The organism is Neorhizobium sp. T6_25 (genome assembly GCF_002968555.1).
GTDB lineage: Bacteria > Pseudomonadota > Alphaproteobacteria > Rhizobiales > Rhizobiaceae > Neorhizobium.
Map to the genome: position 1 here is coordinate 57672 of NZ_PVBL01000016.1, position 54515 is coordinate 112186.

General features: G+C 62.7%; 58 protein-coding genes, 3 tRNA genes and 1 pseudogene (2 of these 62 cut by a window edge). 30 read left to right on the top strand and 32 right to left on the bottom strand.

Annotated elements, in window-relative coordinates; all coding sequences use genetic code 11:
• Together C5L10_RS20560 and hemA are read left to right on the top strand one after the other, a co-directional pair.
• Positions 1-242, top strand: the final stretch of a protein-coding gene (locus C5L10_RS20560) for a xanthine dehydrogenase family protein subunit M (RefSeq protein ID WP_105431167.1). It extends 556 nt beyond the left edge of the window; only the last 242 of its 798 coding nucleotides appear in the window; its start codon lies beyond the left edge, outside the window; it ends in the stop codon at positions 240-242.
• A 226-nt stretch (positions 243-468) separates the two neighbouring features.
• Positions 469-1683 (top strand): 5-aminolevulinate synthase, encoded by a 1215-nt coding sequence (gene hemA / locus C5L10_RS20565; protein ID WP_046637191.1) that lies wholly within the window; start codon positions 469-471, stop codon positions 1681-1683.
• A 34-nt stretch (positions 1684-1717) separates the two neighbouring features.
• Here hemA and dxr read toward each other — a convergent pair whose 3' ends face one another.
• Positions 1718-2905 carry a 1-deoxy-D-xylulose-5-phosphate reductoisomerase gene (gene dxr, locus C5L10_RS20570; protein ID WP_105431168.1) on the bottom strand — a complete coding sequence of 396 codons (1188 nt, stop codon included), beginning with the start codon at positions 2903-2905 and terminating at the stop codon, positions 1718-1720.
• 133 nt (positions 2906-3038) lie between these two features.
• Between dxr and C5L10_RS20575 the strand changes: the two genes are divergently transcribed.
• Both C5L10_RS20575 and C5L10_RS20580 read left to right on the top strand, forming a co-directional pair.
• Positions 3039-4268, top strand: a complete 1230-nt coding sequence (locus tag C5L10_RS20575) for an FAD-dependent oxidoreductase (RefSeq protein ID WP_105431169.1) — start codon at positions 3039-3041, stop codon at positions 4266-4268.
• Between the two features lie 42 nt (positions 4269-4310).
• Positions 4311-4847, top strand: a complete 537-nt coding sequence (locus C5L10_RS20580) for a DUF2937 family protein (RefSeq protein WP_105431170.1) — start codon at positions 4311-4313, stop codon at positions 4845-4847.
• 10 nt (positions 4848-4857) lie between these two features.
• Here the strand turns inward: C5L10_RS20580 and C5L10_RS20585 are convergent.
• Positions 4858-4934 (bottom strand) — tRNA-Arg (locus tag C5L10_RS20585).
• Positions 4935-4989: 55 nt separating this feature from the next.
• On the bottom strand, positions 4990-6153 hold the full coding sequence (locus C5L10_RS20590; protein WP_105431171.1) for a M20 aminoacylase family protein: 1164 nt from the start codon (positions 6151-6153) through the stop codon (positions 4990-4992).
• Between the two features lie 149 nt (positions 6154-6302).
• Here C5L10_RS20590 and C5L10_RS20595 point away from each other — a divergent pair, with 149 nt between their 5' ends.
• Both C5L10_RS20595 and C5L10_RS20600 read left to right on the top strand, forming a co-directional pair.
• A complete protein-coding gene (locus C5L10_RS20595; RefSeq protein WP_046637196.1) occupies positions 6303-7400 on the top strand; it encodes a D-alanyl-D-alanine carboxypeptidase family protein in 1098 nt (365 codons plus the stop codon).
• Positions 7401-7413: 13 nt separating this feature from the next.
• Positions 7414-8598, top strand: a complete 1185-nt coding sequence (locus tag C5L10_RS20600; RefSeq protein WP_105431173.1) for a GTP-binding protein — start codon at positions 7414-7416, stop codon at positions 8596-8598.
• A gap of 6 nt (positions 8599-8604) precedes the next feature.
• Here C5L10_RS20600 and C5L10_RS20605 read toward each other — a convergent pair whose 3' ends face one another.
• The 5 genes from C5L10_RS20605 to C5L10_RS20625 all read right to left on the bottom strand — a co-directional run bounded on the left by C5L10_RS20605 (position 8605) and on the right by C5L10_RS20625 (position 12454).
• The gene (locus C5L10_RS20605) at positions 8605-8838 is read right to left on the bottom strand and encodes a sulfurtransferase TusA family protein (RefSeq protein ID WP_105431174.1); all 234 of its coding nucleotides are present in this window, start codon (positions 8836-8838) and stop codon (positions 8605-8607) included.
• Entirely contained in the window at positions 8835-10142 is a 1308-nt protein-coding gene (locus tag C5L10_RS20610) for a murein L,D-transpeptidase family protein (protein ID WP_105431232.1), read from the bottom strand. Before C5L10_RS20610 ends, C5L10_RS20605 begins: the two co-directional genes overlap by 4 nt.
• A gap of 181 nt (positions 10143-10323) precedes the next feature.
• Entirely contained in the window at positions 10324-11277 is a 954-nt protein-coding gene (locus tag C5L10_RS20615; protein WP_105431175.1) for an acetyl-CoA carboxylase carboxyltransferase subunit alpha, read from the bottom strand.
• Between the two features lie 63 nt (positions 11278-11340).
• The gene (gene xerD / locus C5L10_RS20620) at positions 11341-12285 is read right to left on the bottom strand and encodes a site-specific tyrosine recombinase XerD (RefSeq protein WP_105431176.1); all 945 of its coding nucleotides are present in this window, start codon (positions 12283-12285) and stop codon (positions 11341-11343) included.
• 10 nt (positions 12286-12295) lie between these two features.
• Positions 12296-12454, bottom strand: coding sequence for a hypothetical protein (locus C5L10_RS20625; RefSeq protein ID WP_037081678.1), 159 nt, complete (start codon positions 12452-12454; stop codon positions 12296-12298).
• A 134-nt stretch (positions 12455-12588) separates the two neighbouring features.
• Between C5L10_RS20625 and C5L10_RS20630 the strand changes: the two genes are divergently transcribed.
• From C5L10_RS20630 to C5L10_RS20640, 3 genes and pseudogenes are all read left to right on the top strand, one after another.
• On the top strand, positions 12589-13197 hold the full coding sequence (locus C5L10_RS20630; protein ID WP_105431233.1) for a shikimate kinase: 609 nt from the start codon (positions 12589-12591) through the stop codon (positions 13195-13197).
• Complete coding sequence (aroB, locus tag C5L10_RS20635; protein WP_205837074.1) at positions 13194-14360, top strand: 3-dehydroquinate synthase; 1167 nt, start codon at positions 13194-13196, stop codon at positions 14358-14360. The genes C5L10_RS20630 and aroB overlap by 4 nt, the downstream gene beginning before the upstream one ends.
• A gap of 11 nt (positions 14361-14371) precedes the next feature.
• Positions 14372-15244, top strand: a pseudogene (locus tag C5L10_RS20640) (HlyC/CorC family transporter); the annotation flags it as partial.
• A 195-nt stretch (positions 15245-15439) separates the two neighbouring features.
• On the opposite strand, the gene C5L10_RS20645 reads toward C5L10_RS20640, so the two are convergent.
• Positions 15440-15721 carry a BolA family transcriptional regulator gene (locus C5L10_RS20645; protein WP_007753730.1) on the bottom strand — a complete coding sequence of 94 codons (282 nt, stop codon included), beginning with the start codon at positions 15719-15721 and terminating at the stop codon, positions 15440-15442.
• Positions 15722-15824: 103 nt separating this feature from the next.
• On the opposite strand from C5L10_RS20645, the gene C5L10_RS20650 reads away from it, so the two are divergent.
• From C5L10_RS20650 to C5L10_RS20665, 4 genes are all read left to right on the top strand, one after another.
• A complete protein-coding gene (locus C5L10_RS20650) occupies positions 15825-16460 on the top strand; it encodes a J domain-containing protein (RefSeq protein ID WP_105431177.1) in 636 nt (211 codons plus the stop codon).
• A 61-nt stretch (positions 16461-16521) separates the two neighbouring features.
• Entirely contained in the window at positions 16522-17514 is a 993-nt protein-coding gene (cobS, locus tag C5L10_RS20655; RefSeq protein ID WP_105431178.1) for a cobaltochelatase subunit CobS, read from the top strand.
• Positions 17515-17543: 29 nt separating this feature from the next.
• Positions 17544-19439: a cobaltochelatase subunit CobT gene (cobT, locus tag C5L10_RS20660; protein WP_105431179.1), complete on the top strand. Its 1896-nt coding sequence runs from the start codon at positions 17544-17546 to the stop codon at positions 19437-19439.
• Between the two features lie 10 nt (positions 19440-19449).
• Positions 19450-20439, top strand: a complete 990-nt coding sequence (locus tag C5L10_RS20665; protein WP_205837075.1) for an esterase-like activity of phytase family protein — start codon at positions 19450-19452, stop codon at positions 20437-20439.
• Positions 20440-20667: 228 nt separating this feature from the next.
• Here C5L10_RS20665 and C5L10_RS20670 read toward each other — a convergent pair whose 3' ends face one another.
• Positions 20668-21306 carry a queuosine precursor transporter gene (locus C5L10_RS20670; RefSeq protein WP_046637207.1) on the bottom strand — a complete coding sequence of 213 codons (639 nt, stop codon included), beginning with the start codon at positions 21304-21306 and terminating at the stop codon, positions 20668-20670.
• A gap of 115 nt (positions 21307-21421) precedes the next feature.
• Positions 21422-21721, bottom strand: a complete 300-nt coding sequence (rpmB, locus tag C5L10_RS20675) for a 50S ribosomal protein L28 (RefSeq protein ID WP_046637208.1) — start codon at positions 21719-21721, stop codon at positions 21422-21424.
• A 250-nt stretch (positions 21722-21971) separates the two neighbouring features.
• On the opposite strand from rpmB, the gene C5L10_RS20680 reads away from it, so the two are divergent.
• From C5L10_RS20680 to C5L10_RS20690, 3 genes are read left to right on the top strand one after another with little or no spacing between them, the layout of a single operon-like run.
• Entirely contained in the window at positions 21972-22745 is a 774-nt protein-coding gene (locus C5L10_RS20680) for a DUF3108 domain-containing protein (RefSeq protein WP_105431236.1), read from the top strand.
• A 35-nt stretch (positions 22746-22780) separates the two neighbouring features.
• The gene (locus tag C5L10_RS20685) at positions 22781-23668 is read left to right on the top strand and encodes a DMT family transporter (protein WP_105431180.1); all 888 of its coding nucleotides are present in this window, start codon (positions 22781-22783) and stop codon (positions 23666-23668) included.
• 35 nt (positions 23669-23703) lie between these two features.
• Positions 23704-24357: a lysoplasmalogenase gene (locus C5L10_RS20690; RefSeq protein WP_105431181.1), complete on the top strand. Its 654-nt coding sequence runs from the start codon at positions 23704-23706 to the stop codon at positions 24355-24357.
• Here the strand turns inward: C5L10_RS20690 and C5L10_RS20695 are convergent.
• Positions 24354-24773 (bottom strand): cupin domain-containing protein, encoded by a 420-nt coding sequence (locus C5L10_RS20695; protein ID WP_105431182.1) that lies wholly within the window; start codon positions 24771-24773, stop codon positions 24354-24356. The two genes, C5L10_RS20690 and C5L10_RS20695, sit on opposite strands and share 4 nt — an antisense overlap.
• Positions 24774-25544, bottom strand: coding sequence for a hydroxyacylglutathione hydrolase (gene gloB / locus C5L10_RS20700; protein WP_105431183.1), 771 nt, complete (start codon positions 25542-25544; stop codon positions 24774-24776).
• Between the two features lie 88 nt (positions 25545-25632).
• On the opposite strand from gloB, the gene C5L10_RS20705 reads away from it, so the two are divergent.
• The 3 genes from C5L10_RS20705 (at position 25633) to C5L10_RS20715 (ending at position 28521) form a co-directional block, all read left to right on the top strand.
• Positions 25633-26373 (top strand): class I SAM-dependent methyltransferase, encoded by a 741-nt coding sequence (locus C5L10_RS20705; RefSeq protein WP_037081691.1) that lies wholly within the window; start codon positions 25633-25635, stop codon positions 26371-26373.
• A gap of 112 nt (positions 26374-26485) precedes the next feature.
• Entirely contained in the window at positions 26486-27595 is a 1110-nt protein-coding gene (hisC, locus tag C5L10_RS20710) for a histidinol-phosphate transaminase (protein WP_105431184.1), read from the top strand.
• Positions 27592-28521, top strand: a complete 930-nt coding sequence (locus C5L10_RS20715) for a prephenate/arogenate dehydrogenase family protein (RefSeq protein ID WP_105431185.1) — start codon at positions 27592-27594, stop codon at positions 28519-28521. The genes hisC and C5L10_RS20715 overlap by 4 nt, the downstream gene beginning before the upstream one ends.
• 6 nt (positions 28522-28527) lie before the next feature.
• On the opposite strand, the gene C5L10_RS20720 is transcribed toward C5L10_RS20715, so the two are convergent.
• Positions 28528-29532 carry a DUF2125 domain-containing protein gene (locus tag C5L10_RS20720; RefSeq protein ID WP_105431186.1) on the bottom strand — a complete coding sequence of 335 codons (1005 nt, stop codon included), beginning with the start codon at positions 29530-29532 and terminating at the stop codon, positions 28528-28530.
• A gap of 54 nt (positions 29533-29586) precedes the next feature.
• Between C5L10_RS20720 and C5L10_RS20725 the strand changes: the two genes are divergently transcribed.
• On the top strand, positions 29587-30123 hold the full coding sequence (locus C5L10_RS20725; RefSeq protein WP_105431187.1) for a gamma-glutamylcyclotransferase: 537 nt from the start codon (positions 29587-29589) through the stop codon (positions 30121-30123).
• On the opposite strand, the gene C5L10_RS20730 is transcribed toward C5L10_RS20725, so the two are convergent.
• The 4 genes from C5L10_RS20730 to ftsE form a co-directional block, all read right to left on the bottom strand.
• A complete protein-coding gene (locus C5L10_RS20730) occupies positions 30124-30915 on the bottom strand; it encodes a 1-acyl-sn-glycerol-3-phosphate acyltransferase (RefSeq protein ID WP_105431188.1) in 792 nt (263 codons plus the stop codon).
• Between the two features lie 83 nt (positions 30916-30998).
• A complete protein-coding gene (locus tag C5L10_RS20735) occupies positions 30999-31730 on the bottom strand; it encodes a YdcF family protein (protein WP_046637217.1) in 732 nt (243 codons plus the stop codon).
• Between the two features lie 64 nt (positions 31731-31794).
• Positions 31795-32745 carry an ABC transporter permease gene (locus C5L10_RS20740; RefSeq protein WP_245448073.1) on the bottom strand — a complete coding sequence of 317 codons (951 nt, stop codon included), beginning with the start codon at positions 32743-32745 and terminating at the stop codon, positions 31795-31797.
• Between the two features lie 100 nt (positions 32746-32845).
• On the bottom strand, positions 32846-33505 hold the full coding sequence (ftsE, locus tag C5L10_RS20745) for a cell division ATP-binding protein FtsE (RefSeq protein ID WP_007770735.1): 660 nt from the start codon (positions 33503-33505) through the stop codon (positions 32846-32848).
• A gap of 207 nt (positions 33506-33712) precedes the next feature.
• Here ftsE and C5L10_RS20750 point away from each other — a divergent pair, with 207 nt between their 5' ends.
• From C5L10_RS20750 to C5L10_RS20760, 3 genes are all read left to right on the top strand, one after another.
• Positions 33713-34372 (top strand): hypothetical protein, encoded by a 660-nt coding sequence (locus C5L10_RS20750; RefSeq protein ID WP_105431190.1) that lies wholly within the window; start codon positions 33713-33715, stop codon positions 34370-34372.
• 62 nt (positions 34373-34434) lie between these two features.
• Positions 34435-34977, top strand: a complete 543-nt coding sequence (gene hpt, locus C5L10_RS20755) for a hypoxanthine phosphoribosyltransferase (RefSeq protein ID WP_038546323.1) — start codon at positions 34435-34437, stop codon at positions 34975-34977.
• A gap of 131 nt (positions 34978-35108) precedes the next feature.
• Entirely contained in the window at positions 35109-35486 is a 378-nt protein-coding gene (locus C5L10_RS20760; RefSeq protein ID WP_037081707.1) for a response regulator, read from the top strand.
• 4 nt (positions 35487-35490) lie between these two features.
• Here C5L10_RS20760 and C5L10_RS20765 read toward each other — a convergent pair whose 3' ends face one another.
• From C5L10_RS20765 to argH, 4 genes are all read right to left on the bottom strand, one after another.
• The gene (locus tag C5L10_RS20765) at positions 35491-38205 is read right to left on the bottom strand and encodes a TIGR02302 family protein (protein ID WP_105431191.1); all 2715 of its coding nucleotides are present in this window, start codon (positions 38203-38205) and stop codon (positions 35491-35493) included.
• A gap of 135 nt (positions 38206-38340) precedes the next feature.
• The gene (gene lysA / locus C5L10_RS20770) at positions 38341-39609 is read right to left on the bottom strand and encodes a diaminopimelate decarboxylase (RefSeq protein WP_105431192.1); all 1269 of its coding nucleotides are present in this window, start codon (positions 39607-39609) and stop codon (positions 38341-38343) included.
• 15 nt (positions 39610-39624) lie between these two features.
• A complete protein-coding gene (locus C5L10_RS20775) occupies positions 39625-39831 on the bottom strand; it encodes a lipoprotein (RefSeq protein WP_038590638.1) in 207 nt (68 codons plus the stop codon).
• Positions 39832-39934: 103 nt separating this feature from the next.
• Complete coding sequence (gene argH / locus C5L10_RS20780; protein ID WP_046665018.1) at positions 39935-41338, bottom strand: argininosuccinate lyase; 1404 nt, start codon at positions 41336-41338, stop codon at positions 39935-39937.
• Positions 41339-41361: 23 nt separating this feature from the next.
• Between argH and C5L10_RS20785 the strand changes: the two genes are divergently transcribed.
• Positions 41362-42030 (top strand): TlpA disulfide reductase family protein, encoded by a 669-nt coding sequence (locus tag C5L10_RS20785; RefSeq protein WP_105431193.1) that lies wholly within the window; start codon positions 41362-41364, stop codon positions 42028-42030.
• A 331-nt stretch (positions 42031-42361) separates the two neighbouring features.
• Here the strand turns inward: C5L10_RS20785 and C5L10_RS20790 are convergent, their stop codons facing one another.
• From C5L10_RS20790 to C5L10_RS20820, 7 genes are all read right to left on the bottom strand, one after another.
• Positions 42362-43243 carry a 3-hydroxybutyryl-CoA dehydrogenase gene (locus tag C5L10_RS20790; protein ID WP_105431194.1) on the bottom strand — a complete coding sequence of 294 codons (882 nt, stop codon included), beginning with the start codon at positions 43241-43243 and terminating at the stop codon, positions 42362-42364.
• 144 nt (positions 43244-43387) lie between these two features.
• Positions 43388-44317 carry an electron transfer flavoprotein subunit alpha/FixB family protein gene (locus tag C5L10_RS20795; RefSeq protein WP_046637226.1) on the bottom strand — a complete coding sequence of 310 codons (930 nt, stop codon included), beginning with the start codon at positions 44315-44317 and terminating at the stop codon, positions 43388-43390.
• 19 nt (positions 44318-44336) lie between these two features.
• Positions 44337-45083: an electron transfer flavoprotein subunit beta/FixA family protein gene (locus tag C5L10_RS20800; protein ID WP_105431195.1), complete on the bottom strand. Its 747-nt coding sequence runs from the start codon at positions 45081-45083 to the stop codon at positions 44337-44339.
• 139 nt (positions 45084-45222) lie between these two features.
• Positions 45223-45969 (bottom strand): rhomboid family intramembrane serine protease, encoded by a 747-nt coding sequence (locus C5L10_RS20805; protein WP_105431196.1) that lies wholly within the window; start codon positions 45967-45969, stop codon positions 45223-45225.
• 24 nt (positions 45970-45993) lie between these two features.
• Positions 45994-46566 (bottom strand): cob(I)yrinic acid a,c-diamide adenosyltransferase, encoded by a 573-nt coding sequence (locus tag C5L10_RS20810; RefSeq protein WP_105431197.1) that lies wholly within the window; start codon positions 46564-46566, stop codon positions 45994-45996.
• A gap of 15 nt (positions 46567-46581) precedes the next feature.
• Positions 46582-46785: a twin transmembrane helix small protein gene (locus tag C5L10_RS20815; protein ID WP_037081726.1), complete on the bottom strand. Its 204-nt coding sequence runs from the start codon at positions 46783-46785 to the stop codon at positions 46582-46584.
• 17 nt (positions 46786-46802) lie between these two features.
• Positions 46803-47636, bottom strand: a complete 834-nt coding sequence (locus tag C5L10_RS20820) for an SDR family oxidoreductase (protein ID WP_105431198.1) — start codon at positions 47634-47636, stop codon at positions 46803-46805.
• Between the two features lie 70 nt (positions 47637-47706).
• On the opposite strand from C5L10_RS20820, the gene C5L10_RS20825 reads away from it, so the two are divergent.
• A complete protein-coding gene (locus tag C5L10_RS20825; RefSeq protein WP_105431199.1) occupies positions 47707-48681 on the top strand; it encodes a YihY/virulence factor BrkB family protein in 975 nt (324 codons plus the stop codon).
• Here the strand turns inward: C5L10_RS20825 and gluQRS are convergent.
• Positions 48610-49506 carry a tRNA glutamyl-Q(34) synthetase GluQRS gene (gluQRS, locus tag C5L10_RS20830; protein ID WP_105431200.1) on the bottom strand — a complete coding sequence of 299 codons (897 nt, stop codon included), beginning with the start codon at positions 49504-49506 and terminating at the stop codon, positions 48610-48612. The genes C5L10_RS20825 and gluQRS overlap by 72 nt on opposite strands.
• Positions 49507-49554: 48 nt before the next feature.
• Between gluQRS and C5L10_RS20835 the strand changes: the two genes are divergently transcribed.
• Both C5L10_RS20835 and C5L10_RS20840 read left to right on the top strand, forming a co-directional pair.
• On the top strand, positions 49555-50196 hold the full coding sequence (locus C5L10_RS20835) for a DNA-3-methyladenine glycosylase (RefSeq protein ID WP_105431201.1): 642 nt from the start codon (positions 49555-49557) through the stop codon (positions 50194-50196).
• Positions 50197-50297: 101 nt separating this feature from the next.
• Positions 50298-50855, top strand: a complete 558-nt coding sequence (locus C5L10_RS20840) for an HNH endonuclease (protein WP_046605335.1) — start codon at positions 50298-50300, stop codon at positions 50853-50855.
• A gap of 42 nt (positions 50856-50897) precedes the next feature.
• Here C5L10_RS20840 and C5L10_RS20845 read toward each other — a convergent pair whose 3' ends face one another.
• Positions 50898-51413 carry a disulfide bond formation protein B gene (locus C5L10_RS20845; protein WP_105431202.1) on the bottom strand — a complete coding sequence of 172 codons (516 nt, stop codon included), beginning with the start codon at positions 51411-51413 and terminating at the stop codon, positions 50898-50900.
• 260 nt (positions 51414-51673) lie between these two features.
• On the opposite strand from C5L10_RS20845, the gene C5L10_RS20850 reads away from it, so the two are divergent.
• Positions 51674-51750 (top strand) — tRNA-Arg (locus C5L10_RS20850).
• Positions 51751-51900: 150 nt separating this feature from the next.
• Here C5L10_RS20850 and C5L10_RS20855 read toward each other — a convergent pair.
• Positions 51901-51985 (bottom strand) — tRNA-Leu (locus C5L10_RS20855).
• Between the two features lie 244 nt (positions 51986-52229).
• Between C5L10_RS20855 and C5L10_RS20860 the strand changes: the two genes are divergently transcribed.
• Positions 52230-52898: a hypothetical protein gene (locus C5L10_RS20860; RefSeq protein WP_105431203.1), complete on the top strand. Its 669-nt coding sequence runs from the start codon at positions 52230-52232 to the stop codon at positions 52896-52898.
• Between the two features lie 128 nt (positions 52899-53026).
• Positions 53027-54515, top strand: partial view of an AMP-binding protein gene (locus C5L10_RS20865; protein WP_105431204.1) — the 5' portion only. 146 nt of this gene lie beyond the right edge of the window; 1489 of the gene's 1635 nt are visible here — the first part of the coding sequence; it begins with the start codon at positions 53027-53029; the stop codon falls past the right edge of the window.

The following is a 54515-nucleotide window of genomic DNA, read 5'->3' on the forward strand; positions in this document are numbered from 1 at the left end:
CCGGCGTGTTCGTGGCCAAGACCGCCGGCGGCGTGCGCGTGGCAGTGACCGGCGCCGGCTCGTCAGGTGTCTTCCGCCATCCCGGCTTCGAGCAGGCGCTGGCCTCCAACTGGTCGGCGGATGCGCTGCGCAGTGTCGCGGTCGATGCCTCCAACCTGATGTCGGACATGCACGCCAACGCGGAATACCGCGCCAATCTGGTCAAGGTCATGGCAAAAAGGGCGGTCATCTCTGCCGGGTGAGGCGAATCGAGATCGCCGGAAAAGGCCGGGAAGAGCGGCGAGGGCCGCTCTTCTTTCCTGCTGCTTGACTTGGATCAATTCTCACATTTTCGATATCGCTTACCTTTTTATTGGAATAATTCAAAAAAAGGGGGCCTTTTGCCGCAGGTTGGTTCTATTCGCTTTGTCCGGGGTTGACGAAAAGCGCGGCTGAAATCAAAACCAAGGCAGGTTCTGGAGTGTGAGCATGGACTTCGAGGCATTTTTCAAGAGCGAACTGGACGGTCTTCACGGCGAAGGCCGTTACCGGGTGTTCGCCGATCTCGAGAGACATCGCGGCAATTTTCCGCGCGCCACGCGCCATACTCCCGATGGTCCGAAGGAAGTGACCGTCTGGTGTTCCAACGACTATCTCGGCATGGGCCAGCACCCCGCCGTGATCGAGGCAATGAAAGAAGCCATCGATCACTGTGGCGCGGGTGCGGGAGGCACCCGGAATATTTCTGGCACGACGCACTACCACGTGGTTCTCGAGCAGGAACTCGCGGACCTGCACGGCAAGGAAGCGGCGCTGATCTTCAATTCCGGCTATATGTCGAACTGGGCAACGCTGGGCACGCTTGGCCAGAAGATCCCCGGCCTGATCATTTTCTCCGACGCCCTGAACCACGCCTCGATGATCGAGGGCATTCGCTACGCCAAGTGCGAGCGGGTGATCTGGAAGCACAACGACCTCAACGACCTCGAGGCAAAGCTGGCGGCAGCCGATCCGAACGCGCCGAAGCTGATCGCCTTCGAAAGCATTTATTCGATGGATGGCGACATTTCGCCGATCAAGGAAATCTGCGACCTCGCTGACAAATACGGCGCGATGACCTATCTCGACGAAGTGCATGCGGTCGGCATGTACGGCCCGCGCGGCGGCGGCATTGCCGAACGCGAAGGCCTGATGGACCGTCTGACGATCATCGAAGGCACGCTCGGCAAATCCTTCGGCGTGATGGGCGGTTATATCGCCGCTTCGACCGCGCTCTGTGATTTCATCCGCTCGTTCGCTTCGGGCTTCATCTTCACGACGGCGCTGCCGCCGACGCTGGCAGCCGGGGCGATCGCCTCGATCCGGCACCTGAAGGCAAGCCCTTTCGAGCGGGTCCGCCATCAGGATCGTGTCCGCAAGCTGCGCACGATGCTGGATCAACAGGGAATTCCGCACATGCACAACCCGAGCCATATCGTGCCGGTCATGGTCGGTGATGCGGCGAAGTGCAAATGGATTTCGGACATCCTGCTCGATACCTGCGGCGTCTATGTGCAGCCGATCAACTATCCGACCGTGCCGCGCAAGACCGAACGCCTACGCATCACCCCGACGCCGCTGCATAGCGACGCGGACATCGAACACCTGGTCGGCTCGCTGCACCAGCTCTGGTCGCGCTGCGCGCTGGCGCGGCACGTGGCTTGAACGATCGACAAAGATCCGGATCACGAATGGCCGCTTACGCGGCCATTTCTTTTTGCGCGACGATCTCTCCGGCGCGGCGCCTTGCTTCGGCATCGGCCGCGAAAACCTCATCCATCGTCGCGGCGGGCGGATAGCCCGCCATGTCGTCCATCACCTGTTCGGCGACATCCGCCATGTTGAGAAAACCGATGCGGCCGGCGCAGAAGGCGTGGAAGGCGATCTCTTCGGCCGCGTTCATGACCGCGCCCTGTACGCCACCGCGTTCCAGAGCCGTGCGAGCCAGTCTCAGCGCGGGGAAACGAACCTCGTCCGGCGCCTCGAAATCAAGCCTTGCGAGCCTGGCGAAATCCAGCCGCTCGACATCGAGCGCCGGGCGGTTCGGGTAGGCGAGCGCATAACCGATCGCGGTGCGCATGTCCGGACAGCCGAGCTGCGCCAGCACCGACCCGTCCCTGTACCCGACCATGGAATGGATGACGGATTGCGGATGGACGATCACCTCGATCTGGTCCGGCCGCAGATCGAAGAGATGTTTCGCCTCGATCATCTCCAGCGCCTTGTTGAACATCGAGGCGCTGCCGATCGAGATTTTCAGGCCCATCGACCAGTTGGGATGGGCGCGCGCGATATCCGCGGTAACGCCGGCCATCTGTTCGCGGCTCCAGGTGCGGAAAGGCCCACCGGAGGCGGTGAGCACGATGCGCTCGACCGCGTGGTGCTGGTCGTCTTCGAGCGACTGGAAGATGGCGCTGTGTTCGCTGTCGACCGGGATCAGCCGCCCGCCGCCCTCAGTGACCGCCCTGACGAACAGTTCGCCGGCGGAGACCAGACATTCCTTGTTGGCGAGCGCGATATCGGCGCCACGTTCGGCGGCGGCCAGCGTCGGGGCAAGCCCGGCGGTGCCGACGATCGCCGCCATGACCCAGTCGGACGGACGCGCACCCGCCTCGATCAGCGCCTCGCGGCCGGCGGCGACCTCGATGCCGGTGCCAGCAAGCGCGTCTTTCAGCGCCGCATACTGGCGGTCATCGGCGGTGGCGGCCAGTTTTGCACCGCATGCCTTCGCCTGGTCTGCCAGAAGCGCAATATTGCTGTTGCCGGTGATGGCGACGACCTCGAAGGCCTCACGGCCGCCGAGCTGGTTCACCACATCCAACGTATTGACGCCGATCGAGCCGGTGGAACCGAGGATGCTGATGCGGCGCTTGCCGGTTTCGGCCATGCTGTCTTCCATTTCCTAAAGCTGCCGTTGGTCTACAAGCGAAAGCCACGGCTCACAAGAGCGGGCTTGAATTCGGCCCGGCTGCGACCAAGTGCAGCTTGCACGACGGATGATCTTTGCGCGAAGTGGGGCGATGAGCGAACACCGTGAAATCCAGACGACTTGCGTGATCGCCGGCGCCGGCCCGGCGGGGCTGATGCTCGGCCTCCTGCTGGCGCGCGCCGGCATCGATGTCACGGTCGTCGAAAAGCACGCCGATTTCCTGCGCGATTTTCGTGGTGACACGATCCATCCCTCGACGCTGGAGGTGATGCACGAACTCGGCCTGGTCGACGAACTCCTCAAATTGCCTCACACGCGGGCACCGAAGCTTTCGGCCGAAATGGGCGGGAAGACGATCACGATCGCAGACTTTTCGCGGCTGCCGGTCAAGAACCGCTTCATAGCTTTCATGCCGCAATGGGACTTTTTGAGTTTTCTCGCCACCAAGGCGCAAGATTATCCGAACTTCCGGCTGATCATGCAGGCGAGGGGGGCGGACGTGTTGGAGGAGCAGGGCGCAATCTCCGGCCTCGTCCTGGAGACGCCGGAAGGAGAGCTCACCATCCGCTCGACGCTTGTCGTCGGCGCCGACGGCCGCAATTCGATCGTACGGGAAAAGGCACGCCTTGATGTCGAGAGTTTCGGCATTCCGAGCGAAGTCGTCTGGATGAAGCTGTCGAAACAGCCGGGCGATCCGAACGAGGTTATGGGGCATGCCGGACCGCGCCAGGGTTTCGTGCTGATCGACCGCGGCGACTATTGGCAATGCGGGTATGTGATCCGCCGCACCACGTTCGCCGACATCTGCGAGAAGGGCATCGAGGTTTTTCGGCAGATGGTGATCGACGTTTCGCCGCTGCCGGCCGAGCGGATGCAGGAGATCCGCAGTTTCGACGACACCAACTTGCTGACAGTGCGCATTGACCGGCTGAAGCAGTGGTGGCGGACGGGGCTGATCTGCATCGGCGACGCGGCACATGCGATGTCGCCGATCGGCGGCGTCGGTGTCAACCTGGCGATCCAGGATGCGGTGGCGGCCGCCAATATCCTGGCGGCGCCGCTCCGCGAAAAGCGCCTTACCGATGCCGACCTCGCCGCCGTCGAAAAGCGGCGCAGTTTCCCGACCAAAGCGACACAGAAGCTGCAGTTGATGATGCGGAGTAGCCGGCGCACCGATGAGGGAGACGACCGGAAGCGCAAGGGGCCGCCGGCCTTCATCCGGGGCATTGCCCGCTTTCCGCTGCTCGCCCATCTGGCCGGCCGGCTGATCGGGCTCGGTTTCCGCATGGAGCATGTGCGGGTAAAACAAGGCAACCTTTGACGGCCCGGCGTCGTTGATCGGCAAAACAATCGGGGTTTTGCCATGCTCATGCTCGGAAGAATGCTGACGATGGCGATGGCGCTGCTGGGCGGGGTCTTCTTTTCCCAGGCGCCGGAATTCGCGCAGCAATACCGTCAGCGGATCGGCGGCGCGCTCGATGAGCTCAAGATCATGATCTCGGAATTCGACGCCCAGGCCAACCACAACGGCCTCGACCGCCAGGAGGCACTCAACATCTATTCGGCCTCGCCGCAGACCTTCCTGCGCAATCAGGGCGAAGCGATGCGGCGGACCTTTTCGCGTTACGAGATGCTCGCCGAGCAACAGAAAGAGCTGACCCTGGCGCCGCCGTTCACCAAGCCTTTCGTGGTGATGCGCAATCCCGATTCGACGACGTTTGCAAATGCCTGGCGTGATTTCGTGCCGGGCGTGCCGGTCGATTTCGCAGGTCTCACCTGGGCGGCGGGTGGATTGTTCTGCGGCTGGCTGATCGCGGCACTTCTCGGCGCTGCCCGCCGCGGCGCCTTTCGCTTGGTAAGGCGGCCGAAACGGATGGACCAGAGGTCGACGATTGCCTGATAAACGAGGGTGGTGATCCCAGATGGATTCGAACCATCGGCCTCAGGATTAGGAATCCTGCGCTCTATCCTGCTGAGCTATGGGACCACGTGAGGAATTCCATACAAAAGGCGAGGCGTTTAGCCAAGCCTTTTCCTCTCCCTCATTCCGTCAACCGCTGTTCGGCGAGCCGAACCCAGTAGGAAATGCCGTAGGAAATCGCTTCGTCGTCGAAATCGTAATGCGGGTTGTGCAGTGCTGCCGTGTCGCCGTTGCCGATGAAGATGAAGGCGCCGGGGCGGCGTTTCAGCATGAAGGCGAAATCCTCGCCGGCCATGGTCGGATCGACATTGGTGTCGACGTTGGCAGCACCAACCACTTCCGTCGCGACGCCGATCGCGTGGTCGGTCTCCAGGTCGTGGTTGAAGGTGACCGGACACTGGCGGTAATAATCGATCTCGGCCTCGGCGCCGTGGGCGCTGACGATGCCTTCGACGATCTGGCGGATGCGGTTTTCGGCAAGATCGCGGTTCTCCTCGCTGAGCGTCCGGACCGTGCCCCAGAGCGTCGCCTGGTCGGGGATGATGTTATAGGCGGTGCCGGCGTCGAAACGGGTCACCGAAATGACGATCGAGCGGACCGGGTCCGCGTTGCGGGCGGCGATCGCCTGCAGGCTGCCGACCAGCTGCGAGCCGATGAAGATCGGGTCGATGGTCCTGTGCGGCTGGGCCGCATGGCCACCGCGGCCCTTGATGGTGATGGTGAAGCGGTCGGGCGCCGCCATGATGCCGCCCTTGCGGATGGCGAACTGGCCGAGCGGAATGCCGGGCATGTTGTGCATGCCGTAGACCTCCTCGATGCCGAAACGCTCCATCATGCCGTCTTCGACCATCGCCAGCGCGCCGGCGCCGCCCTCTTCGGCCGGCTGGAAGATCAGCGCCACGGTGCCGTTGAAATTGCGGGTTTCGGCGAGGTATTTCGCCGCACCCAGGAGCATCGACGTGTGCCCGTCATGGCCGCAGGCGTGCATCTTGCCGGGGACCTTCGAAGCCCAGGGTTTGCCGGTGATTTCGGTGAGCGGCAGCGCGTCCATATCGGCGCGAAGCCCGATCGTGCGGCCGCCCGGCCCCTTTCCGCGAATGATGCCGACGACGCCGGTGCGGCCGATGCCGGGCACCACTTCGTCGACGCCGAATTCTTTCAGCTTCTGTTCCACGAAGGAGGCGGTGTTCTCGACCTCGTAAAGAATCTCAGGATTTTCATGAAGATATCGTCGCCACTCGCTGACTTCGCCCTGAAGTTCGGCGGCTCGGTTCAAAATCGGCATAATGTTCCCTGTTGCTGGCTGGTCACGCGGTTATGACAAGTCCTCCCGCCCGGAGTGTGCCTGTCATGATTGACGTAATCAATCTTCTTTGCCATTGCTTGGCCGCATATGCGCCACACTCGTTAAAGCCGCAACAACGAGGGACACCCTTGCCGACTTCAAGCCTCCGATCCGTGTCCGCCACCCGGCTGATTTCTGCCGTTACGGCCATTGGGCTTTTCGTATCCGCAGGAAGCGCCGCCGCCAATCCCAAGATGGTGATCGACGCCCGGACCGGTAAGGTGATCGCCCATGAGGACGCGTTCCTGAAATGGTATCCGGCCTCGCTGACCAAGCTGATGACCGCATACGTCACCTTCAAGGCGTTGAAGTCCGGCAGGCTTACGCTCGATACGCCTATCGTGATGAGCAAGAAGGCGACCGACCAGCCGGCGAGCAAGATGTATTTCAAGCCGGGTTCCAAGCTCACCATGGACAGCGCCTTGAAAATCCTGCTCGTCAAGTCGGCCAACGACGTGGCGGTCGCGGTCGCCGAGACGGTCGGCGGCTCGCTCGACCAGTTCGTGGCGATGATGAACAGCCAGGCCCAGGCGCTCGGGATGACCTCGACGCGCTATATCAACCCCCATGGCCTGCCCGGCAAGGGCCAGTATTCGACGGCGCGCGATCTTGCGCTGCTGACGCTGCGCCTGAAGCAGGATTTTCCGGAATACCAGAGCTATTTTTCGCTCGAGGGCATCGATACCGGTGCCAAGCAATATCCGAACTTCAATACGCTGATCGGCCGCTTCGATGGCGCCGACGGGATGAAGACCGGCTTCATCTGCGCCTCCGGCTTCAATCAGGTCGGTTCGGCGACGCGCGACGGCCGCACGGTGATCTCCGTGGTTCTGGGGTCCGACAGCCTTGCCGGCCGCGCCGACGACACCGCCAACCTTCTGCAGCAGGGACTGACCTCGCCGGCGAACCAGGGCGTGCCGCTGACATCGCTGCAGCCCTATGGAGACATGGCCGAGGTCAACGACGTCAGCGCCACGATCTGCAATCCGCAGGCGGCCAAGGTCCGTAGCGAAACCCGTGACGATGCCGGCCGGACTGTCCAGCATTCGCCCTATATCCACGAGATGGACCGCCCGCCCGTCTACAGCTTCGCCGGTCTTATTCCCGGCAGCGAACAGATCGCTTCAACCAAGGGCAAGAACGAGATCGCCAACGTGCCGATCCCGCAGCCGCGCCCGACATTCTGAACGAGAACAGGTCATGTCTTCTGCCCGCAGCCGGATTCCCGTCTCCATCCTCACCGGGTTTCTCGGCGCTGGAAAATCGACGCTGCTGAACCGTATCCTCAAGGATCCGGGCACCAGCGATACGGCCGTGATCATCAACGAGTTCGGCGAAGTCGGGATCGACAATTTTCTGGTCGAAGCTTCGGGCGACGCGTTGCTGGAGATCGCCAATGGCTGCCTCTGCTGCACGGTGCGCGGCGAACTGGTGGATTCGCTCGCTTCGATCATGGACGGCATCCAGACGGGCCGGCTGAGGCCGATCCGCCGCGTCGTGATCGAAACCACGGGCCTTGCGGACCCGGCGCCGGTCATGCAGTCGGTGATGGGCAATCCGGTCATCGCGCAGAATTTCGAGCTCGACGGCGTCATCACCGTGGTCGATGCGGTCAATGGGGTGTCGACGCTGGACCGTCATCAGGAGGCCGTGAAGCAGGTGGCGGTGGCCGACCGGCTGATCATCTCAAAACTGTCGATGGCGGATGCATCCCAGCTGGCCGCGCTGAAAAGCCGGCTTGCGGTGCTCAACCCGCGGGCGCCGATCGTCGACGGCGACAGCGAAGCGGCCGGCACGGCGGCCATTCTGGTGAACGGCCTCTACGATCCGGCGACGAAGATCGCCGATGTCGATCGCTGGCTGCACGACGAGCTGGCGAACGATGCCGAGGCGCATCACCACCACGATCACGGTCATGACCACGATGATCATCACCATGGCCATGAACATAACCATGACCACCACGGACGTGGCCATCACCACCATCATCATGACGTGAACCGCCATGGCGACGACATCCGCTCCTTCTCGATCATCCACGATAAGCCGATCGATCCGATGGCGATCGAGATGTTCATCGACCTCCTGCGCTCGGCGCATGGCGAGAAACTGCTCCGGATGAAGGCGATCGTGGCGCTTTCCGACAATCCGGAACGGCCGCTGGTGCTGCATGGGGTGCAAAGCGTCTTCCATCCGCCGCAGCGCCTGCCGAAATGGCCAGACGGTTCCGACCGGCGCACCCGTATGGTGCTGATTACGCAAGGGTTGGAAGAAGCCTTCGTCTCGGATCTTTTCGCGGCATTTACGGGCCAGCCCCGCCTCGACCGGCCGGACCGCGCCGCGCTGGAAGACAATCCGCTCGCCGTTCCCGGCCTGCGGATGTAGGCCCGCTCAACCCTTGCGGATCAGAAAACGGTGCCCCGTCTCGGTCTTTTCCGAGCGGACCAGCTCGTGGCCTTCCTGGCTGCAGAAGTGCGGGATGTCGATGCCGGCGAGAGGATCGGTGGTTTCGATCGCAAGCTCCGTGCCGCTCTGCATGCTTTTCAGCCGGCGGCGCGTCTTCAGGACGGGCAGCGGACACTTCAGGCCTCTCAGATCGTAGAGGCCTGTGGTCTCGAAGCTCATTCCTGGCTCCAGAACTTCCAGAACGGCTTCTTCTTTTCTTCGGTGATCGGCGGTGCCGCGTAGGCGAGCGGGTTCTGGGCCGGGATCGGGACCGTGGTCGCCGTGCCCTGCGCCGTTGCGACCGTCGGGACCGTGCCGGTGCTCTGCGCTACATTGCTCTGGGCGATCGGGCCGGCTGCCGGCAGGCGGTCCTGCTTCATGCGGTCGGCGGCGGTGCCGGGACGAAATGTGACGGGCGCGGCGGAGGCAAGGATGGTGTTGGCCGGCTTGTTCTGGGAGGCCATCCGCTTTTCCATCATGTCGCGGAATTCGGACTGGCTCAGCAGCTTGCCGGCTTCGAGCGAGGTTCCGGTCGGCGCATAGGCGATGTCGCGGCCCTTGCGCTTGCCGGCAACCACGGCCTTGCGCTCGGCTTCGGTCGGCTCATACCAGACCTTGCCGTCGAATGTCTCGAGCGCCTTGGTGTAGGCAACCTGGTAGGTCTTTTCATAGGAGGTCATCGCAGCCGAGAGGGCCGGCGGCGTGGACATGGGCGGGCAGGCCGCGGCAGGCGCAAATGTGCCGTTGCTATCGACCTGCTGATTGAAGACATACTTCTTTTCGCAGACGTTGACTTCCGGCGGACGCTTGGTGACCTCGAAATGATCGTAGCCGGTCTTCAGCATTTTCCAGAAATCATAATTCTGGCTGTCGCGGTGGCGCGCCATGTTGTCCGCGTTCATCCGGAAGGGGAGAGCCTGGAGCTGCACGGAGGTCTGGCCGCCCTTGAAGGCGTCGCGGGCGAAGGCGTAGATTTCCAGAACCTGTTCGTCGGTCATCGAATAACAGCCGGACGACGAGCAGGCGCCGTGGATCATCAGGTTGGAGCCGGTGCGGCCGTTCGCGGCGTCGTAGCGGTTCGGGAAGCCGGTATTGATGGCGAGGTAATATTTCGAATTCGGGTTCAGGTGCGCCGGCGTCAGGTTGTAGAAACCTTCCGGGGCCTGGCGGTCGCCTTCCTTGACCTTGGGGCCGAGCTTTCCAGACCAGGCGCAAATGTCGTAGCTCTTGATCACCTCGAAGCGGTTGTCGGCCCTTGCCTTCCAGACTTCCAGCTTGCCCTCTTCCTTGAGGATGCGGATCATGATCGGCGAATTGCGCGGCATGTTCTTCTTCTGCATCTCGGTAAGAATGCTCGAAGGCAGGGGCTGCTCGACCTTGTTCTTGACGCTCTTCAGGTCGATGCTCGCGGAATCGAGCGTGTCGTTGCAGCCCGTCAGGGCGGTTGCCACGAGGAGAGCAAAAGCGATGTGTTTCAGGCGCATCGGTACGGACCACATAGACTTGGAACGACGAACGAATTCGGTACAGGACTTCTATGAATAAAGCGGTAATCTTTACATATTCTTAACCGCTTGCGCCGGCCTGTCCAGCAAAACCGCCCAGGCCCCAATGTTATCAGCAATATGGCCAAATTTGGCTATTGGCGTGACGGAGACCGGAAGATCAGAGATTGCGGCCGATATCGAGGAATTTCTGCCGGCGTGCAGCCCGCACTTCTTCGCCCGAGAGCCTTCCGAGATCTTCCAGGGCCGAAGCGATGATCTTGCCCGTCGCGCTGATGACGGTTTCGGGTTCGCGATGCGCGCCGCCGACCGGTTCGGGGATGATGTCGTCGATAATGCCGAGGCCCTTCAGATCTTCGGCGGTGATCTTCATGTTGGTCGCGGCCTCGCGGGCGCGGGTCGAATCGCGCCAGAGGATCGATGCCGCGCCTTCCGGGGAGATGACCGAATAGATCGAATGCTCGAGCATGTAGACGCGGTTGCCGGTGGCGATCGCGATTGCGCCGCCGGAGCCGCCTTCGCCGATCACGACCGAAACCATCGGCACTTTCAGGCCCAGGCACATTTCGGTCGAGCGGGCGATGGCTTCTGCCTGGCCGCGTTCCTCGGCGCCGACGCCCGGATAGGCGCCTGCCGTATCGATGAGGGTGATGACGGGCAGATGGAAACGATCGGCCATCTCCATGATCCGGATCGCCTTGCGATAGCCTTCGGGACGCGGGCTGCCGAAATTGTGTTTCAGGCGGGTCTTGGTGTCATGGCCCTTTTCCTGGCCGATGACGGCGACGGGCATGCCGTTGAAGCGGGCAAGGCCTGCCTGGATGGCGGCATCCTCGCCGAAATTGCGATCGCCGGCGAGCGGGGTGAAGTCGGTGAACAGATGGGCGGAATAATCGAGGAAATGCGGACGCTGCGGATGGCGCGCGACCTGCGTTTTCTCCCAGGCGCCGAGCTTGGAATAGATTTCCCGAGTCGCTTCCCTGACCCGGGTCTCCAACCTGCCGATTTCCTCGGACGTATCGATGCTTTCGTCCTCGGAGGCGAGCTTTTTGAGCTCGTGAATCTTGCCTTCGAGGTCCGAGATAGGCTTTTCGAAATCGAGATAAGTCTGCATGAGAGCCGGTTTCCGGTTGTTTTATCTCAGGAACACGCAGTTCCCATTTTCTGTTTGGGGCCTCTAATCCCGGTTTTTGGCCTGTTTTGCAAGAGGGTGGTGTGTTTGAACCAGCTCTCGCAGCCGTTCTTCCAGTACATGCGTATAGATTTGTGTGGTGGAAATGTCGGAATGGCCGAGCAGTTCCTGCACAACTCGAAGGTCTGCCCCATTCTGGAGGAGGTGGCTTGCGAAGGCATGGCGCATCACATGCGGAGAGATTGCGGCGGCTCTAAGTCCGGCGCGCGCCGCCAGACCCTTGAGGTCGCGGGCAAACACCTGCCGTGGCAAATACCCCTCCTTGCCGGCGGACGGGAAGAGCCAGGGACTGTCGCCTGTCTTGGCGAACGAGGCCTGACGGGCCTCGCCATAGGGCCCGAGGGCCGCGATCGCCGACCGGGATAGCGGCACCAGCCGTTCCTTGTTGCCCTTGCCGCGGATGATCAGGAAACGTCCTTCCTGGTCGAGAACCTTGACCGGCAGCGACACGAGCTCGCTGACGCGCATGCCGGTCGCATAGAGAAGTTCGAGCAGCGCCAGCATTCTGAGACGCGCGAGCTGATCCGGGCCGGGTTCGGCGGCTTCCTTGGCCGCCAGGTCCAGGAGCCGCGTCACGTCGTCCTCGCTCATGATCTTCGGCAGCGAGCGGCCTTTTTTCGGTGCGTCGAGGATGGCGGTCGGGTCGTCGCCGCGCAGGCCCTCGGCATAGAGGAACTTGTAGAACTGCCGCATGGCCGACAGTTTTCTCGCCTGGGACGAGGCAGCAAAACCTTGGGCGCCGAGATGGGCGAGATAGGCTGAGAGATTGGCGCTTTGCGCCGTCAGGGCCGAAGCGTTGCCGGCGGCGAGGAAGGACTGCAGATCTTCGAGGTCGCGTTCGTAGGATGCGAGCGTATTGCCGGCGGCACCCCGTTCGGCGCTCATCATTTCCAGAAAGGCTTCGATATGGGCTCGGGAAAGGTCGGCCATCTACCTGCCGTTACTGTTGCGGCGTTGCCGGGTTCAACCGCTCGGAAGGAATGCGCACGGTCACGTCGCGCTCGCGCGGATCCACCAGCATGACGAGAGCCACCATGCTTCCATAAACGATGCCTGCGATCGCCGCCAGCACGAAGAGGAAACGGAAAAGGGTGGGCATAAAGGACTCCCGGAGTTGCGCCGCAATATATCGATAAAGGTTTACATATCGGCAAGAACAAACAATCCCCCGCATTCTTTGAGGGTTGCGACGGCTTGACGCTGCCGATGCATTTGTCGATACCGTTTTTCGAAATGGACCTGACAATGATAGAAGTCGCAACTCCACTCAGCGAAAAGGCGCTCGCCGTCCTCGGCAAGCGCAACCTGATCTTCGTCGGGCTGATGGGGGCCGGCAAATCGGCGATCGGCCGGCTGGTGGCGCAGACCCTTTCCATTCCTTTCATCGATACGGATGCGGAGATCGAAAAGGTTTCGCGCATGACCATCAGCGAACTCTTCGCTGCCTACGGCGAGGTGGAGTTCAGGGCGCTGGAAACCCGCGTCATCGAACGCCTGCTCAGGGGCGGTCCCCGCGTGGTTTCGACCGGCGGCGGTGCCTTCATCAACGAGAACACCCGCCACCAGATCAAGATCGGCGGCATTTCCATCTGGCTGAAGGCGGATCTCGACGTTTTGTGGGAGCGGGTGAACAAACGCGACCACCGGCCATTGTTGAAGACCGAGAACCCCAGGCAGACGCTCGAAAATCTGATGATCCAGCGTTATCCGATCTATGCCGAGGCCGATGTGACGGTACTGTCCGAAAATGTCCGCAAGGACGTGATGGTCAACGAGGTGCTTTCCGCCGTGGCCAATCTGTCCGGCGAAAGCGAATTGCCCAGCGAAGGTGAATTGCAATGAACATGTCTTCCCGATCCGCGGGCCGATCCGAGGGCCAGTCCAAGGAACACGCCCCGGAGCGCCTGGTGCATGTGCCGCTCGGCGAACGGGCCTATGACATCCTGATCGGCCCCGGCCTGATCACGCGTGCCGGCGGCGAGATCACCGCGCGGCTGAAGGGCCGCAAGGCGGCCATCGTTACCGACGAACACGTCGCGCCGCTTTATCTCGAAGCATTGATGGACAGCCTGCAGACGGACGGGATCGAAGCCGTTTCGCTGACGCTTCCGGCCGGCGAAAAGACCAAGAGCTTCGAACATCTGGCGACCGTTGCCGACATGGTGCTGTCGGCCCGTATCGAGCGAAACGATGCGGTGATAGCACTCGGCGGCGGGGTAATCGGCGATCTGGCCGGTTTTGCGGCCGGCATCGTCAGGCGCGGCGTGCGTTTCGTGCAGATCCCGACCTCGCTTCTGGCGCAGGTCGATTCGTCGGTCGGCGGCAAGACCGGTATCAACACCCGCCATGGCAAGAACCTGCTCGGCGTCTTCCACCAGCCGGACCTCGTGCTGGCCGATACCGCGGCGCTCGATTCGCTCTCCGAGCGTGAATTCCGGGCCGGTTATGCGGAAGTTGCGAAATACGGCCTGATCGACCAGCCGGATTTCTTCGCCTGGCTCGAAAAGAACTGGAAGGCCGTATTTGCGGGCGGCCCGGAGCGGATCGAGGCGATCGCGATCAGCTGCCAGGCGAAATCCGACGTGGTGGTCGAGGACGAGCGCGAGACCGGCCCCCGGGTACTGCTCAATCTCGGCCACACGTTCGGCCACGCGCTAGAAGCGGCAACCGAATATGACAGCAGCCGCCTTGTGCATGGCGAAGGCGTCGCGATCGGCATGGTTCTCGCGCATCAGTTCTCGGCGCGCATGAACCTTGCAAGCCCGGACGACGCCGCACGGGTCACGGCCCATCTGAAAGCCGTCGGCCTGCCGACATCGATGAGCGATATTCCCGGAAAGCTGCCGCCGACGGAAAAGCTGCTGGACGCGATCGCGCAGGACAAGAAGGTACAAAGCGGCAAGCTCACGTTCATCCTGACCCACGGCATCGGCCAGTCCTTCGTCGCCAACGACGTTCCGTCGTCCGAGGTCTTGAGCTTCCTGGAGGAAAAGCGGCCGAAATGACGTCCAAACAGGGTCTCAAGTCGCGTGCTGTCAACGCGGTGATCCGCGGACTTCTTCGCGCGTTCGGCGCTTCCCTTTCCGAGCAGACCCTGGCGCTTTCCAGCCATGACGATCTGCATGCCGCTCTTGACCTCGTTCATCGCGAGGGGAATTTCGACAAGCAGGATCGCGACAGGTTGAGCGGCCTCTTCGAACTCGAGGAGCTCGAAGTCTCCGACGTGATGCGGCATCGCACGGTCATGCGGGCGGTCAATGCCGACGATCCGCCGGAGGCGGCGGTCCGCACCGTGCTCGAAAGCCCCTATACGCGCATGCCGCTCTGGCGCAATTCGACTGAGAACATCATCGGCGTCGTGCATGCCAAGGACCTGCTCCGGGCGCTCGCCGAGCCGAATGTCGAGCCCGAAAACCTGGACATCGTCAAGATCGCCCAGAAGCCGTGGTTCGTGCCGGACAGCACCAGCCTCAAGGACCAGCTCAGCGCCTTCCTGCGCCGCAAGGGGCATTTTGCGGTCGTCGTCGACGAATATGGCGAGGTGCAGGGCATCGTCACGCTGGAAGACATCCTGGAGGAAATCGTCGGCGACATTGCCGACGAGCACGATATCGAGATCCAGGGCGTGCGCCAGGAAGCGGACGGTTCGATCGTCGTCGACGGTTCCGTGCCGATCCGCGATCTGAACCGCGCGCTCGACTGGAGCCTGCCGGATGCGGAAGCAACCACGATCGCCGGCCTCGTCATCCACGAGTCGAAGCTGATCCCGGAAGAACGGCAGGCGTTTACGTTCTATGGGAAGCGTTTCACGGTCATGAAGCGGGAGAAGAACCGCATCACGCGGCTAAGGATACGGCCGGCGGAAGATGTGACGCTGCCGGCGGAGTGATCTGCCGCGGCTCCCCCTCACCCGACCTCCGCTTCGCTCGGCCACCCTCTCCCCGAGGGGAGAGGAGGAGTGGAGACGTCGCGACATATTCTCCCCTCGGGGAGAAGGTGGCCCGAAGGGTCGGATGAGGGGGTGCCTCAGAAGAATTCGATTTCAACGTTGGCCAATCGGCCATCCCTTCCTATCTATGTCCCGCTACCAGCGCGTCGGTTCGCCCGGGGCCGAGGCTTCCACCGCGAGCGCATGCAGCCCCGCGTCGAGTTCCGGCTTCAGCAGGGCATTCACCGTCCGATGCCGGTCGAGCCGGCTCATTCCGGAAAACTTTTTCGAAACGATGCGGACCCGCATATGGGTTTCGCCGGTTCCGGTGATGTCGGGCTGATGGCCGGCGTGCTGATGGCTTTCATCGATGACGACCAGCCGTTCCGGTTCGAGATTGTCGGTGAGCGTGATTTCGATCCGGGATTTGACGGACATTTCGGTCTCCGTTGCGACGCAAAAGGGGCATTCCACAAACCAGTAAGAAAGGACTTTGTCAATTCTTGCCGCGCCCTATTCGTCGCCCCATAATGAGGGCCTTATGAAACTAGATTCCAAATATTTTGACCGCATCCGGACGCGCAAGAACAGGCAGCAGGAAGCTGTGCCTGAAGCGCCCACCTGCCAGTGGGACGGATGCGACAAGCCCGGCGCCCATCGCGCGCCCGTGGGCCGCAACGCGGAAGGCCAGTTCTTTCTGTTCTGCTTCGAACACGTCAGGGAATATAACAAGGGCTATAATTATTTCTCCGGCCTCTCGGACAGCGAGATCGCCCGGTACCAGAAAGAAGCGATCACCGGCCATCGGCCGACCTGGACCGTTGGCGTCAACAAGGCAGCCAAGGACGCGCCGCTTCATTCCACGGCGCGCTCAGGTGCTGCCGGCGCTACCGGCACCCAGCAGCGCTTCAGGGATCCGTTCGGCTTCGTGTCGAGTGCGCGGGCGGCCGGCCCCCGTTTCCAGACGCAGGGGCGCAAGCTGAAGACACTGGAAGCCAAAGCCTTCGATACGATGGAGTTGGCGGCCAATGCGTCGGCTGCGGAGATCAAGACGCGCTACAAGGAACTGGTCAAGAAACATCATCCGGATGCGAATGGCGGCGACCGCGGTTCAGAAGAACGTTTTCGTGCCGTCATTCAAGCATATCAGTTGTTGAAGCAGGCGGGTTTCTGCTAAGCCGTAAAAATTATGGCAGTGAGGATGACGGCCGGGCGGCGGCTCGCGCCTTGGAGAGACGATGAGTAAGATTGATCTAGATATTTCCAACCTTCCCGACACCACCGTTTCGGTCAGGGAAGTCTTCGGCATCGACAGCGATATCAGGGTTCCGGCATATAGCAGCGGCGACCCTTACGTTCCGGATCTCGACCCGGACTATCTTTTCGACCGCGACACGACGCTCGCCATTCTCGCAGGCTTTGCGCATAACCGACGCGTCATGGTGTCCGGCTTCCACGGCACCGGCAAGTCCACCCATATCGAGCAGGTCGCTGCACGCCTCAACTGGCCGTGCGTGCGTATCAACCTCGACAGCCATGTCAGCCGTATCGATCTCGTCGGCAAGGACGCGATCGTGCTGAAGGACGGCAAGCAGATTACCGAATTCAAGGACGGCATCCTGCCCTGGGCCTACCAGCACAATGTCGCCCTCGTTTTCGACGAATACGATGCCGGCCGCCCGGACGTGATGTTCGTCATCCAGCGCGTTCTGGAATCCTCCGGCCGCCTGACGCTGCTCGACCAGAGCCGCGTCATCCGTCCTCACCCGGCATTCCGCATCTTTGCGACTGCCAACACGGTGGGGCTGGGCGATACGACCGGCCTCTATCACGGCACGCAGCAGATCAACCAGGCACAGATGGACCGCTGGTCGATCGTGACGACGCTGAACTATCTGCCGCACCAGAAGGAAGTCGATATCGTTGCCGCCAAGGTGAAGTCCTTCGGCAGCACGGCCGAGGGCCGCGAGACGGTGTCGAAGATGGTCCGCGTCGCCGATCTTACCCGTTCGGCCTTCATCAACGGCGATCTCTCGACCGTGATGAGCCCGCGTACCGTCATCACCTGGGCGGAAAACGCCGAGATTTTCGGTGATATCGCGTTCGCCTTCCGCATCACCTTCCTCAACAAGTGCGACGAACTGGAACGCACGCTGGTCGCCGAACAGTACCAGCGCGCCTTCGGTGTCGAGCTGAAGGAAAGTGCCGCCAACATCGTTCTCGGAGCGTAAGCCCAAGAGGAAGTTGAGGGAACGAGATCATGGCAGGTCGCGGAGACAATTCGAAAGCCAAATCCGGCGGTCCCGTGGATACGGAACCGTTGCGGCGGGCGATTACCGGCTGCGTAAGGTCGATTGCCGGCGACGCGGAAGTCGAGGTCACGTTCGCGAACGAACGTCCGGGCCTTGCCGGCGAGCGCATCCGCCTGCCGGAAATCTCCAAGCGACCCACGGCCCACGAGCTCGCGGTGACCCGCGGGCTCGGCGATTCCATGGCGCTGCGGATTGCCTGCCACGATACGGGCGTGCATGCGAACATGTCGCCCCAGGGTGCTGACGCACGCGTGGTCTTCGATGCGGTCGAGCAGGCGCGCGTCGAATCGATCGGCGCCTTGCGCATGGCCGGCATGGCGTCGAACCTCAGTTCGATGCATGCCGAAAAATACTCGAAGGCGAATTTTTCGGGCGTCGAACGGCAGGAAGACGCGCCGATCGGCGAAGCGGTCGCCATGCTGGTGCGCGAAAAGCTGACCGGCATCAAGCCGCCGCCGAGTGCGGGCAAGGTGCTGGATCTCTGGCGCCCGTTCATCGAGGACAAGGCGGCCGGCGACCTCGACAACCTCCGAAACGTGATCGAAGACCAGCAGGCGTTCGCCAAGCTGGTGCGGCACATGCTCACCTCCATGCAGATGGCGGAGGAGTTTGCCGACGACGATGCCGAGCCGGAGGAGATGGAAAACCCGGATCAGGACGACCAGCCGCGCAGCAACGAGACCGAGAACGACGAGGTCGAGGAAGAAGCCGGCTCCGACGCCGCACCTGCCGAGCAGAGCGACGCTTCCGACGAGGAAATGGACGACGGCGAGATGGACGGCGCGGAAATGTCCGACGACGACATGTCGGACGACAGCGACGAGCATTCGGAAACACCCGGCGAAACCCGGCGGCCCAACAGCCCGTTCGACGATTTTAATGAGAAGGTCGACTACAAGATCTTCACCCAGGAATTCGACGAGGAAATCACGGCCGAAGAGCTTTGCGACGAAGCGGAGCTCGACCGGCTGCGGGCCTTCCTCGACAAGCAGCTTGCCCATCTTCAGGGCGCCGTCGGCCGGCTTGCCAATCGCCTGCAGCGCCGCCTGATGGCCCAGCAGAACCGCTCTTGGGACTTCGATCTCGAAGAGGGATATCTCGATCCGGCCCGGCTGGTGCGCCTGATCATCGATCCGATGCAGCCGCTCTCCTTCAAGAAGGAGCGGGATACGCAGTTCCGCGATACGGTCGTGACGCTGGTCATCGACAATTCCGGCTCGATGCGCGGCCGGCCGATCACGGTCGCCGCCACCTGCGCCGACATCCTCGCCCGCACGCTGGAGCGCTGCGGCGTCAAGGTCGAGATCCTCGGCTTCACCACCAAGGCCTGGAAGGGCGGGCAGGCGCGCGAAAAGTGGCTGGCGAGCGGCAAGCCGCCGACGCCCGGCCGCCTCAACGACCTGCGCCATATCGTCTACAAGTCCGCGGACGCGCCGTGGCGCCGTTCGCGCCGCAATCTCGGCCTGATGATGCGCGAAGGTCTGCTCAAGGAAAACATCGACGGCGAGGCGCTGATGTGGGCGCATAACCGCCTGATCGCTCGCCGCGAGCAGCGCAAGATCCTGATGATGATCTCGGATGGCGCGCCGGTCGACGATTCGACGCTATCGGTCAATCCCGGCAATTATCTGGAACGGCATCTGCGCGCGGTGATCGAACAGATCGAGACGCGCTCGCCGGTGGAGCTGTTGGCGATCGGCATCGGCCACGACGTGACGCGCTACTATCGCAAAGCCGTGACGATCGTCGATGCGGACGAGCTTGCCGGAGCGATGACCGAGCAGCTTGCCGAACTGTTTGCGGAAAATGGCAGGCAGCAGGGCCGCATGCGACGGGCCAGCTGAGGTCCGCCGCTTGAAATTTTCCCGCTTCGTCGTCTGCGCCGGCCTTTTCGGCGCCATCGCTTCCCCGGTGGCGCCTGCCACCGACAATGTCTCGGTCAGGGCGCGGGCTATCACCGATTTCAAGCGCGGTTCGGCGGAGACGCGCTTCGGTTCGCTCGAATTTCTCGGTGGGATAGAATTTTCGTCACCTGATAGCCGGCTTCAGTCGCTGTCGAGCATCCGCTTTCGCGCCGATGGCGAAAGGTTCGTGTCGGTGCTCGATACCGGTTCCTGGCTGACCGGCCGCGTCGAACGGGATGCGAAGGGGCGTCTCGCCAACCTCACCGATCTCGCCATCAACCCGATCCTCATCCGTGGCGGCCGGGTCGGCTCGAAATACAATTCTGACGCCGAGGGGCTGGCGCTGCGGGACGGCCAGGCGATCGTCAGCTTCGAGCAGTTGCACCGCGTCGATGCCTATCCCGATCCGGGGTTCGAAACATCGGCGCCGTTGAAGAGCCTCGATCTACCCATTCCCCGCCACGAATTCCGGATGAATGCGGGCATGGAGACGGTGGCGGTGTCACCTCAGACCAGTCCGCTCGAGGGGGCGCCTGTCGCGGTCACCGAGCATAGCCTCGATGACCGGGGCAACCTTTTCGCCGCGATCCTGGAAGGGCCGCTCAAGGGCGTGTTCACGGTTGTGCGGCACGATCCGTTCGACGCGACCGATGGGGCCTTTCTGCCGAACGGCGATTTCCTGCTGCTGGAACGCCGCTTCAGCTTCATCGGCGGCCTCGGCATGCGCATTCGCCTGATCAAGGGCGACAGCATCCGTCCCGGCGCTGCGGTGGATGGCAACGTGCTTCTCGAAGCCGATATGGGCTATGCGATCGACAATATGGAAGGGCTCGACGTCATCGCCGGGCCGGAGGGCAAGCCGCATCTGATCCTGATTTCGGATGACAACGGCAATCTGCTGCAGCGTAACGTGATGCTGGAATTCCGCCTGAATAACTGAAGTCGCCGCCGAGAAACGGCTTCAACGCTGCTTCTTCTTAGGTGGAGGTGCCTGGATCCTCGGGTCAAGCCCGAGGATGACGAGTTTGGGGAGCCATCAGCAACAACAGCGACCTTTGCATTTGCTCAGCTTTGTTTCTGTGGGCAGAATAAGCACAGCTTCTCTTTCGTCATCCTCGGGCTTGACCCGAGGATCCAACGACAATGCGCATACCGCTGAGCTACCCGCTCAGGCAGCCTTCGCCACCTGCGGCATTGGCTTCAGCACGTTCATCAGGGCGCCGTAGGGCAGCAGCAGGACGACGCCGACCAGGATCTTGACCACGAGGTCGCCGAGCGCCCAGGAGATCCAGCGCGGGGCCTCGGTGGCAAGGGCGCCGAGGATCGGTGCGGATTGGATCGCGAAGTCTTCGTTCGGGCCGATGAAGGCGAAGAGCGGGGCGAAGGCCAGCGAGAAGAATAGCAGCGTGTCGAGCGCCGAACCGAGCAGGGAGCCAGCGAGCGGCGCGCGCCACCAGGTCTGGCGGCGGAGCCGATTGAACACGGAGATGTCGAGAAGCTGGCCGACCAGATAGGCGGTGCCCGAGGCGATGGCGATGCGCGGGGCGGAGGCCAGGAACGACAGCGTCACGCCGACGACAAAGCCTGCGAGAACGACGCGTCGGGCGATCGAAGGCCCGAACTGCCGGTTGGCGAGATCGGTCACCAGGAAGGCAAAGGGATAGATAAAGGCGCCCCAGGTCAGAAGATCGCCGAGGGCGATGCCCCAGAACGTGCCGACGACCGGGAACTGGACCAGGAAGTTCGACGCGACCACGACGGCCGCCATCAGCAGGGCATAGATGAAAGTATAGCGTGAGCTCAGCATTTTTTTATCCTGGGTGATGCCACCAGTTGGAGTTTTATGAAGGCCAAGAGAAAAGGCCTGGCCGGTATTACCCGTCAAGCCTTGTTCAAAGCCGGATGATTTGTCGTCAGGCCAATTAAGCCGCAGCAGCGACTTCGGCGGTCTTCTTGACGATCTGGCGGCGCAGCAGGCGGGCGCGCATCGACAGTTCGGTCTCGTTGGACTTCAACAGGAAGGCATCGAGGCCGCCACGATGTTCGACGGAGCGCAGAGCGTGTGCCGAGACGCGCAGGCGATAACGCTGGCCGAGAGCGTCGGAGATCAACGTAACCTGGCACAGGTTCGGCAGGAACCGACGGCGGGTCTTGTTGTTGGCGTGGCTTACGTTGTTGCCGGTCTGAACGCCCTTGCCGGTCAGTTCGCACACACGAGACATGGATACACCTTTGTTCTTCTGCAATCGGATGGTACTTCCGGACAATGCCGGTGCGCCGATCCAACTGGTCCTGAGTGGAAAGTTGCGGTTCTATAGTCAGTGGGGCTCGTCGCGTCAAGCCAAAACCTTGACCTCACCCTAAGAGAATCCGCCGCCAGTGCCGTGAAGCCGCTATTTTCTTGCCATGATGCACCGTCTATATGTCTGTGGGAAGACGCTTTTCGGCGTGCTCATCGGTCAGGGCAAAATCATGAACCTTCGCGGCAGTTTCGTCAGTGCCTTCGTGCTCGTCTTCGGGTTCACGGCCAATCCGCTTGGCTCGGCGGAAATCCGGCATGTCAGCGAATACAATATCTCGCTCGGGATACTGCCGATCGCCAAGGCCTCTTTTGCCAGTGAATTCAACAGCAGCGACTACAAGATCACCGGAAGGTTCAAATCGGCAGGGATCGTCAACATCATCAGCCGCATCTCCGCCGAAACCAGCGTCAGCGGGCGCATGCAGGCCGACAAGCTGCAGGCCGATCGCTACAACCTCGTCTACAGCACCGGAAAACGCACGCGCATCTACGATGTCGAATACCGCAACGGCAATGTCACCGGGACGACGGTCAAGCCCGAGCCGACCCGCAATCCGGAGACCTGGATTCCCGTGACCGAAAAGGACCTGCGTGCCGTACTGGACCCTCTGAGCGGCCTCATCTTCCCGGGCGACGCCAAGGTCTGCCCCAGCCGGCTGCCGATCTATGACGGTGAGTCGCGCATGGACCTGGTGCTGACGCCGAAGGGCACCAAGCCGTTCTCGACCGACGGTTTCAAGGGCGAGGCGATCGTCTGTTCGATCCGCTACCTTCCGAGATCGGGCTTCAAGCGCGGCCGCAGCGATATCGAATACCTGCGCAAGACGCCGATGGAAATCTGGTTTGCCAAGGCACAGTCGGTAAATGTATATGCTCCGGTCTATGCCGTCATCCCGACCAGGATGGGGCAGGTTTACGTGACGGCTGTCAAATATGGCGGCTGACTAAAGCGCCCGTCCGGGCGCCCAGGGGGGCAGGGGTGAAAATCCGGGGGACGTTGATCGGTTTTACGGCGATCCTGATGTGGTCGTTGCTGGCCCTGATGACGGCTGCATCCGGAAAAGTGCCGCCCTTCCAGATGAATGCGCTCACCTTCGCGATAGGCAGCCTGCCGGGCATCGTGCTGTTCATCGTCAAGCCGGAACGGATCGCCCTCCTGAAACAGCCGGCCAAGGTGTGGATCACCGGGATCGGCGGCCTGTTCGGCTATCATTTTCTCTATTTCACCGCGCTCCGGAATGCGCCGGCGGTCGAGGCGGGGCTGATCGCCTATCTCTGGCCGCTGTTCATCGTCGTCGGCTCGGCCCTGCTGCCGGGCGAGAAGCTGCGCTGGTATCACGTGGCTGGTGCTGCCGCCGGGCTCTGCGGCACGATCGCCATCGTGTCGCGCAACGGACTTGCCTTCGACGACGCCTATCTCGTGGGTTATGGCGCCGCCTTTCTCTGCGCTTTCACCTGGTCCGGTTATTCGCTGCTGACGCGGCGTTTCGACCAGGTTTCGACCGATGTCGTCACCGGTTTCTGCCTCGGTACCTCGTTGCTGTCGCTGGTCTGCCATCTGGCGCTGGAGACGACCGTCTGGCCGGCTGATGGCGGCGAGTGGGCGGCGGTCGTCGGGCTTGGCCTGCTGCCGGTCGGCGCGGCCTTCTACGCCTGGGACTACGGCGTCAAGAACGGCGATATCCAGATCATCGGCGCGGCCAGCTATGCGGCGCCGCTGCTGTCGACGCTGATCCTGGTCGCATCGGGCTTTGCCGAGCCGGATTGGCGCATTCTGCTTGCCTGCCTGCTGATCACCGGAGGGGCGGTGCTGGCGGCGCGGGATATGTTCCGGCCGAAGCCGATTGCGGAAGCCGTGGCCGAATAGGCGTTCCTGAAAGGGTCGGGAACGTGGGGGAAGAGATGTATCTGTTGTTATGGGCGGTGCTGGCCGCCTCCATCGCGTTTGCGATCCATTATTTCCGCTGGCTGAAAAGGCCGGCGGGCCATCTTCGCGCGGTGCTGAAGACCGTACCGGTCTTGCTGCTCGTGCTCTATGCCGGTCTTTCCGGCGCCCCGGCGCTGTTGGTCGCAACGCTGGCGCTGGGTGCAGTCGGAGACGCCTGCCTCGCCTACGAGGGAGAGCCAGCCTTCGTCGCCGGGCTCGCGGCCTTCCTCGCTTTGCATATTGCCTATGCGGCGCTGTTCTGGCCGTCGATAGAACCGAGCCTGCTTTTCACCTCCGCCTGGCGTTATACGGCCGCGTGGATCTTCGTGGTGCTGACGGGCATGACGTTGTTCATGCTGTGGCGGCCTGCAGGACGGCTCGCCATCCCCGTCGCCGCCTATGGGATCGCGATCGTCGCCATGGCGCTTTCGGCGCTGGCGGTGAAGCCGATCCTGCCGGCGGCCGGTGCTGCGCTGTTCGTCATGTCCGACACCGCACTGGCGATCCAGAAATTCCTGGTCAAGCCGGATGCGCCTGTCATGGCGAGGCTGAAGCCGTTCGTTTGGGGTACTTACTTCGCGGCACAGCTGATCTTCACGTTGGCGATTGCCGGGCTTCCTTCGGCCTAGATTGACGGCTCCCAGCCGGGAGGCGCCATCTCGAAGCTTGAAAACTGAAAGCCTGGTGCGACCGTGCAGCCGACCAGCGTGAAGCGGCCAAGCGGTTCCGCTGCCTGCCAGGCGTCGGCCGGGACCGCGGCTTGCGGCCGTTCTCCTGCGGCAAGGTCTGTTCCGAGCCTCACCTCTTCGACCGTCTCGCCGTTGGAAACCCGCAGCAGCAGCGCATCGCCGGCATAGAAATGCCAGGTCTCGGCCGCGTCGCGAACCCGATGCCAGTGGGAGCGTTCGCCGGCTTCCAGCAGGTAGTAAATCGCCGTCGAATGGCCGCGCGTGCCGCCTTCGGCGTCCCGAAATGTCTCGACATACCAGCCGCCCTCCGGATGCCGCTGCATGCCGAGCGTGGTGATGATCTCCTCCGGCGTCATTCAGAAACTATCCTTGCGCTTGCGGATTTCGGCAAACACTTCCTCGTTGGATTTGCTCTCCATCAGAAGGTTGCGGCGGATGGCCGGGTCCGATGCGCGCAGGAAGGGATTGGTCTCCTTCTCCAGCCCGATCGTTGTCGGAATGGTAAACACACCGGCCGCGCGCTGCGCCTCGATCTCGCTCGCGCGCGCCTGCAGACGCCCGTTGTCCGGATCGACGCTCAGTGCGAACTTCGCATTCGAAAGCGTGTATTCGTGACCGAAATAGACGGCCGTCTCGTCAGGCAGAACGGCGAGCTTCTGCAGCGAATGCCACATGTCGGCCGCCGGGCGTTCGAACAGCCGGCCGCAGCCGAGCGCAAACAGCGTGTCTGCCGCGAACAGGATCTTGTCGTCCGGGAAATGGTAGCAGATATGGCCGGCCGTGTGGCCCGGCGTCTCGAGGACGCAGACGAGATGATCGCCGAACTGGAACTCGTCGCCATCCGCCATGGTCCTGTCGAGGCCGGGAATAGCAACCGCTTCATTGAATGGGCCGATGATCTCCAGCCCGAACTTTTCCTTGAGCGCCAGGTTGGCTTCGACGTGGTCGCCGTGGTGATGGGTGGTGAAGATGTGGGTGATCTTCCAGCCGCGGCGGGCCGCCGCATCGAGGATCGGCTTTTCCTCCGGCGCATCGATCGAGGCCGTCAGACCGCTTTCCGGATCGTGCACGAGAACGCCGTAATTATCGCTGCGACATGAAAAAACTTCGAGTTCCAGTGGTCTCATAACATAACCCCATTGCTGAAAGTGTTTTGCGTCACAATGTAGAGACTGGTCCCTTGAAGTCCAACCACCGTCTGGTACCAAATTACGCATGCACGCAGATATCGTCGATCTCCGCGAATTCTATCACTCGCCCCTCGGTCACCTTGCCGAGCAGTCGATCACGTTCGCGCTGTCTTCGCTCTGGGCGCGGTTGCCGGAAGAGCGGCTGGTGGGCCTTGGTTATGCGGTGCCCTATCTCGACCGTTTCCGCGCCGATACGGAACGCACCTTTGCCTTCATGCCGGCGGGGCAGGGGGCGGTGAACTGGCCGGTCAGCGAGCTTTCCTCGACCGCTCTCGTCTTCGACGAAGAGCTGCCGCTGCCGGACTCTTCCGTCGACCGCGTGCTGATGGTGCATTCGCTGGAATTTGCCGAAAACCCGCGGGAGACCCTGAAGGAACTCTGGCGGGTGCTTGCGCCCGGCGGGCGGCTGGTGATCGTCGTGCCCAACCGGCGCGGTGTCTGGGCGCGCATGGAACACACGCCCTTCGGCTCCGGCCGGCCCTATTCGCGCGGGCAGCTCACCTCGCTGCTGCGCGAGACCAACTTTACGCCGGGCGCCAGCGCCGAGGCACTGTTCTTCCCGCCGTCGAAGATCCGCGCCGTGCTGAAGCTGCGCCAGGCCTTCGAGCGCCTGGGCCGTCGCTTCTGGCCGGTCTTTTCAGGAGTCATCGTGCTGGAGGCCCAGAAGCGGCTCTACCAGGGCCTGCCGGTCGCCGCCCGCGCCTCCCGGCGCGTCTTCGTGCCGGTTCTGGCCCCGCAGGGCGTGCCGACGACGCGGACGCGGTGATCGTCCCTCGTCGGCTGCGCCGACCATTCCTCACCCCTCGACAAAGGCGTTTTTCGGCTTTAATCCCACTGGATCACACCCGCCATTCAGGCTTTCCAAAAAGGTTGATCCGATGAGCATCGTCACGAGTGAGCCCGTTCCGCGTCCAGGCATCCTGGATATCGCCGCCTATGTGCCCGGCAAGGAACATGCTCCGGGCGTAGCGCGCGTCTTCAAGCTTTCGTCCAACGAGACGCCGCTCGGCGCCAGCCCGAAGGCGATCGACGCTTTCAAACAGGCGGCCGGCAACCTGGAACTTTATCCTGACGGTCAGGCGATGGCGCTGCGCGAGGCGATCGCCTCGGTGCACGGCCTCAATGTCGCGAACATCATGTGCGGCAACGGTTCCGACGAGCTGCTGGGCCTGCTCTGTCACGTCTATCTCGGCGCGGGCGACGAAGCGATCATCACCGAGCACGGTTTCCTCGTCTACAGGATCCAGATCATGGGCGCCGGCGCCACAGTGGTCGAGGTGAAGGAGAAGGATTGCACCGTCGATGTCGATGCGATCCTTGCCGCCGTCACCGACAAGACGAAGATGGTGTTCATCGCCAATCCCGGCAATCCGACTGGTACATACGTCCCGGTCGCCGATATCCGCCGCCTGCATGCCGGCCTGCCGAAGAGCGTCATCCTCGTGCTCGACGCGGCCTACGCGGAATATGTGCGCAAGAACGATTACGAGGCCGGCCTCGAACTGGTGTCGTCCAACAGGAACGTCGTGATGACCCGCACCTTCTCCAAGGTCTACGGGCTTGCGGCGCTGCGCATCGGCTGGATGTACGGCCCGGCCGGCATTCTCGATGCCTTGAACCGTGTGCGCGGTCCGTTCAACATGAACGCCCCGGCGATCGCCGCGGGTGCCGCCGCGATCCGCGACCAGGCTTTCGTCGAAAAGGCAGTCGAGCACAACAATCTCTGGCAGGGCAAGCTCACCCATGCGCTGGAGACGATCGGTCTGAAGGTCACGCCTTCGGTCACCAATTTCGTGCTCATTCATTTCCCGGATCTCGACGGCAAGCGGGCGCCGGAAGCGGATGCGTTCCTCACCAGCCGCGGTTACATCCTTCGCGCCGTCCGCGGGTACGGTTTTCCGAACGCCCTGCGCATGACGATCGGCTCGGAAGAGGCCAATCGCGGCGTCATCGAGACGCTCGGCGAATTTATGGGCAAAAGCGCATGAGCACGCCGCTTTTCGACAGGATCGCGCTGATCGGCATCGGCCTGATCGGCTCCTCGATCGCACGGGATGTCAAGGAACTGGGCCTGGCCGGCGAGGTGGTGATTTCCACGCGCAGCGCTGAAACGCTCAAGCGTGCCGAAGAACTGGCGCTCGGCACGCATTACGTCTCCTCAGCCGCGGACGCGGTGAAGGATGCCGATCTGGTCATCGTCTCGGTGCCGGTCGGTGCATCGGAAGCGGTCGCCAAGCAGATCGCCGGCACCCTGAAGCCCGGCGCGATTGTCACGGATGTCGGCTCCACCAAGGCCTCCGTCATCGCGCAGATGGCGCCGCATATGCCGGAAGGCGTACATTTCATCCCGGGCCATCCGCTGGCGGGCACCGAAAAATCCGGCCCGGACGCCGGCTTTGTCGGCTTGTTCCGGGATCGCTGGTGCATCTTCACGCCGCTCCCGGAGACGGATCCGGCCGCGCTCGACAAGCTGAAATCCTTCTGGATGGCGCTCGGCTCGCGTATCGACGAAATGGACCCGCAGCACCACGATAAAGTGCTGGCGATCGTCTCCCACCTGCCGCACATCATCGCCTACAACATCGTCGGCACGGCGGACGATCTCGAGACGGTGACCGACGCCGAAGTCATCAAATATTCAGCCTCCGGTTTTCGCGATTTCACGCGCCTTGCCGCGTCGGACCCCACCATGTGGCGGGATGTCTGCCTGCACAACAAGGATGCGATCCTGGAAATGCTGGCGCGGTTTTCGGAAGACCTTGCCTATCTGCAGCGTGCGATCCGCTGGGGCGAGGGCGACAAGCTGTTCGAACTCTTCACCCGCACCCGCGCTATCCGCCGCTCGATCGTCCAGGCCGGCCAGGATGTCGACGCGCCGGATTTCGGCCGCCACGCGCTCGACGCCAAGAAGTGATCGCGCTCAGATCGGCGGGATTTCGCCGATCTGGATAAAGCCGCCGGCGAACACCTTGCCGCGGTTGATGGTGAGGTCGAGCGACGCGCTCTTGCCGCGGCCGAGCGCGGACAGCATGTTGGCGGCGGTCTTCAGCGTCGGGGCGATCTGAGGAAACGCCTGGCTCAGACTGTCGCGCCACGCATCGATCTGTTCGATCCGGAGCTTCAGCTTGCCCGACAGATAACCCTGCTCGTCGAAGGAGAAGGGCCCGGAAACGGTGATCAGCTTGCCATCGCCGAGATCAGCCGAAATGCTGCGCATCTGGCCCTCAGTGCCATAGAGAACGGTTCCGTTCGGATCGGATCCGTCGATCATGCCAGCGCGGCCGGTCAGGGTCAGGTCGAGATTGGCCGTGAACCGCGGCAGAAGCTGCGGCAGGTCCTTCATCACCACATCGGTGTTTTGCAGCGTCATGGCCGCGTCGAGGTCGGTGCCGTTCTGGCGCAGATGGATTTCGGTGTGACCGGCGCTGATATTGAAGGCCTGGCCGGTGGCCGACGACAGGATGTTCGTCCTGGCGTTCTCGATCACGGTGGAGGTGCGCTCCACCCCGCGAAACCGGGTGGTCAGGCTCGACTGGAAATTCTCCCAGGTGGTCGAGACCGAAAGCCCGTGGCCGGTGCGGATCTCGATCGGCGAATCGAGTTCCCAGACGATATGGCCGGGATTGTAGACCTGCGCCGCGGACCGCAGGGATCCGAACATTGCGGAAATGCCGTTGGTGCGGTCGTCGATCGAGACCTTCGAGCAGAACAGGCCGATCCGGAACGGGTAGCCGCGATAGTCTGCATCCGTACATTCCGCCGAGATGCCGCGCCGTTCCTGGCTGCCGAGCAGGGCCAGCGTCCGCTCCTTCAGCATCGACGCCGCATAGAACCAGCCGGCGGTGTAAAGTGCGATCACCAGCACCACGCCGCAGGCGAGTAGCCATAATTTGCCGCTGACGCCAGTTCGGCTTGACGCTGCCATGATGTTCTCCAATGGTGATGAAAACTTGGGGCTGGATGCTTCAATTGGAATGGTGTGGCGCGGGATATGGACGAATTTTGGGTGTTTGGCTACGGGTCCCTGATGTGGAATCCGGGTTTTGCGTTCGAGGAAAGACTGCCCGCACGTGCCTTCGGCTTCCGCCGCTCCCTCTGCGTCTGGTCCTACGTGCATCGCGGCACTCCGGATCGTCCGGGCCTTGTCCTCGGTCTCGACCGTGGCGGCTCATGCCGCGGCGTTGCCTTCCGAGTGAGCGAGGATAACCGGGCGGACGTGCTCGACTACCTGCGCCGGCGCGAACTGGTCACCAATGTCTATCTCGAGAAAATTTTGCCGGTGGCGCTCGGAGATGGGCGACAGGCGAGGGCGGTTGGCTATATCGTCGATCGCCATCATGTCCAATATGCCGGCGCGCTCGAGATCGAGCAGGCGGCGCAGATCGTCCGCGTCTCCGTCGGCCAGTCCGGGCCGAACGACACTTACGTGTTCAACACGCTCGAACATCTCAAGGAAATGGGGATCCGAGATCACTGGCTGGAAAGCGTCGGGGCTGCGGTGGCAGCCGCCATCTGACTACACCGCAGTCTGGCCCTTCAGCTCCGAAAGCCGTTTGACCGCCGAGGGCGGCAGCGGCAGGTGCGGATTGGCGGCCACGGTCTCGACCAGCAGCTTGTCGCTTTCCCGTTCCAGCGTCTCGACCAGATGGGCATAGAAGGCATCCGGATCCATGCCCGGTGCGATCGGCGGCAGGATGCGGACCTTGAAACGGCCGGGATATTTGATGAGCTTGCGGCGGCCCCAGAACAGACCCCAGTGGGCGACGACCGGCACGACGGGTACCCCGACGTCGCGATAGATACGGGCGATGCCGTAGCGGTATTGCGGCTCGGCGCCCGGCGGGCGGCGCGTGCCTTCGGGGTAGATGATGAGCTGGCGGTTGTTTGCCATCTCCTCCTTCGTCCGGTTCATGACATCGACCATCACCTTGCCGCGGGCGCCGCGGTTGACCGGGATCATCTTCTGCTTGGCGGCGTACCAGCCGAACAGCGGGATCCACATCAGTTCGCGCTTGAGGATATAGACCGGGTCCCGCTGCCAGGGCAGGAGTGCCACGGTATCCCAGGCGGATTGATGTTTGGGGGCGAAGATGCAGCCGCCCTCTGGCACGTTTTCCAGCCCCTCGATCTCAAAGGTGGCGCCGACGATCTTTGCCATCAGCCAATTGCAGGAGGCTGCCCAGGCTTTGGGGATGCGATAGGCCGCCTTGCGCGGCATCAGGAAATAGATCGGGCTCAGCACGATCATGCGGACGATCAGGTTTGTGTAGAAGGCGATGTTGAAAAGAACCGAACGCACCAGCAGCATGGAAGCTTCCTCTTGGACAGGCGTTGCCTACACGAGATCGGGCGGGGAAAAAAGCGTCGGCTCGTCATCCGGAGGGAAAAGTGTCAGGGCGCGGGCTTTGCCGCTGTCTTCGGCGGGTCCTCGTTGCGCAGTCCCGTACCGCGCTCGATGCCGAACCAGTCGCGGAAGGTGGCGAGCACGACCTTGCCGTATTCGGAAAGCATGGTGCGCAACACGTCCGGCTCGGCGAACCAGGCTTTCCTAGTGAGATCGGAACTGACCACCGGATAGGCAATGAACTCGGTCACCGGATCGGCACGGCGCAGTTCGTGCAGGCTGCGCAGCATGTGATAATTGTTGGTGACGACCAGCACGGACCGGTATCCGTGGTCGTGGATCCAGCGGGTGATTTCGTTGGCATTGCCGATCGTATCGATCGCATCGTAGCCGATATCGACGCAACAGGCGAAAAGGTCGGGCGAGGCCTGCGTGACCTTGCGGATCTGGGTCGGGCTGGTGGACGGGTGCGCTCCCGAGATCAGCAGGCGCTGGCCGGCCCCGTCCCGCAGAAGTCCGAGCGCCTGTTCGATGCGCAGGTAGCCGCCGGTCAGGACGACGATCGCATCGGCCTTGACGCCGTCAGGTGCCTTCAGCGACGTCACGGCGTTCGCAAACCATAAAAACCCCCCGAAAAGCAGGGCCAATCCGAGCACGCAGACCATGATGATGCGGCGCGCGGCCCATCGCAGCCGGCTGTTGCGCGAAAACACTCCCCCGAGCCGCCGCCGCGGGTGGCGGTCCGCTCCATTTTCGGGTGTGGTCGGGGCCGGTGTCATGATTGTCCATAGCCGGAGATTCGTGGCGAGAACAGGGCCAACCTACAGAGGGAAGGCGACCGATTCAAGAAGCTGATAATCCGTCGGATCGCGCCGGATCGGAACGGATCAGGTCGATCTCGTCGATCGTGCGCATGACCGTGAACCGGGCCGTCAGGGTCGTCAGCAGCGCGATCACCACCATCGTCGCAAAGATGCCGAGATAACCGCCGACGCCGATGGTGAAGGAACCGAACAGCGCGCTCGCCTGGTCGCTCTCCGGCGTCGCCAGCGAATTGGCCTGCCACATGTTGGCGATGGCGAATATCGCGGCCGCGAGCGCACCGCCGGCGGCCGAGCCCTTGATGCTGATCTTCAGGAAGTGTTTCTGGAATTCGCTGGCGACGAAAGAGCTTTCAGCTCCGACGAAATGCAGCACCTCGACGATATGGCGATTGCCGGACAGCGCCCCGCGCGTGGCAAAGATCACCGTCAGGATCATTGCCGTGAACACCAGGACGAGGACGCCCATGCCGATCAGCACCGTCGTATGGGCCATGGACACCAGGCGATCCACCCAGGTGCGGTGATCGTCGAGGAAGGCTTGCGGGATTTCGGTCTTCAGGAGATCGCGCATCCCGGCGAAATCGGGCGGGTTCTGCTCGTCGATGGTGACGATGACCAGGCGCGGCACGGGCAGGTCGGTGAGGTTCAGCCCGGTTCCCAGCCACGGCTCCAGAAGCCTTGCGGTCGCGCTTTCGTCCATGATCGTGCCTTCGCGGGTGCCGACGAAGGTGAGCGCCAGGTCGCGGGCCTTCTTCAAAGCCGCGTTCATGTCGAGCCCGTCTTCCGGCTTGATCTGGATGGTGATCTCGCGGGAGATCTGGCTCTGCCAGCTCGATGCCGTGGCCCTCACCATGCTCACCGCGCCGAGCGTCAGGCAGGCGAGGAAGGCCATGATGGCGATTACCACCATCAGCGCATTGCCCTGGATGTTGGAGGGCGGCAGGATCGGCGCGGTGGGCCGCACCCGCATCTCGACTCGGCGTGCCTGCTTCTGGCCTGCCGGGTGAACCTGCTGCTCGTTTTCGGGCCTCTGCGATTGGGCGCTCTTCGGCGCTTTCGGGCGGCTCAGCTCATTCATAGATGTCGAGCCGCCCTTCGGTGAGGATCATCCGCCTTGCGTCCACCTGGTCCATCAGCGCCAGATCGTGGGTGGCGATGACGACGGCGGTGCCGAGGCGGTTGAGTTCCAGGAAGAGATTGAGGAGCCGGCGCGCCATCGGCGGATCGACGTTGCCGGTCGGTTCGTCGGCGAGCAGGATTTCCGGCTGGTCCATCAGCGCGCGGGCAATCGCGGCACGCTGCTTCTCGCCGCCGGACAGAACGGCCGGCAGCACGTTGATACGCTCGCCGAGCCCGACCCATTTCAGGAGTTCGATCACGTCGTTGCGGTAGGAGCTTTCCTCCTTGCCGCGCACGCGCAGCGGCAGGGCAACGTTCTCATAGGTGGTCAGGTGGTCAAGCAGGCGAAAGTCCTGGAAGACGATGCCGACCCGGCGGCGCAGCATCGGCAGTTCGGCGCGGGGGATCTGCGACAGGTCGCGGCCGAACATGTGGATGATGCCGCGGGTCGGATGCAGCGACATGAACAGCAGGCGCAGAAGGGTGGTCTTCCCAGCGCCCGATGGGCCCGTGAGGAACTGGAATGAGCGCTTGGGGATGTCGAAGGTCATATCCCGCAGGATCTCGGGACCCATCCCATAGCGCAGACCAACATTTTCGAAATGAATCAACGGATGACCCAGTCCTCGCTCTCTCGACTCTCTGGTGCCCGTCTATCTCTTAACGACCCGGGTAAACGAACGGTAAATCACGCGCGGAAAAGGGCTAATTTCAGGCCGTATTTGCGAAGCGTTAACCATTTCAATTTACGACTGAGCAGGATTCGATTCAATGCCCGCAATCCCGAACAACGGGGAAAACGGGCCGAAGAGGGCCCCATGAGCACGTTTGGCAGCCATCAGGGCAAGACAGCTATCCGGATGGACATCCTGCCGCCGGAACCTTCCACGCGCACGACCCGGGTCAATGCGCGGCGCGGCGAGGTGGTCGACGCCCAGTTCGTGCCGGTTCGCGAGACCTTCCGCAGGGGCCCGGCTCCGCGCTCGCACAACGACAACCGCACCAGGCGTGCGGAATCCACGGTCGCCGCATCGTCGTTCGCGGAGCGGGTCCTCGCCCGCATAGAGCGTGGCCTGATGCGTCTTTCCGCCGATTTCTTCTCGGCGGTCGTGGCCATCGTCTTCGTCGCCGTTTTCAGCCTCGCGGGCGGTTTCACCTTCCTGTTTGCCGGGTCAGTGACGGCCGAGGCCGGACCGACGCTCGACATCACCCATGTGACGATGACGCCGCAGGATGCCAACGGCATGCGCGTGCTGCTGATCAACGGCATTGTCGAGAACCGCGGCGGTCGCAATCGTGCCATGCCGCAGATCCGTGCTGAGTTGATTTCGGGCCAGACGCTTATTGCCACGACGCTGATCACGCCGCCGGCGTCGTCCCTCGAAGGCGGTCAGAGCCGCGGGTTTTCGGCGCGCGTGCCCCACCCCGGTGGAAAACTGCCCGATCTGCGGCTTTCCTTTGCCGAGCGCGGCGCCTAGAGCTTTCTCTTTCCCGGCTGATTGTGGTATCGCGGTTTTTTACGGACACGCAGGAGAACCTCATGCCCGTCGTACGCGGCAAAATCATCGAGCCGCTTTATACCGCCGAACAGATCGCCGAGCGTAACCATGCGATCGCGGCGCAGATCGCTACCGGACCGACCAAGGATCTCTTGGTCATCGCCATTCTCAAAGGCTCGTTCATCTTCGCCGCCGACCTGTTGCGGGCGCTGCACGACGTGGGTCTTGCGCCGGAAGTCGAATTCGTCACGCTGTCGAGCTACGGCGCCGGAACCGTTTCGCAAGGGGTGCGGATCGTCAAGGATATCGACAGCGACGTGAAGGATCGCGACGTGCTGTTGATCGACGACATTCTTGAATCCGGTCGGACGCTGAAATTCGCCAAGGAAATGCTCTATGAGCGTGGCGCCCGCAACGTTTCCGTCGCCGTGCTGCTCGACAAGCGCGTCAAGCGCCAGGAGGATCTGGAGGCGGATTACGTCGGTTTCGAATGCCCGGACTACTTCGTCGTCGGTTACGGAATGGACGTCGCGTACGCTTTCCGCGAGCTGCCTTTCGTCGGTGTCGTCACCGGAGACGCCTGACCGATTTGCCTGGCCCGAGCGAGACGAGGTGTTAACCATGTCGGCCCGCAATGGGCCGGCGTTTACTCCTCGACAAGAAAACTCTGTTGATTTGCTTCCCACATAAACAAAACACGGGAGCGATCACCGCAATGGCAAAAATCCTGATTACCGAAGACGAGGATTCGCTCCGCATGTTCGTTGCGCGGGCGCTTCGTCTCGATGGTCATGAGACCCATGAAGCGGGCGACGGCGCGGAAGGTCTCGAAAAGCTGAGCGAGGGGCCTTTCGACCTGCTGCTTTCCGATATCCGCATGCCGGTCATGGATGGCATAGAACTGGTGCACCAGGCGTCGGCCCGGTTCCCGGATCTCAAGATCCTGCTGATGACCGGTTATGCGGAGCAGCGGGAGCGAGCAGACGATCTCGCGGCCAAGGTGATCGACGTGGTGCAGAAGCCGTTCGCGCTGCCCGATATCCGCCGGGCCGTCGCCTCGGCGTTGGCGACCGGAAACTCCCGGGCCGCCTGATCGCTCAGCGAATATCCAGAAGCCGTTCCAGGTATTGCCGCTCCGCTTCGCCGGAGAGCGCATTGCCGAGCTTTTCGCGGATCGCTTCAAGGATTTCCCGGGCACGCTGGACGTCGATTTCGTCAGGTACCTTCACCTGATCGCCGAAATCAGGGCCTGACGTGGCGCGCGGGCGCCCGAGCGGATCGCGCCCGTTCTGGCCACCCTGGGTCATGTTCTCGCCCGGGCCGCCGCGCTCCTGGCCTTCGCCCTGACCCTGGCCTTGCTGCTGCATGGCCTGCATCATCTGCTGCATCATGTTCTGGGCACCCTGACGAAGCGCGTTGAGCGCATTGCCTTGGCCCTGAACCGCCTGGTCGCCCTGGCCTTCGCCGAGTGCCTTGCCGGCATTGCCCATCTCGCTCTGCGCCTTGCCGAAACCTTCGCCCGGCTGCATGCCGAGACCCTTCAGCGCCTGCTGCAGCTCTTCGAGTTTCTTGCCGAGGCCTTCCTGCTGGGCGCGGAGGTTCTTCAGCGCTTCCCGAAGCTGCTCGGCGGTCATCTGGTCACTGTTCTGCTGACCTTGCTGACCTTGTTGGCCTTGCTGACCTTGTTGTTGCTGGCCCTGCTGCTGTTGCCCTTGCTGGCTTTGATCGCCGGGCCGCTGGCTGGGATCGCCACGCTGCATGCGGTCGCGCAGCGCCTGGTCCAGCTTGAAGGTCTGGTCCATCAGCCGCTGCTGTTCCTGCATGATCTCGCCGAGCTTGTCGATCTGCTGGCGCATCTGGCCGTTCTGCTGCTGCTGGCCCTGCTGCCCGCGCTGCGGCCTGCCGGCCTGCAGGTTGTTCATCATCCGCTGCAGTTCGTTGAGCATCTGCTGGGCGGCATCGCGATTGCCGGACCGGGCGAGGTTTTCGATCTGGTCCATCATGTTCTGCAGGTCGCGCTGCCGGATGACGTTCTGGGACTGCATGTTGTTGGGCGCCTGCGGGGCGTTCTGCATCCGCTGGGCAAGCTCGTTCATGAACTGCTGCATGGCTTCGCGCAGTTCCTGCATCAGCCGGGCGATCTCCTGGTCGGACGCCTTGTTCTGCAGCGCCTCGGCGAGATTACGCTGGGCGTCGCGCAGGCGGCGCTCCGCCTGAGACAGGTCGCCGTCCTCGATGCCGAGCGCGATCTCCCAGAGATATTCGGCGGTATCCTTGAGCTGCTCCTCGTTGCGGGCGAGCTTCATGCGCTCGAGCGCCGAGCGGATCAGCAGGAAATGGCTGAGGTTGGGGATGGTTTCGTCGGGCCGGATCGCCAGCGCCTCGTTGAGCTCGATGGCGCGGGGCATCTGGCGGGTGTCGAGCGCGAAGACCTGGCGCTCTTCCGCGACGGCGGCTGCGAGCGGCTCGGAGAAGCCGCGCGACGGCAGCACCATTTCATGGGCCGGGCTGCGGCCGGTCTGGCCGGCGCCGTCCTTGGCGATCAGGGTGATCCTGACCCGCTTGCCGGCGAGCGGATGCTCGATCAGGCTGCGGCTCGTCAGGGCCTTGACCTCGCGGCTGTTCTGCCGCGGCAGGTCGAGCCGGTAGTCCGGGGCCGGATAGAGGGGGGTCGCGCCCGGAGCCGGCTGATCGACCGGTTCGATCAACGCATGGGCTTCGCGAATGCCGTAATCGTCCTTGCCGGTGAAGCCGATTTCGAGAGCGCCGTTGACGGAACGCTTCGGCTGGCCGTCGAAGGCGATTTCCGGCGGCCGGTCGGGGATGACGTCAAACGCCCAACTCTGGCCGTTGACGGTCAGGCTGCCGCTCTCGGCGACGTTGAGCGCATAGGTTCGGGGTGGTCGCTGCTGGTTGGGCTGCTGCGGCGCAGCCTGCTGAGCCGGTGGCTGCTGGCCGGGGGCGCCCTGCTGCGGTTGCTGCGCCGCCGTTTCCGCGGCCTTCTTGGCTTCCTCGGTGATCAACGTCGATGGTTGCCCGCCGGCCTTCGGGGCGAAGACCACGGCCTCGCCGCCTTCACCGCCGGTGACGCGCACGGTCAGCGCCGAATTCTGTGGGATCGAGACGGCAGCAGTGGTGGTGGTGACCTCGCGGCCGGTCAGGAAGACCGGGGCGCGGCCGGTATAGGACGGCGGCGTCAGCCAGGCGTCGATGCGCAGGTCCGGGTTGATGCTCGGCGCCGGCGGCGCGGGCCGGAAGGCATCGGCCGGAGAGCCGCCGCCGTTCGAGAAGGAATAACCGAGGGCGACGACGAAAACGAGAGCGGGAATGGCGCGCAGGGCGAACCGGTCGTGCCGGGCGATATCCGGCTGCGGCAGGCCGGCATCAAGCGCCGCGATGCGCTCGGCCATGCGGATCTGGTGTTCCTTCCAGAGCGCGCGTGAAAAAGGCGTCTCGAAAGCCGGATGGTCGTCCTGGACGCCGACCGGCTGGTTGGGGAGGTTGTTGCGGACTTCGAGAAGCCGATCAGCGTCGGCCACCGCCGGCCAGCGCAGGCGGGTCAACGGCAGCAGCGCATACACGAAGGCAAAGGCGAAGCCGCCGACCAGGACCCAGCGCACCCAGTCCGGCGCGATCCGGAAAATCCCGAACCAGGCCACCGACAGGAAAAGCGCCGCAATCCCGAGGGGCGCGAGCAGCAGCGGCAAAATCCGTTCGAAAAACAACACGATCCGGGCGAAGGACCGTTTCAGTGCAACGCGACGCGCAAGCACAGGATGCAATTCGAAGGCACCTTTGCGGATGAAGCTCATGCGGTCCGACTCCAGTCGTGGCGGCGCAAATCAAGCTTCCAAGATAACGATGTTTGTGGCGAAGACGAGGGCAGGGGGCGATCCGCCCCCATATTTTCCAGGCTTTCCCGTAAAAGTGAACGGCGCGTTAAATGTTCATTCAAGCCATGCGGGCACGGAATCGAGGCCGATGAGCTCTTCGTAACTGCCGCGCGGGCGCACCACATGGAACTCCGATCCCTTCACCAGAACCTCCGATACCAGCAGGCGGCTGTTATAGGTGCTTGCCTGCACGGCGCCGTAGGCGCCGGCGGACGAGACTGCGATCAGGTCACCGGGCTTGGGTTCGGCCATCTCGCGGTCGAGCGCCAGATAGTCGCCGGTTTCGCAGACCGGGCCAACGACGTCGCCCTTGACGCGCGGCGCATCGGCGGCCGGCACGACGACCGGACGGATCTCGTGATAGGCGTCGTAGAGCGTCGGACGGATCAGGTCGTTCATCGCTGCGTCGACGACCACGAAGGACTTTTCGCCGCCGTCCTTCACGTAGATGACCTCGGTCACCAGAATGCCGGCATTGCCGACGATCAACCGGCCGGGCTCGGTGACGATCTTGCAGTTCAGCGATCGCAGCTGGCGCTTCACCGTTTCCGCATAAGCATCGGGCAACGGTGGGGGATTGTTGTCCTGGCGGTAGGGAATGCCGAGACCGCCGCCGATATCGACGTGGTCGATGCGGTGGCCGTCGGTGCGCAGTGTCTCGACCAGTTCGCGCAGCAGCCGGAAGGCGTGCTCGAATGGCTGCAGTTCGGTGATCTGGCTGCCGATATGCATGTCGATGCCCTTGACGTCGATGCCATCGAGCGTCGCGGCATGAGCGTAAACGGCGCGGGCACGCTCATAGGCGATGCCGAACTTGTTTTCCTTCTTGCCGGTGGAGATCTTGGCATGCGTGCCTGCATCGACATCCGGGTTGATGCGGAAGGAGACATGCGCTTTTCTGCCGGCTTTCCGGGCGCGCAGATTGAGGACTTCCAGTTCCGGCTCGGACTCGACGTTGAAGCAGTAGATGCCGGCCGCCAGCGCCAGGTCCATTTCCTGCACCGTCTTGCCGACGCCCGAGAACATGATGCGGCTTGCCGGAATGCCGGCCGCCAGCGCGCGACGCAGCTCTCCGCCGGAGACGACATCGACGCCGGCTCCGAGCCGGCCGAGCGTCTTCAGCACCGCCTGGTTGGAATTCGCCTTCATCGCGTAGCAGACCATTGCGTCCACATCGGAGAACGCCTTGGCGAAAACCTTGTAGTGACGTTCCAGGGTGGCCGTCGAATAGACGTAAAATGGGGTCCCAACCGCCTTGGCGATTTCCGGGATCGGCACGTTCTCGGCGTGCAGCACGCCGTCGATGTAATGAAAATGGTTCACGGTAAAACTCGAAAATTACAGGAGCGGGTCGAGCAGGAAAGGTCGGTTGGCAACCGGCTCGGCCTTCTGTTCGCCCGGTTTGCCGCTCTTGCGGATGTTCTGCTGCTCCACCGGCGTGCTCGGGCGGTCGAGGCTGCCCTTGCGGCCGCAGCCGACGACAACGATGCCGGCGAGGCTCAGCACAAAGGCGATGCGGGCAATTTTTACCAGGGACTTCGACATTCTATTCCTTCTCCGGCACGGCTGCGGAACTTTCATAGCGAAGTTCCGCGCCCTTGTGCAGTCACTATCCGGCATCACTTCTCGGCGTTCGTTGCGGCCGGCATCAATTCCGGGCGCGCCACCAGGCGATCTGCTTCCTCACTTCCGCCGGCGCGGTGCCGCCGAAGCTGGTTCGGCTGGCGACCGAGGCGTCTACGGACAGGACGTTAAAGACCTTGTCGGTGATATCAGGATGGATCGACTGCAATTCCTCGAGCGACAGTTCGGAAAGGTCGCAGCCCTTGCTCTCGGCAAGCGCCACGGCGCGGCCGGTCACATGATGGGCGTCCCGGAAGGGAAGACCGACTTCACGCACCAGCCAGTCGGCAAGATCGGTCGCTGTCGAATAACCGGCACCGGCGGCTGCGCGCATCTTGTCGGCTCGGATCGTCATGTCGCGCATCATGCCGGTCATGGCAGCGATCGCCAGTTCCAGGTTCTCGGCGCAATCGAAGACCTGTTCCTTGTCTTCCTGCATGTCCTTGGAATAGGCAAGCGGCAAGCCCTTCATGACCGTCAGCAGCGCCACCAGCGAACCGTTGATACGGCCGGTCTTGGCACGCACCAGTTCGGCGGCATCCGGGTTCTTTTTTTGCGGCATGATCGACGAGCCGGTCGAAAACGCATCCGACAGGCGCACGAAACCGAATTGCGGCGTCGACCAGATGACAATCTCTTCGGCGAGGCGTGAAAGGTGCACGGCGCAGATCGCCGCGACCGACAGGAATTCCAGCGCGAAATCGCGGTCGGAGACGGTGTCGATCGAGTTGCGGGTCGGTTCCCGGAAGCCAAGCGCCTTCGCCGTCATGTGGCGGTCGATCGGGTAGGGCGTGCCGGCCAGCGCTGCGGCACCGATCGGGCTTTCGTCGAGATGGTCGATCGCGTGGCGGACGCGGGCGCGGTCACGGCCGAACATTTCCACATAGGCCATGCAGTGATGGCCGAAGGTGACCGGCTGGGCGGTCTGGAGATGGGTGAAACCGGGCATGACCGTATCGGCATGTTCCTCGGCGCGGTCGAGAAAGGCGGCGATCAGGCCGGTCAGCATCGCTTCGGTCTTGACGAGCTCCTCTTTCACCCAAAGGCGGAAATCGAGCGCCACCTGGTCGTTGCGGGAGCGCGCGGTGTGCAGGCGCCCGGCGGCGGGGCCGATCAGCACTGCCAGCCGCGCCTCGATGTTCATGTGGATGTCTTCGAGCTGCCTAGAAAATTCGAACTTGCCGGTTTCGATCTCTGACATGATCGTGTTCAGGCCAGACACGATCTTGTCTTTATCTTCGCCCGAAATAATGCCCTTTTCCGCCAGCATCGTCGCATGCGCTATTGAGCCGCGGATATCCTGGGCGAACAGCTTCTTGTCGAAACCGATCGAGGCATTTATCTCCTCCATGATCGCATCCGGCCCTGAAGCGAAGCGTCCGCCCCACATCTGGTTGGAGGATACTGCGTCCTTCGTGCCGTCAGCCATGATGCCTAGTCCTGGAGTAATTGATGACGACCAAAAGACCTTTCGGCCTTCCGTCCGCCAGATTGATCGTGATTGCCGCCGTTGCGGGAATACTTGCCGGTGCCGTGGCGGTATACGTGAGTAGTATGGGGTCTGGCAATGGCGAGAGCGGGCTTCTCGCCCAATCCTCCGGCGCCTGCGAAGGTGCCGTCGAGACGGTAAAGTCGGTCTCGCAATTCTCCAAGGGCCAGGTCGCCGCCATGGTTGCCGCCCAACCGCCGAGGCCGCTCGATCTGGTCTTCAAGGGACCGGACGGAAAGGACCTCAAGACCGCGGATTTTGCCGGCAAGACGGTTCTCCTCAATCTCTGGGCCACATGGTGTGGCCCGTGCCGGGAAGAGATGCCGGCGCTGAACGCGCTGCAGAAGGGCATGGGCGGTCCGGACTTCGAGGTCGTGGCGGTGAATATCGATACCGGCAGCGACGAGAAGCCCAAGGCCTTTCTCGCCGAATACGGCATCGATACTCTCGGCTATTACCGCGACAGCTCGATGGGCGTCTTCAATTCGCTGAAGAAGGAAGGCCTCGCCTTCGGCCTGCCGGTGACCTTGATCATGGACAAGAAGGGCTGCCTGATTTCCGCGATGAACGGCCCGGCCGCCTGGGACAGCCCGGATGCCAAGGCGCTGATCACGGCGGCGAAGGGGCCATAGCCCGCAATTTCCAATTGAAATAATGCAGACCGCTACTCTATGCTGCTTTTGGTTGTGATGGCCAAAGCAGACGCGCCCCTGTCAGGCGCATCGGAGGAGATGGGCTCCTCCGACCCGGCGAAGGCCTCGCCATCCAATCGGAGGGTGTGCTATGTGGTTCAAACCATTTAGCATCACGTTTATGATACGGAAAACCCGCACGAGCTGGCAGGCAAGCGTGCGGGTCACATTCCAAAAATAAACCAGAGAGGCGGGCGAAAGCTCGCCTCTCACTCCGTCAATATAGTTTGAAATGCCTTTTCTGACAAGGGAAGGCCAAAATAGCGTCCGCTTACCGCGTCGGAACCGGCACTTCGCCGCGATAGTCATAGAACCCGCGACCGGCCTTGCGACCCAGCCAGCCGGCTTCGACATATTTCACCAGAAGCGGGCAGGGGCGGTATTTGCTGTCCGCCAAGCCGTCGTGCAGAACCTGCATGATCGACAGGCAGGTGTCGAGGCCGATGAAATCGGCGAGCTGCAGCGGGCCCATCGGATGATTGGCGCCAAGCTTCATGGCGGTGTCGATCGCCTCGACCGAGCCGACGCCTTCATAAAGCGTGTAGATCGCTTCGTTGATCATCGGCAGCAGGATGCGGTTGACGATGAAGGCCGGAAAGTCCTCAGCGACGGTCGCGGTCTTTTCGAGCGCGGTGACATAGTCCTTGGCGGCCCGGAAGGTCGGCTCGTCGGTGGCAATGCCGCGGACCAGTTCGACAAGTTTCATGACCGGAACCGGGTTCATGAAATGTATACCCATGAAGCGCTCCGGACGGTCGGTGGCGGACGCGAGACGGGTAATCGAGAGCGACGAGGTGTTGGTGGCGAGCAGGGCATCAGGCTTCAGGACCGGACAGACCTGCGCATAGATCTTGCGCTTGACGCTCTCGTCTTCCGTCGCAGCCTCGATCACCAGGTCCATCGGCGCGAGGTCGTTGAGGTCCGAAGAACCGGAAATCAGCGAAAGGGCAGCCTTGCGCTCGTCGTCGCCGAGTTTGCCGTTGGAGACCTGGCGGGCGAGATTGCCGTTGATGGTTGCGAGCGCTGCTTCGATCCGGTCCTTGGACACGTCGTACATCTGCACCTTGTAACCGGCGAGAGCCGAAACATGTGCAATGCCGCAGCCCATCTGGCCTGCTCCGATGACGCCGATGCTTTTTATGACCAAACCCATGGTTTCGCTCCCTGGGCGTTTACGCTATCTCTAGCGTACGCCGATTTTATGAAAATGCCGGACTGCATGTATGCAGCCCGGCAGATTGTTATTCCGCTACATGTCGTTTTGCCAGCATTTTTCGCGCTTGCGAAATGAACGGGCTCAAAGCGCCTTTTCAAGCTTCGGCAGGATTTCGAAGAGATCGCCGACGATGCCGTAGTCGGCGACCTGGAAGATCGGGGCTTCCTCGTCCTTGTTGATGGCGACGATGACCTTCGAATCCTTCATGCCGGCGAGATGCTGGATGGCGCCCGAAATGCCGACGGCGATATAGAGCGCCGGCGCGACCACTTTGCCGGTCTGGCCGACCTGCCAGTCGTTCGGGGCGTAACCGGCGTCGACCGCTGCGCGCGATGCGCCGACGGCTGCGCCGAGCTTATCGGCGACCGGCAGGATGACTTCCTGAAATTTTTCAGACGAACCAAGCGCGCGGCCGCCGGAAATGATGATCTTGGCAGACGTCAGTTCCGGGCGTTCGGACGACGAGAGGGCATCCGAAACGAAGCTCGACAGGCCCGGGTTCGCCGCAGCCGAGACCGACTCGATCGAGGCGGAGCCGCCTTCGCCAGCCGCCTGGAAGGAGGCGGTGCGCACCGTGATCACCTTTTTGGCGTCGGTCGACTGGACCGTCTGGATGGCGTTGCCGGCGTAGATCGGACGCTTGAACGTATCCGCTGAAACCACCTCGATGATTTCCGAGATCTGCATGACGTCGAGCAGCGCCGCGACGCGGGGCATGACGTTCTTGGCCGACGCCGTCGCAGCGGCGATGATCGTGTCGTAGGAACCGGCCAGCGAAACGATCAGAGCGGAAAGCGGCTCGGCGAGGTTGTTGGCGAGACCCGCGTCGTCGGCGAGCAGTACCTTCGAGACGCCGGCAAGCTTGGCGGCGGCATCGGCCGCAGCCTTGGCGCCGGAACCGGCGACCAGCACGTGCACGTCGCCGCCGATCTTGGAGGCGGCCGAGAGCGCCTTGGCGGTCTGGTCGTTGAGGCTCGAACCGTCGTGTTCTGCCAGAAGAAGAATGGCCATGATGATGTTCTCCCTTTCCTTACAGAACGCCGGCGGTCTTCAAGGCGCCAACCAGTTCCTCGACCGTCTTCACCTTGATGCCTGCCTTGCGGCCGCCCGGCTCCTCGGTCTTCAGGACCTTCAGGCGCGGCGCGGTGTCGACGCCGAAATCTGACGGCGTTTTCTTGTCGAGCGGCTTCTTCTTCGCCTTCATGATGTTCGGCAGCGAGGCGTAGCGCGGCTCGTTCAGGCGAAGGTCGGTGGTGACGACGGCCGGAAGCTTGACTTCGATCGTCTGCAGGCCGCCGTCGACTTCGCGGGTCACTTTTGCCGAACCGTCCGCGAGTTCGATCTTCGAGGCAAAGGTCGCCTGGGCGGAGCCGAGCAGGGCTGCCAGCATCTGGCCGGTCTGGTTCGAATCGTCATCGATCGCCTGCTTGCCGACGATGATCAGCCCTGGCTGTTCGGCATCGACGATACCCTTGAGGATCTTGGCCACGGCAAGCGGCTCGACCAGGTCGTCGGTCTCGACCAGGATCGCCCGATCGGCGCCCATGGCGAGCGCGGTGCGCAGTGTTTCTTCGGCCTTGGCCGGGCCGATCGACACGACCACCACTTCTTCCGCCTTGCCGGCTTCCTTCAGCCGCAAAGCCTCCTCGACGGAGATTTCGTCGAAGGGGTTCATCGACATCTTCACATTGGCAAGCTCGACACCCGTGCCATCCGGCTTCACCCGGATCTTCACGTTGTAATCGACCACTCGCTTGACTGGCACCAGGATCTTCATGGGGTCCTTCCTTGACTATCTCCAGCCGCAAATTGCGACATTTGCTGCTTCCTCATTTGTCAGTTGGCGACATGGATACGCATTTTTCGCGCGATTACAACGCGGATTTGCCGCCGGGCATTGCCGTTTTCTCATAGTTCTATTCGGTTGCCGCGGCGATCCGCGGAACGTCCGGCTTAAGCTCGACTGCCTTCGGGGTCACGATGTTGCGGTCGAACAGCGGCACGCCCTTGCGGCGCATGAACAGCACGAGGATGGCGCCCGCGATGATGCCGCCCACATGCGCCCCCCAGGAGACCATGCCGTCGAGATCGAGCGCCAGCATGGCGAACTGCTGGACGATCCAGAGCGCCAGCGGAATGAAGGCAGGCAGCGGCAGCGGAATTCGGAAGAGCACCAGCACCCAGACCCGCACGCGAGGATGCAGCAGGAAATAGGCCGCGACCACGCCGGAAATCGCCCCGGATGCGCCGATCAGCGGGCCTTCCGAGCTCGACGCCACGAAACCATGGAGAGCGGCGCCCGCCGCTGCGCAGATGAGATAGAAGGCGAGGAACTTCACATGCCCCAGCGCGTCCTCGACATTGTCGCCGAACACCCAGAGGAACAGCATGTTTGAGGCGAGATGCCAGAAGTCGATATGCAGGAAGGCATAGGTGACGAAGGTCAGGTCGTCGGGCACGATCACCAGCGACGGATCGAGCGTCGCGTAGTTGAAGATCACCGCCGGAATGAAGCCGAGCCCGAGCGAGGCGTGTTCGCCCACTTCAGGCGCGGAAAAATTGGTGAACAGCCATATCAGCACGTTAATGGCGATGATGCTGATCGTGACATATTGCACGCGGATGTATTTGAGTTCGACGGCGTCGTGCAGCGGGATGAACATGCTGTGGCTCCTCCGCCGTTGCGGTTATCGGTTCTTGCCCGGGATCCAGAGTATATCGGCTTTGCCGCCGTCATTGGCAAAGCGCGCCGCCACGAACAGAAAGTCGGAAAGCCGGTTGATATATTTCAACGCCGGGGTGCCGACGGTCTCGCCTCGGGACAGCTCGACCATCAGCCGTTCGGCGCGGCGCGATACGGTGCGGGCGAGATGCAGATGAGCGGCGGCGGCAGTGCCGCCCGGCAGCACGAAGGAAGTCAGCGGATCGAGATGGGCGTTGAGCGCGTCGATCTCCGTTTCCAGCCGCGTCGCCTGGGCTTCGACGATGCGAAGCGGCTCGTAGTCGAGCTTCTCGCCGGTATCCGGCGCGGCAAGATCGGCGCCGAGATCGAAAAGGTCGTTCTGGATGCGGAAGAGCATGGCGTCGAGTTCGGCCATGCCGGATATGTGCAGGCGCGCCAGTCCGATCGTGGAATTGGTCTCATCGACCGTGCCATAGGCTACGACGCGCAGGTCGTGCTTGTCGCGGCGCGGACCGGAAACCAGCGCCGTGGTGCCGTTATCGCCAGTGCGCGTGTAGATCTTGTTGAGCTTTACCATCCGCCGTCATCAGAATCAGGTCGGGCGACCGCCGCCCGTAATCCAGAGAGTGAGCATGATGAGGACGATTGCAACCGCCTGCAAGAGAATACGCAATTGCATCAGCTTATTGGATTTGTTGGCGTCGGTGCCCTTCAGCATGTTGAACAGCCCGCGGATCAGTACGAGCGCGACGAGGCCCATGACGATCAGGGCAAGCACGGTTGTGAAAGTGGACATTGTCGGATTGCTGCCTTTCAATCCAGCCGGCGCATCAGGTTATAAAAGAGCGCGGCTGGGAGTATTCTTTTCAGGAAAGCGCCCTGCTTGGCGGGCTTCGTTACCAGATAATGTGGCTTCGGACGAGGTGCGGTCAAGGCATGCGTCAAGACGTCATAGACCGCTTCGGGCCCAAGTTTGTGGCGGCTGGCCTGACCCCCTCCCTCGAGGCGCCTCAGCTGCCTGCGATACTGCTCCGCATGGACCGAACCTTCGAGGTCGACATGCTCGCGGATCTTGGCAAGAGCATTGGCTGTGAAGCGCGAGGTGATCGGGCCGGGTTCGATAAGGCTCACCCCGATGCCGCTGCCTTCGAGTTCCATGCGCATGGTGATCGTCAGGCCTTCGAGCGCGTATTTCGAGGCCGTGTAGGCGCCGCGGTAACGATAGGGCAATAGCCCCAATATCGACGAGCAGTTGACGATGCGGCCCTGGCCTCTTGCGCGCATGACCGGGATCACCCGCCGCGTCAGCTCGTGCCAACCGAAGAAATTGGTCTCGAACTGCTCGCGCAGCACGTCGGTCCCCAGGTCCTCCACTGCACCCGCCTGGCCGTAGGCGCCATTGTTGAACAGTGCATCGAGCCGTCCGCCGGTGCGATCCAGCACGGTTTCCACCAAGGCTGCGATCGTGTCGGGCCTGGTATAATCCATCAGCAGGGTTTCGATGCCGTCCGCCTCGAGGGCTGCGAGATCGGCCTGCCTGCGCACCGTCGCGAACACCCGCCAGCCGTCCGCCTTCAGAGCCCGGGCGCAATGGGCGCCGATGCCGGAGGAACAGCCGGTAACGATGATCGTTCTATTTTCGGCCATTGAGTAAGGCTCCCTGTACAATCGAAAGAGTTCCTCCCATATTTCCCGCCACGTCACAACGGAGTTGCCCTTGCCCGAAGAAAACCGCCCCGTCCGGTGGTATCGCCTCGCCTTCAAGGTTCTTTGGGACGCCTATTGGCACTTCTCGGATGACGATGGCTGGGCGATGGCGAGCCATGTCGCGCTTTCCGGCCTGCTGGCGCTGTTTCCGTTCCTGATCTTCGGCACGGCGCTCGCCGGCTTTCTGGGGGCCGGCGGTTTTTCGGAAACCGCGGTGCATCTGCTCTTCGATACCTGGCCGGCGAATATCGCCGCACCGATCGCTTCCGAGATCCGCCAGGTGCTGGAAATCCCGCGCGGCGGGCTGCTGACGATCTCGGTCCTGGCGGCTGCGTATTTCGCCTCCAACGGCGTCGAGGCGCTCAGGATTTCCCTCAACCGCGCCTACCGCGTGACGGAAACCCGGCCCTGGTACGTGACCCGTCTCGCCAGCCTCGGCTATGTGATCGTCGCCGTCGTCATCTTCGCGGTGATCAGCATCCTGCTCGTCGCGGTGCCGGTCGCGCTCCGCTTTGCCGAAACCCGCTTTCCCTGGCTGATCGGCGACCTGACGCGGGCCGCGAACTGGGGCCTTTATGGCACAGCCCTCTTGCTGATGATCGGCCTGCTGCTTTCGCACAAATGGCTGCCGGCCGGACGGAGGCGGATCATCGACGTGCTGCCGGGCGTGACGCTGACGATCGTCATCTGGACCGCGTTCGGTCTCGGTTTCGCCTCCTACCTCTCGACTTTCGCCAACTACGCGGCGACCTATGCGGGGCTGGCGTCGATCATGATCGTGCTGGTCTTCCTCTACATGATCAGCGTGATCTTCATTCTCGGTGCCGAGTTCAACGCCGCCCTGATGAAATACCGGATCTACTCGGTCTTCAACCGGTTCCGGCGGGAGCGGCGCCAGCGCGGGGAAGCGTTGTCAAAGGCCAAGGAGGTGACGGATGTCACTGAGGCCGAGACCCTGGTCGCGAAGCGCCGCGAGCCCGGTTGACCCCTCGCTTTTCGACAGTTTCCTGCCATCCGCACCGACCACCAGCCGGTGATGGTGATAGACCGGCTGCGGCAGCCCCAGCAGTTCCTGCAGCAGCCGGTGCACGGCTGTCGCCTCGAAAAGGTCGAGCCCACGCACCACATGGCTGATCCCCTGCGCGGCATCATCCACCGTCACCGACAGATGGTAGCTTGACGGTGCATCCGAGCGGGAGAGAATCACGTCGCCCCAGGCCGTCGGATCCGCGATGATCTCGCCGCGTTTTCCGTCGCCGGTCTCGACCCAGCTCAGCGGTGCCTCGATCAGGCCAAGCGCCTTTCCCATGTCGAGACGAAAGGCGTGCCGGACACCATCGGCGATCAGGCTCCGCCGCTCCGTCTGGCTGCGATGGCGGTCATCGTCGGGATAGAGCGGCGAACCGTCCGGATCGCGCGGCCAGCTCTTCCCGTCCGCCTCGCAGGCCGCGACCCTGGCTTTCACCTCGCCGCGGGTCAGAAAGGCCGGATAGACGAGATCCATCTCGGTCAACCGATAGAGTGCCGTATGGTAGGCGTCGACATGTTCGGATTGCCGCCGCACCGGCTCTTCCCATCCAAGCCCCAGCCAGGCGAGATCGCGATAGATCGCCTGCTCGAACTCCGGCGTGCAGCGCGCAAGGTCGATATCCTCGATGCGCAGCAGGAAACGGCCGCCATTCGCACTCGCCATGTCGTGGTTGAGGAATGCCGACAGGGCGTGGCCGAGATGCAGAAACCCGTTCGGGCTTGGCGCGAAACGATAGACCGGTTTATCAGAAGGCGGAGCAGGCATGATTTCTTCTGCCATGATTTTTGAAAAACGGCCATGGGGAGGCAACCAGTGGGGAGGCAGGCGGTGGCGATCATCCGCGATCATTCCGACATTCAGGCGGGGCTCGAGGCGCTGGTGGCGCTCGATCCGAGACTTGCCGATGTCGTCGAGGCTTCCGGCCCGGTGCCGCTCAGGCTGAACGAGCCGGGCTTTTCCGGCCTTGCTTCGATCGTCGTCTCGCAGATGGTGTCGAGGGCGAGTGCCGAGGCGATCTGGCGGAGGATAACGGCCGCCGGCCCCGTCACTGCCGAAGGATATCGGGCTCTCGACCCTGCCGTTATCGCCACGTTCGGCCTCTCGCGGGCAAAGGCGGCGACGCTTCTTCATTTGTCCACAGCAATTTCGGAAGGGCATTTCGATCTCGCATCCGTCTGCGCGCTCGAAACGGGTGAAGCTATCCGCAAGATGACGGCACTTCCCGGCATCGGTCCATGGACGGCGGAAGTCTACCTGATGTTCTGCGGCGGGCATGCCGATATTTTTCCGACGGGCGACGTGGCGCTGCAGGCCGCGGTCGGCCATGCGCTGGGTCTCGAAACACGGCCGTCGGCTAAAAATCTGGGGGTGATGGCTGAAGTCTGGGCGCCGTGGCGATCCGTCGCGGCCCGGCTTTTCTGGGCTTATTATGCGGCGAAAATGCGCCGCGACGTCACACCTCTCGGCTGAAGCCGGGAACAAGCATCCCACTGCATTTATTGGGCTTCACATTCCTGTAACAACGGACCTAATATAGAAAGTACGGATGCCGAATCGGGTAGGAGCGTCATTTGACGATTGCAGTCTCCCCGCAGGCCCTGCCGGCGCTCGTCCTGAACGCCGACTACCGGCCGCTGAGTTATTATCCCTTGTCGCTTTGGTCCTGGCAGGACGCGATCAAGGCGGTTTTCCTCGACCGTGTGAACATCATCGCGGAATACGATCACTCGGTCTGCTCGCCGAGCTTCTCGATGAAGCTGCCGAGCGTCGTGAGCCTCAAGACCTATGTCCAGCCGACCCGCAACCCGGCCTTTACCCGGTTCAACGTCTTCCTGCGCGACAGGTTCGAATGCCAGTATTGCGGCGACCATGACGACCTGACCTTCGACCACGTCATCCCGCGCGCTCATGGCGGCGAGACCACCTGGGAAAATGTCGTGGCCGCCTGTTCGCCCTGCAATCTGAGGAAGGGCAGCAAGCTGCCGAAGCAGGCCGCCATGTTCCCGCACCAGAAGCCCTACCAGCCGACGGTGCAGGACCTGCACAATAACGGCCGGCTGTTCCCGCCGAACTATCTGCACGAAAGCTGGATGGACTATCTCTACTGGGATACGGAACTGCAGCCGTAAGACGGAGTTGGACGCCAAAGATTGGATTGTTGGAAGGCCGCTTTACGCGGCCTTTTTTGCGCCGACGAATGCGATGACAGCCAGGATGACGCTGGCAATCACGTTCCAGCCGGCAAACGAGAGGCCGAGCACACGAAGGGCCGCTTCCGTGCAGGAGGGGCCGTGGACGGTGTTCAGATCGGAAAGCAGGCTGCCGGCACTGGTGGTGACGCCAGCCCCACCGCCGCAGCTTGCCGGACCTTCCCAGAAAGCCCATTCGACGCCCGAGTGATAGACGCCCATGCCGGCGCCGACCAGCATCATGACGCCGATGACGACGAGCAGCGCCCGGGTGATCCAGGCGGGCAGGCCGATCGCTGAGACGACGATCGCCAGGATGCCGACCGGAATGCCGTAATAATAGGGATCGCGCTGCAACAGGCAGAGCGCACAGGGGATGTAGCCGCCGATATACTGAAATGCCAGCGCCCCGCCGACGGTCACCGCCATGCCAAGCGTCACGACCACGGCGTAGCCGATACCGGCGCGGGAACGGGGTGTGGAAGCTGTCAGCGCCATGCGCCTCTCCTGATATGCATTTCGACCGGCCGGGACGCCATGGCCTCCCTTAGAGCAGATGTGCCGGCGCCGTAAGACAAATTATCTTGAACGCGGCGCCCTGACCGCCGCGGGAGGCGCGTTACCAAGTCTCCGCCTTGCGGAAAACAGGGCGTCGCCCTCGGATGATTTGCGTTGACCGCAAATTGGCGATTGATGCGGGCAACATCCTGAGCTAAGAACCACCATCGGACGGAGGCGAGTCATCGCCTTACAGGTTAGCACCCGTAGCTCAGCTGGATAGAGTGTTGGATTCCGATTCCAAAGGTCACAGGTTCGAATCCTGTCGGGTGCGCCAATCTTCCCCACAAGTGAACCCAGCTCCATTGCTATCCGAGTCGGGTGTTTCCCGGAAATTGTGGCTTTGTACGGCTTAATTTGAACGAGCCCGGCGCACGCCATCACTGCGCCGGAAAACCGTAACCGTATCAAAGTTCTTGAAGAGATGTGGTGCCCCGTGCCGGAATCGAACCAGCACTCCTCTCGGAACCTGATTTTGAGTCAGGCGCGTCTACCAATTCCGCCAACGGGGCACTTGGGTAGCGGTATGCGCTCTATCACGGGGCCGCACCGGCATGCAAGGATGAAGTGAGGTTGCATTTATCCGGCTTCGCGCTTGGACAAGTTGTCCCGGATCAGGGCATTCCCGATGCGGTTTTTCCCGTTTCTTAACGGCATGTCGCTGTTGTTTAGCGCCTTCTGAAACATGCGCGCCGTCTGGATATTCGGCATTCGGAGGCCGGCGATCGTGCGCGGCTTCGGAAGGAGAAGACTATCATGCGGAAATCATTGCGTATCCTGTTGCTGTCCGGATGCATCATCCTGCCTTTTGCCGGCCAGAGCTTTGCACAGGGCCTGTCGGTCGGCGGCGAGAACGGCATCAGTGCCGACGTGACGACCAGCGACGGGATCGGGGTCGACGCCTCCCTCGGCGGTGCCGATGGCGTCAATGCCGATGTCGGGGTCGGCGGTAGCCGCGGAGTGGCGGATGTCGATGTGTCGGTTGGCGGCGGTGAGGGGCTGAATGCCGAGGCGAATGTCGGTGGAGGTGGCGGGCTCGATGCGGATGCCGCTGTTTCCCTCGGCGGCAGCGATGGCGTCAATGCCGGCCTCGCACTCGGCACGGACGATGGCGTTGACCTTGGAACGACCGCATCGATCGGCGGCGGTGGCGGTGGCCTTGATGCCGCTCTGGGACTTGGCCTCGGAGGTGCCGGCGGCACCGGCGCTGCGCTCGGTCTCGGCGTTGGTGGAGAAGCTGGGGTCGGCGGTGCCGCGGCTTCGGGCGCCGGCGGTATTACCGGGCCGCAGCTCCAGGCCTTCCAGGCGATGTCCGACGCCGAGCAGCGCCGTCTGCTGACCCGCTGCGCCGACATCGCCTCCGGGGGTGGAGATGCGGCACTCGTCTCGCTCTGCCGCATGCTGCGGATGAGCGCCTCGCGTTGATCGCCCGGATTGTTGGCCCCATCCCCATCGCAGGGGGTGGGTTCCCATGTCAGGTCCCCTCCCGTGTCCCCCTTGTATTTTAAGCATCCCGGATGTTAGCTGGTGCAGCAAAAATAGAAGCGCTGCCCATGAAACTGTCTGCTGCCAAGTCCTATGAAGACCTTTTTCGCGATTTCGCCTGGGAAATCCTGCAGCGATTCAACATGGGGGAGGCGGTCAGCGATGCCTGGGCGGAAAAGTTTCCAGATCGCATCTGTCTCCAGCATTTCAGCCCGGGCGGCGCTCATCCGGCGCTGACCTATGGTGAGCTGTCCGGGCGGTCCGCCTCGCTTGCGAACGCCTTTGTCGCGCTGGGTCTGAAGCCCGGCGACCGCGTCGCACTTCTTCTGCCGCAGAGTTTCGAGACGGTGATCGCGCATGTGGCGATCTACAAGATGGGCGGCATCGCCCTGCCGCTGGCGCTGCTGTTCGGCGCCGAGGCGCTCGAATACCGGCTGAAGGCATCGGGTGCGACGGCGATCGTCACCAATCCCTTCGGCCTGTCGCGGTTGGCGGGCTTGCGGGGAAAGCTGCCGGATTTGCGGCATGTGATCGTCACCGGAGATACGCCCGCCGGCGACGGCCTGCTGGCGCTCGATGCGCTGATCGCCGCGTATCCGCCGCTGTTCGAGGCCGTCGATACCGGGCCGGACGATCCGGCTCTGATGATCTTCACTTCCGGCACGACCGGCCCGCCGAAGGCGGCGCTGCACGGTCATCGGGTGCTGGCCGGCCATATCCCCGGTTTCCAGCTGGCGCATGAATTCGCACCGCAGCAAGGGGACCGGATCTGGACGCCTTCGGACTGGGCCTGGGCCGGCGGCCTGCTCAACGTGCTGATGCCAGCGCTGATGCTTGGCATTCCCGTCGTCTCTTCGCCCGCCCAGAAATTCGATGCGGACATGGCCTTCCGTATCATGAGCGAAATGGATGTGCGCAACGCGTTCATTCCGCCGACGGCGCTGCGGCTCCTGAAATCCGTCGAAAAGCCGCTTGAAAAATACGATCTCAAGCTGCGGACCATCGCGTCCGCCGGCGAGGCGCTGGGCCGCGAAACCTATGACTGGGCGAGGGCGGCACTGGGGCTGACGGTCAACGAATTCTACGGCCAGACCGAATGCAATTTCGTGCTGTCCTCGGCCGCCAATCTCGGCGTGTCGCGCGGCGGGGCGATCGGGCGGGCGGTGCCGGGCCATCATGTGGCGGTGGTCGACGGCAGGGGCATCGAGCTGCCGGCCGGCAAGATGGGGCAGATCGCCATCCGCCGTCCGGATCCGGTGATGTTCCTCGGCTATTGGAACGACGAGGCGGCGACGGAGGCGAAGTTCGTCGGCGACTGGCTGATCACCGGCGATCTCGGACGAAAGGACCGCGACGGTTATGTGGAATTCATCGGGCGGGACGACGACGTCATCACCTCGTCCGGTTACCGCATCGGGCCGAGCGAGATCGAGGACTGCCTGACCGGCCATCCGGCGGTGCGGCTGGCAGCCGTGGTCGGCAAGCCGGACCCGATCCGTACCGAGATCGTCAAGGCTTATATCGCGCTTGCGCCCGGCTATCGTCCGAGCGACGAAC

Bases quoted from the DNA above. Each gene is read 5' to 3' on its own strand.
- C5L10_RS20805 (WP_105431196.1), bottom strand. From the start codon at position 45,969: ATGTTCATCCCGCTGCACGACGCCGTCGAACTCAAATACATCCGCGTG.
- C5L10_RS20765 (WP_105431191.1), bottom strand. From the start codon at position 38,205: ATGAGCTTCATCCGCAAAGGTGCCTTCGAATTGCATCCTGTGCTTGCG.
- C5L10_RS20735 (WP_046637217.1), bottom strand. From the start codon at position 31,730: ATGACACCGGCCCCGACCACACCCGAAAATGGAGCGGACCGCCACCCG.
- C5L10_RS20715 (WP_105431185.1), top strand. From the start codon at position 27,592: ATGAGCACGCCGCTTTTCGACAGGATCGCGCTGATCGGCATCGGCCTG.
- C5L10_RS20750 (WP_105431190.1), top strand. From the start codon at position 33,713: ATGAGCACGTTTGGCAGCCATCAGGGCAAGACAGCTATCCGGATGGAC.
- hemA (WP_046637191.1), top strand. From the start codon at position 469: ATGGACTTCGAGGCATTTTTCAAGAGCGAACTGGACGGTCTTCACGGC.
- C5L10_RS20785 (WP_105431193.1), top strand. From the start codon at position 41,362: ATGACGACCAAAAGACCTTTCGGCCTTCCGTCCGCCAGATTGATCGTG.
- C5L10_RS20800 (WP_105431195.1), bottom strand. From the start codon at position 45,083: ATGAAGATCCTGGTGCCAGTCAAGCGAGTGGTCGATTACAACGTGAAG.
- C5L10_RS20680 (WP_105431236.1), top strand. From the start codon at position 21,972: ATGAACCTTCGCGGCAGTTTCGTCAGTGCCTTCGTGCTCGTCTTCGGG.
- C5L10_RS20860 (WP_105431203.1), top strand. From the start codon at position 52,230: ATGCGGAAATCATTGCGTATCCTGTTGCTGTCCGGATGCATCATCCTG.
- C5L10_RS20795 (WP_046637226.1), bottom strand. From the start codon at position 44,317: ATGGCCATTCTTCTTCTGGCAGAACACGACGGTTCGAGCCTCAACGAC.
- C5L10_RS20695 (WP_105431182.1), bottom strand. From the start codon at position 24,773: ATGACGCCGGAGGAGATCATCACCACGCTCGGCATGCAGCGGCATCCG.
- C5L10_RS20645 (WP_007753730.1), bottom strand. From the start codon at position 15,721: ATGTCCGTCAAATCCCGGATCGAAATCACGCTCACCGACAATCTCGAA.
- cobS (WP_105431178.1), top strand. From the start codon at position 16,522: ATGAGTAAGATTGATCTAGATATTTCCAACCTTCCCGACACCACCGTT.
- C5L10_RS20625 (WP_037081678.1), bottom strand. From the start codon at position 12,454: ATGCCCACCCTTTTCCGTTTCCTCTTCGTGCTGGCGGCGATCGCAGGC.
- C5L10_RS20720 (WP_105431186.1), bottom strand. From the start codon at position 29,532: ATGGCAGCGTCAAGCCGAACTGGCGTCAGCGGCAAATTATGGCTACTC.
- aroB (WP_205837074.1), top strand. From the start codon at position 13,194: ATGAACATGTCTTCCCGATCCGCGGGCCGATCCGAGGGCCAGTCCAAG.
- xerD (WP_105431176.1), bottom strand. From the start codon at position 12,285: ATGGCCGACCTTTCCCGAGCCCATATCGAAGCCTTTCTGGAAATGATG.
- C5L10_RS20610 (WP_105431232.1), bottom strand. From the start codon at position 10,142: ATGCGCCTGAAACACATCGCTTTTGCTCTCCTCGTGGCAACCGCCCTG.
- C5L10_RS20630 (WP_105431233.1), top strand. From the start codon at position 12,589: ATGGACCTGACAATGATAGAAGTCGCAACTCCACTCAGCGAAAAGGCG.
- C5L10_RS20600 (WP_105431173.1), top strand. From the start codon at position 7,414: ATGTCTTCTGCCCGCAGCCGGATTCCCGTCTCCATCCTCACCGGGTTT.
- hisC (WP_105431184.1), top strand. From the start codon at position 26,486: ATGAGCATCGTCACGAGTGAGCCCGTTCCGCGTCCAGGCATCCTGGAT.
- C5L10_RS20730 (WP_105431188.1), bottom strand. From the start codon at position 30,915: ATGCTGCTGGTGCGTTCGGTTCTTTTCAACATCGCCTTCTACACAAAC.
- C5L10_RS20650 (WP_105431177.1), top strand. From the start codon at position 15,825: ATGAAACTAGATTCCAAATATTTTGACCGCATCCGGACGCGCAAGAAC.
- C5L10_RS20815 (WP_037081726.1), bottom strand. From the start codon at position 46,785: ATGTCCACTTTCACAACCGTGCTTGCCCTGATCGTCATGGGCCTCGTC.
- dxr (WP_105431168.1), bottom strand. From the start codon at position 2,905: ATGGCCGAAACCGGCAAGCGCCGCATCAGCATCCTCGGTTCCACCGGC.
- C5L10_RS20705 (WP_037081691.1), top strand. From the start codon at position 25,633: ATGCACGCAGATATCGTCGATCTCCGCGAATTCTATCACTCGCCCCTC.
- C5L10_RS20790 (WP_105431194.1), bottom strand. From the start codon at position 43,243: ATGGGTTTGGTCATAAAAAGCATCGGCGTCATCGGAGCAGGCCAGATG.
- gloB (WP_105431183.1), bottom strand. From the start codon at position 25,544: ATGAGACCACTGGAACTCGAAGTTTTTTCATGTCGCAGCGATAATTAC.
- argH (WP_046665018.1), bottom strand. From the start codon at position 41,338: ATGGCTGACGGCACGAAGGACGCAGTATCCTCCAACCAGATGTGGGGC.
- C5L10_RS20670 (WP_046637207.1), bottom strand. From the start codon at position 21,306: ATGCTGAGCTCACGCTATACTTTCATCTATGCCCTGCTGATGGCGGCC.
- C5L10_RS20580 (WP_105431170.1), top strand. From the start codon at position 4,311: ATGCTCATGCTCGGAAGAATGCTGACGATGGCGATGGCGCTGCTGGGC.
- C5L10_RS20605 (WP_105431174.1), bottom strand. From the start codon at position 8,838: ATGAGCTTCGAGACCACAGGCCTCTACGATCTGAGAGGCCTGAAGTGT.
- C5L10_RS20590 (WP_105431171.1), bottom strand. From the start codon at position 6,153: ATGCCGATTTTGAACCGAGCCGCCGAACTTCAGGGCGAAGTCAGCGAG.
- C5L10_RS20775 (WP_038590638.1), bottom strand. From the start codon at position 39,831: ATGTCGAAGTCCCTGGTAAAAATTGCCCGCATCGCCTTTGTGCTGAGC.
- C5L10_RS20760 (WP_037081707.1), top strand. From the start codon at position 35,109: ATGGCAAAAATCCTGATTACCGAAGACGAGGATTCGCTCCGCATGTTC.
- C5L10_RS20845 (WP_105431202.1), bottom strand. From the start codon at position 51,413: ATGGCGCTGACAGCTTCCACACCCCGTTCCCGCGCCGGTATCGGCTAC.
- C5L10_RS20810 (WP_105431197.1), bottom strand. From the start codon at position 46,566: ATGGTAAAGCTCAACAAGATCTACACGCGCACTGGCGATAACGGCACC.
- C5L10_RS20690 (WP_105431181.1), top strand. From the start codon at position 23,704: ATGTATCTGTTGTTATGGGCGGTGCTGGCCGCCTCCATCGCGTTTGCG.
- gluQRS (WP_105431200.1), bottom strand. From the start codon at position 49,506: ATGGCAGAAGAAATCATGCCTGCTCCGCCTTCTGATAAACCGGTCTAT.
- C5L10_RS20740 (WP_245448073.1), bottom strand. From the start codon at position 32,745: ATGCGGGTGCGGCCCACCGCGCCGATCCTGCCGCCCTCCAACATCCAG.
- C5L10_RS20820 (WP_105431198.1), bottom strand. From the start codon at position 47,636: ATGGCCGAAAATAGAACGATCATCGTTACCGGCTGTTCCTCCGGCATC.
- C5L10_RS20615 (WP_105431175.1), bottom strand. From the start codon at position 11,277: ATGCAGACTTATCTCGATTTCGAAAAGCCTATCTCGGACCTCGAAGGC.
- C5L10_RS20575 (WP_105431169.1), top strand. From the start codon at position 3,039: ATGAGCGAACACCGTGAAATCCAGACGACTTGCGTGATCGCCGGCGCC.
- rpmB (WP_046637208.1), bottom strand. From the start codon at position 21,721: ATGTCTCGTGTGTGCGAACTGACCGGCAAGGGCGTTCAGACCGGCAAC.
- hpt (WP_038546323.1), top strand. From the start codon at position 34,435: ATGCCCGTCGTACGCGGCAAAATCATCGAGCCGCTTTATACCGCCGAA.
- cobT (WP_105431179.1), top strand. From the start codon at position 17,544: ATGGCAGGTCGCGGAGACAATTCGAAAGCCAAATCCGGCGGTCCCGTG.